Genomic DNA, 55324 nt, shown 5'->3' on the forward strand with positions numbered 1-55324 from the left:
GACCGGCGCCGCCGCACCGCAACTTCGCACGGACCGCGGTCGTTACCCTTGCGTGACGAGACTTGAGACGGCGATACCGCAGACGAGAGAGGCGCTGATGGACGAGGCCTTCGGTGAGACCGGCCGGGAGGCCCGGGGGCGCACCGTCACCGGGCTGGTCCTGCTCCTGGGCGGACTGGTCGGCCTGGCGGCCGCGTTCGACCTCACCTACGAGCGGATCGCCTCGCTCATCGACCCCGACCACGTCATCTCCTGCGACTTCAACCCGGTCCTGTCGTGCGGCACGGTGATGAACACCTGGCAGGCCTCGGTGTTCGGCTTCCCGAACCCGATGATCGGCCTCGTGAGCTTCCCGCTGGTGGTCTTCACGGGCGCCCTGCTGCTGTCCAAAGTGGAACTACCGCGCTGGATCGCGCTGACGTTCAACCTCGGCACCCTCGGCGGGATCGCGTTCGTGTCCTGGCTGATCTACCAGTCGGTCTACGGCATCGGCGTCCTGTGCCCCTGGTGCATGGCCGTGTGGGCCGTGGTCCTGCCGATCTTCTGGTTCACCACGGTCCGCAACCTCCGCACCGGCGCGATCCCGGTGGGCGAGGACTGGCGCGACGCCGTCGACGACCTCCTGCGCTACCACTGGATCGGCCTGACGCTGCTCTACCTGGCGGTCCTGACGATCGTCGGCACCGGCTTCTGGGATTACTGGTCCACCCTGCTCTAGGGACCGAGGACCACGACGACGAAGGCCCGGGCCGCGGCCCGGGCCTTCGCCCATGTCTCGAGCGGTCTCCGCGTCCGAAAGGACCCCTGCGCCTCAGGCGATCCTGAGGCCCACCGGCTCCAGCCAGCCGCCCTCGGACAGGTACTCCAGCACCTGCTCGACCGCCTCGCCGATCGTGATGTCGGTCGTGTCGATCTCCAGCTCCGCGTTCGGCGGCGTCTCGTACGGGTCCGAGATCCCCGTGAACTCCGGGATCTGCCCCGAGCGCGCCTTCGCGTACAGGCCCTTGCGGTCCCGCGACTCGCACACCTCCAGCGGCGTCGAGACGTGCACGAGCACGAAGTCGGCCCCCGCCGCCTCGGCCATGCGCCGCGCCTCCGCCCGGTCCGCCTCGTAGGGCGCGATCGGCGCGGCCACGCCGATGCCGCCGTGGCGAGCCACCTCGGCCGCGACGAACCCGATCCGGCGGATGTTCACCGACCGGTCCGCCCGGGAGAACCCCAGCCCGCTGGAGAGCAGCCGACGTACCACGTCGCCGTCGAACAGCGACACCGTGCGCGTCCCGTCCTCCAGCAGCGCCTCGAAGACCCCGCGGGAGATCGTGGACTTGCCCGAGCCCGACAGGCCCGTGAAGAACAGCACCAGGCCGCGCTGGCGCCGCGGCGGGCGTGCCTTGCGCAGTTCGGCGGCCACGCTCGGCGGCGTGTGCCACTCCGGCAGGCCGAAGCCGCGGTCGAGCATGTCGGCGATCTCGGCGTCGCTCAGGGCGGTGCGCCGGAACGGCGGCTCGATGTCCTCGATGGGCCGCCACTGGCCGTCCCGCGTGTCGTACGCGAGCTCGCGGGGGACCATCGAGCGGACTCCGTCGCCCCCGCCGAGCCCTTCGGGCCCGGTCATGAGGTGCGTGGCGCCGTAGGCCTTCGCGACCTTCGCGGTCAGGAGGCCGTCGCGGAGCCGGTCGCCGCGCTTGGACAGCGGGACCGTCAGCACCGTCGCGGTCGGCAGCCGGTCCTTCGCGGCCAGCACCGAGCGCACCAGCGCCGCGGTCGGCAGCCGCAGCTCGCGGTCGCCGTTCGTCTCGTCCCCGGTCGGGATCATGACGAGCACGTGCGCGGCCAGGTTGTGGGCGGCCCGCGCGAGCTGCGCCAGCTGCGGGCGGTGCAGCGGCTTGTCGGCCACCAGCGCCAGCACGCGCGGCTTCGTGTAGGTCGTCTTCGCCTGCTCCGGCGTGGCCCGCAGGCCCGTGAACACCCCGTGGGCGGCGTCGGCGATGCGCCGCACCGGCCCGCCGACGCGGACCATGTCCGGGCCGAGCGCGTCGAGGCTGTGGCACTCGACGGCCGCGACCGGCGCCCCCTCGGGGTCGGTGATGCGCAGCACACGGCGCTTCGGGTCGGGATTGTCGAGCAGGCGCGCGATCTCGATCGGCACGTCCAGCGTCACCGGCACCGGCCAGGCCGTACCGTCGGCGAGCATGCCGGTCCGCGTCACCGCCCGCGCCTGCGCCTCGCCCATGAACCCCCGCAGGGGCGCGTACGCCCCGAACAGGAGCAGTTCCAGGTCGGCGAGTTCGTGCGGGAGCGGGGTGTGGCTCGGTGCTTCGGCGAGGATCTCGTCGGGCAGTACCCAGTCAGACATGTGCGGTCGGGATCCCTTCGCAGTGGATCGGCGGTGCGGCATAGGTATCGGTCGCACCAGCGTATGCCACGGGTCGACTGCGCGAAGTTACGGCTACGCCGAGGGGCGCCCCGCCCGCCGCCGTCCGATACGCGAGGAGCCGTCCCGCATGCCGGACTCGGAAAGTGGCGCGCCCATTACCGGTAAGTTACGCTGACTGAGCATTCCGCGGCGCCGCACGCAGGCGTCATGGAGTGCGAATCTACGGCTCTGCAAGCGTTAGCCGTCGATGCTCTAGAGCAGCCACAACTGACCGCGGACAAGGACGTCGGCGCGAGCGGCCCCCGGGTCCGCCCAGACCAACAGTGGAGACCTCCATGGACTACTTCGACTCCTCCAGCGGAACCGACGACAAGCAGCTCCGCCGCGACATCCGGCGCCTCGGGAACCTCCTCGGCCAGGCGCTCGTCCGCCAAGAGGGCCCCCAGCTGCTCGAGCTCGTCGAGGAGGTCCGGGGCCTGGTCCGCCACCAGCCCGAGGCCGTCGCCTCCCGCCTCGCCAAGCTCGACGTGAACGAGGAGGTCGACCTCGCCCGCGCGTTCGCCACCTACTTCCACCTGGCGAACATCACCGAGCAGGTCCACCGCGCCCGCGACATGCGCCGCTCCCGCGCCGAGAACGGCGGCTGGCTCTCCCAGGCCCGCGCCGAGATCACCCTCGAGGACATCCCGGCCGGCCAGATCGCGGCCGCCGCCGAACGCCTCGAAGTGCGCCCGGTCTTCACCGCCCACCCCACCGAGGCCGCCCGCCGCTCGATCCTCGTCAAGCTGCGCAACATCGCCGACCTCCTCGACGCCGAGACCGCCGAGCGGGCCGTCCTCGGCTCCGCCGACGTCGACGCCGTCAACTCCCGCCTCGCCGAGATCATCGACCTCCTGTGGCAGACCGACGAACTGCGCGTGGAGAAGCCCGAGCCCACCGACGAGGCCCGCAACGCGATCTACTACCTCACCGACCTCTACCGCGACGCCGCCGCGCGGGTCCTCACCGACCTCAACGCGACCCTCACCGACCTCGGCGGCTCGCCCCGCCCCGGCTCCGCGCCGCTCCGGTTCGGCACCTGGATCGGCGGCGACCGCGACGGCAACCCGTTCGTGACCCCCGAGGTCACCCGGCAGGTCCTGCTCATGCAGCACGAGCACGGCATCGCCGCCGCCGAGGGCGCCGTCGCCGAGCTCATCAACGAGCTCTCCGTCTCCCAGGCGGTCCGCCCGGCCTCCCAGGAGCTCCACGACTCGGTCAACGCCGACTTCAAGGTCCTCGACATCCCCGAGCGCTACAAGCGCATCTACGGCGAGGAGCCCTACCGCCTCAAGGCCCGCGCCATCGAGGCCAAGCTCGCCAACACGCGCGCCCGCCACGCCGAGAGCCTGCCCCACCGCCCCGGCATCGACTACGCCGACGGCCGCGAACTCCTCGCCGACCTCCAGGTCATGCGCGACTCCCTCGCCCGCCAGCGGGGCCAGCTCGCCGCCAAGGGCGTCCTGGACCGCATCATGCGCACCGTCGCCGCGTTCGGCCTCCAACTGGCCACCATGGACGTCCGCGAGCACTCCGAGGCCCACCACGCGGTCCTCGCCGAGCTGTTCGACGCCACCGGCGAGATCGACAGGCCCTACACCGAACTCACCGCCGCCGAGCGCGACGTCCTCCTCTCCAAGGAGCTGTCGGGCCAGCGCCCCCTCGCGCCCGCGAACGTCGAGCTGACCGAGGCCAACCGCAAGACCTTCAACGTCTTCAACGCGATCCGCGACGCCCAGGAGCAGTTCGGCGCCGCCATCGTCGAGTCCTACATCATCTCGATGACGCACGAGCCCGCCGACGTCCTCGCGCCGGTGATCCTGGCCCGCGACGCCGGCCTCATCGACGTCGCGCGCGGCAGGGCCGACATCGGCTTCGTCCCCCTCATGGAGGAGGTCGAGGACCTCGCCGGCGCCGACACGCTCCTCGACAAGCTCCTGAGCCTGCCCGCCTACCGCGCGATCGTCGCGGCCCGCGGGAACGTCCAGGAGGTCATGCTCGGCTACTCGGACTCCAACAAGGACGCGGGCATCACCGCGAGCCAGTGGAACATCCAGAGCGCCCAGCGCCAGCTGCGCGACACCGCGCACAAGCACGGCGTGCGCCTGCGGCTCTTCCACGGCCGCGGGGGCACCATCGGCCGCGGCGGCGGCCCCACCCACGAGGCGATCCTGGCCCAGCCCTCGGGCACGCTCGACGGGGCCATCAAGATCACCGAGCAGGGCGAGGTCCTCTCCGACAAGTACACGCTGCCGGCGCTCGCGCGCGAGAACCTGGAGCTGACGGTGGCCGCCTCGCTGAAGGCGACGCTGCTGCACACCGAGCCGCGCCACCAGCCCGAGGTGCTCCAGCGCTGGTACGAGGTCATGGACCACACCTCGGAGGCGTCCAAGGCGACCTACCGCGACCTGACGGGCCGTCCCGGCCTGGCCGAGTACTTCTGGGCGGTGAGCCCCACGGAGCTGCTGGGCGCGTTGAACATCGGTTCGCGCCCCTCGAAGCGCCCGAACACGGACGCGGGGCTCGAGGGTCTGCGCGCGATCCCGTGGGTCTTCGGCTGGACGCAGTCGCGCCAGATCGTCCCGGGCTGGTACGGCGTGGGCTCGGGGCTCGCCTCGGCCCGAGAGGCGGGTCTGTGGGACCAGGTCGCGGAGATGTACGAGAAGTGGCACTTCTTCCGCAACTTCATCTCCAATGTGGAGATGACGCTGGCGAAGACGGACCTGTCGATCGCCGAGCAGTACGTGTCGACGCTGGTCCCCTCGGGCCTCCAGCCGATCTTCGACGTGATCCGCGCCGAGCACGAGTCCACGGTGGCCCAGGTGCTGGCGCTCACGGGCGGCGAGAAGCTGCTGGATGCGAACCCGCAGCTGTCGCGCACCCTTGAGGTCCGCGACCGCTACCTGGCGCCGCTGCACCACCTCCAGATCTCGCTGCTGAAGCGCTACCGCTCCGAGGGCGGCGCGGACGGCGACGTGGACCCGCAGTTGAAGCGGGCCCTGCTGATCACCGTCAACGGCATCGCCGCGGGCCTGCGCAACACCGGCTGACGCACCACGCGAGAGGAGGGCCGCAGCGGCTTCGCCGCCGCGGCCCTCCGACCACCCCACACGGGACACTTTCGCGAAGGCGCCGCCACCAGCCCGCATGGTAGGTTCGGCCGGTTCTTTCGACGGGAGTGCCCAGACCATGTCCAGAACCCTGCAAGTCAGCGTCCGCAACGCCAGGTTCCAGCAGTGGGAGACCCTGCTGCGCAACCGCAACAAGCGCCACCGGGCCGGCTCGTTCCTCGTCCAGGGGGTCCGGCCGATCTCGCTCGCCGTCGAGCACGGCTGGACGATCGAGGCGCTCCTGTACGACGCCGACCGCGCGCGCCTGTCCGACTGGGCCCGCGGGCTCCTCGAGCGGCCCCACATCGAGCAGGCCGCCGTCTCCGGGGCCCTTCTCGCCGAACTCGGCGAGAAGGAGGAGGACAACCCGCCCGAACTGCTCGCCCAGGTCGCCATGCGGCAGCCGCGCCTGGCCGACCTGGAGACCGGGCCCTCCTGGCTGGGCCTGGTGGTCGACCGCCCGACCAGCCCCGGGAACCTCGGGACCCTGATCCGCTCGGCCGACGCGTTCGGCGCCGACGCGGTGGTCGTCACCGGGCGCAACGCCGCCGACCCCTACGACCCCAAGGCGGTCCGGGCCTCGACGGGGAGCCTCTTCGCGGTCCCGGTCGTCAACGCCGCCTCCGCGCAGGAGGTCGCCGAATGGGCCCGGAGCCGGCCGGAGCAGCCGATCATCGTGGGCACCGACGAGCGCGGTGAACTCCCGCTGTCCGACCACGACCTCGGGGGCCCGGCGCTCATCGTGGTCGGCAACGAGACCACCGGCATGTCCAACGCCTGGTTCGAGCTGGTCGACGCGACCGCGCGGATTCCCATGTCGCCCAAGGCCGCCTCGTCCCTGAACGCGGCCAACGCCGGTTCCGTGGCGCTATACGAGGCGACCTGCCAGCGCACCGGGGGCGATGCGGCTCAGTAGCCGTAAGGGGGCCGGGGCTTTCGGAAGAAGGCGTTCGCCGACGGCGCGGCCAAGAGCAGGATGATCGCCAGGGACCCGATCGTGCTCGCGGCGGTCGCCCAGCCGACGGCGATGCTCCACGGGGGCGCGGCGGCGAACGCGGCGGCGGCCAGGGCCCTGGCGTCGAGTTCCGCGACCCGCCCGCCGAGGTCGTATCCCTGCATCAGGCGCGTGAAGATGAAGGCGCCGAAGACGAACACCAGGGGTTGCAGGATCCAGGTGAGGACGCGGCCGGCCCGGTTGCCCGCGCCGTTGAGCGCCGTCAGCACGACCAGGAAGCCGACGAGGACGAACACCATCATGAGGTCCCCGACGCCGTCGAAATCCCAGAAGTCGAACCCGGTGCTGCCCGGGGCGACCTCGGCGCCGCCCGTCTGCTCGGCCAGCTCGCGCTCGTAGGCGGTCTCGACCTCCGCGCCGTAGACGTACCCGACGACCGCCCCGATCACGATCGAGACCGCCGCCAGGATCTGGGCGATGACGGCGAGGGTCACCGCGGTCGGTCGCGGCGGTCGCGGGGGAGGGCCCTGGAACGCCGCGTACGGGTCGAGGTGTCCGGGTCCGCTGTTCGGTACGGGCTGCACGGTGCCTCCGAGTCGGTCGTCGCCCGGGGGAGTGCGGTTGCGGGCGGGTGGCCCGAGTTTAAGCGGTGGCCGCACGCAGGCGCCCGCGCCCGGTGCGGTCGCTCAGTGCGCGTTGGCCTTGGCGTCCTCGGCGAGTTTGCGTTCGTGCTGCTCGACCGCCTTGGCCCACAGGGCGTCCAGTTCGTCGCCGGTGAGTGTGAGGCGGAAGTGGCCCCGTAGCAGTTCGGCGAAGGCGTCGGCGTCGTCGAGGATGCGGACCGTCTTCCCGTCGGGCACTCGCGGGTCGAAGACCGACAACGTCCGCGCGCGCAGCACCCACATGTCGTTCTCGCGGGGGCTCTGCACCGTCAGGGTCTTCACGAACGGCGAGTCCGGGGAGGTCGACAGCTCGTCGCACCGCTCCTGGAACTCCTCGGGCCGCCGCGCGGTCAGGGTGAAGTCGAAGGTCAGATTGGACACGCGCGGGTCGATCGAGCAGCGCCACTTCTCGCCCGCGAGGTTCCAGATCCCGAAGTTGAACGCGCCCACCCGGTACGAGCCGTTGCGGATCGGGAGCGGGTCGCGAAAGCCCGTGCCGATCCCGGCGTCGGCGAGGTACTCGTCCCCGTTGGGGAAGCGCACCACCAGCGGCATGTGGTTCCACCAGTTGCCCTCGCCCTCGGTCTCGACGGCGACGCCGCCGAGGACGCGGCGCACGTCGAAGCCCAGGCCCTCCAGCGCGTGCGCGAGGGTCCCGTTGTGCTCGTAGCAGTAGCCGCCCCGGCCGCCTTCGACGAGCTTGGCGTACAGGGCGTCCGCGCTCAGCCCGATGGGCCGTCCGAGTTGGATGTCGAGGTTCTCGTAGGGCATCGCGTCGACGTGCGCGCGGTGGATCCGCCGCAGGGCGTGCAGCGTGGGCCGCCTCGGGGCGGTGATCCCGACGCGCTTGAGGTAGGCGCCCACCTGGGCGGAGTCGAACACCCTTCGACGATAGCGCGAGTGGTGCGGAGGCACTGGGGTCGTGATCGGACCGATACGCGAATGATGTTGCGAGGCTGGAGTTTTGTCTCTCCTGGGACCGCAGTGGTGGTGTCGGTGTGGGATAGTCTCACCATTCTCCGTGCCCGCCCAGAATCGCTCTAGAAGGAGTCCCCCCTATGGTCATGGGCCCGACCCACGCCATGTCCGGTGCCGCCCTGTGGCTCGCAGGCTCTGCCATCGCCTCTGCCGTCTTCGGCATCGACCAGTCCGCGAGCGAGCTCGCCGTCGGCACCATCGCCGCCTCCGGAGCCGCCCTCTATCCCGACATCGACTGCGCCGGGCGCGTCACCGAGAACAAGGGCGGGTCCACTGTGGCCCGCTCCTTCGGCGTCGTGTCCCTGTTCGTCGCCGAGTGCGTCGAGCGCCTCTGCTTCTGGTTCTACCTGCTCACCAAGGGGAAGAAGGATCCGAAGCGCCAGAACGGCCACCGGCTGTTCACCCACACCATCCTCCACGCCGCGATCGTCGGCGTGGGCACCGGATTCCTGGCGGCCTGGGGCGGCAAGTTCGCCGTCATCGCGATCCTGTTCGTCCTCACGGGACTCGCGGTGCGGGGCCTGATGAACTCGATCGTGGAGAAGTACGGGTGGGTCGTCACCACAGGCATCTCCCTCGCCGTCGCCTACGGCATGTACCACCTGCTCGACGAGAACCGCTCCTACTGGCTCCTCGGCCTGGCCATGGGCATCGGCTGCTTCATCCACATCCTCGGCGACATCATCACGAAGATGGGCTGCCCGATGTTCTTCCCCTTCCCGTTCCTCAAGCGGCGCTGGGTCGAGATCGGCCTGCCCGACAGGATCGCCCTGCGCGCCGGAGGCAAGGCGGAGTACAAGGTCCTGCTGCCGGCCCTCACCGTCCTGGTGGTCATCGGCATGTTCTACAACCTCCCCGAAGTGCAGGACCTGCTCTTCGGCGGCAGCGGACAGGGCGCCTCGGAGTAGGCCCCCGCGCGGCGCCGCCGCGGCTCGGGGAGCACTCCGAGCCGTCAAGCGGTCCGGTCGGCGCGAGGTAGACTCGACCGGTTGCCGGAACGGGCCCAAGGGCTCGTTTCCGGCCAATCGTCGTGTTCGCGCACCGCCGATCGGGCGGCGCCCCGTCACGTGACCGAATCACCGCGCAGGGAGCCCGCGAATGTCCGAAGGCAGCCACCGCAACGCCACCGCACCGAAGCTCGAGAGCCTGCTCACGGCCGCCGCCAAGGCGCCCAAGCTGGCCCGCCTGGCGGAGCTGGCGGCCTCTTCCGACCGCGCCGTCGACGTCGTCGCCGTGCCCGGGGCCAGGCCGCTGGCCCTCGCCCAGGCCGCGCGCCACGCGGCCGGCCCCGTCCTGGCGATCACCGCGACCTCCCGGGAGGCCGAGGAACTCGCCGAGTCCCTCGCGTCCTACATCGCCGAGGACGAGATCGCGCTCTACCCGGCCTGGGAGACCCTGCCGCACGAGCGCCTCTCTCCCCGCTCCGACACCGTCGGCGCGCGCCTCGACCTGCTGCACCGCATCCACGCCGGCGACGTCCCGCGCGTCATCGTCACACCCGTCCGCGGCGCGCTCCAACCCCAGCTCAAGGGCCTCGGCTCGCTCGAGCCGGTGCACCTGCGCCGCGGCGACGAGACCGACCTCACCGACCTCGCGACCCACCTCGTCGACCTCGCGTACGAACGCGTCGACCTCGTCGAGAAGCGCGGCGAGTTCGCCGTCCGCGGCGGCATCCTCGACGTCTTCCCGCCCACCGCCCAGTACCCGCTGCGCCTGGAGTTCTTCGGCGACGAGGTCGACTCGATCCGCGAGTTCTCCGTCGCCGACCAGCGCTCGCTCGAAGCCGCCGAGGAACTGCGCGCCGTCGCCTGCCGCGAACTCCTCCTCACCGACGAGGTCCGGGAGCGGGCCGCCGAACTCGGCGAGGCCTACCCGGGCCTGGCCGACATGTGCGCCAAGCTCTCCCAGGGCATCCCCGTCGACGGCATGGAGTCCCTGCTCCCGGCCCTCGCCGGACACGACCGGTTGGAGCTGTTCCAGGAGGTCCTGCCCCGGGACGCCCTCGTCGTCGCGATCGAGCCCGAGCGCATCCGCACCCGCGCCATCGACCTCGTCGCCACCTCGAACGAGTTCCTCGAAGCGTCCTGGGCCGCCGCCGCGGCAGGCGGCGCGGCACCCGTCGACCTCGGCGCGGGCACCTTCCACGACCTCGCCGAGGCCCGCACGACCGCGCTGGCGGCCGGACAGCGCTGGTGGACGATCTCGCCGTTCGCCGTCGCGCCCGACGAGGACGCTCTGGCGGCCGAGCTCGCCGCGATCACCGGCGAGCCCCTGACGTTCGGCGGCGTGGACGACGACGCGGTCACCGTCGACCTCGGCATCGTCGATTCGCCTCGCTACCACGGCAACACCGAGCAGCTCGTGGCCGACATGCAGGCCTGGACGCGCGAGGGCCGCGCCGTCGCCGTCGTCTACCCGGCCCTCGGCGGCGCCGAGCGCGCCGCCGAGCAACTGCGGGCCGAGGGGATCGGCGCGCACCTGGAGGACGCGCCCGAGGCGTTCCGCCCCGGCGAGGTCGTGGCCTGCACCGGCACCCTCGCCCTCGGCTTCGCCGACGCGGCTTCGGGCATCGTCACGGTCACCGCCGCCGACATCGCCGGCGGCAAGGCCCTCGCGGCCCAGAAGCACCGCACCGGCAAGGCCACCAAGCGAAGAGGCGTGGTCAACCCGCTCGAGCTCTCCGCGGGCGACTACGTCGTGCACGACGCGCACGGCGTCGGCAAGTACGTCGAGCTGGTGCGCCGCACCATCGGCGGGGCCGACCGCGAATACCTCGTGATCGAGTACGCCGCTTCCAAGCGCGGCCAGCCCGGCGACCGCCTCTTCGTCCCGACGGACGCGCTCGACCAGCTCACCCGCTACGTCGGCGGCGAGCAGCCCACGGTCCACAAGCTCGGCGGCACCGACTGGCAGAAGACCAAGCGCCGCGCCCGCAAGGCCGTGCGCGAGATCGCGGCCGAGCTGATCCAGCTCTACGCGGCCCGCCAAGCGGCCGAAGGGCACGCGTTCGCCCCCGACACGCCGTGGCAGCGCGAACTCGAGGACGCGTTCCCCTACATCGAGACGCCCGACCAGATGTCGGCGATCATCGACACGAAGGCCGACATGGAGGCCCGCGTCCCGATGGACCGCCTCGTCATGGGCGACGTCGGCTACGGCAAGACCGAGGTCGCCGTCCGCGCGGCCTTCAAGGCCGTCCAGGACGGCAAGCAGGTCGCCGTCCTCGTCCCGACCACGCTGCTCGCGAGCCAGCACTACGGCACGTTCGTCGAGCGCATGGGCCAGTTCCCGGTGACGGTGAAGCAGCTCTCGCGCTTCCAGTCCTCGCGCGAGGCCGCCGACATCCAGCGCGGCATCGCCGCCGGCGAGGTCGACATCCTCGTGGGCACGCACCGGCTCCTCCAGGCCGAGACCAGGTTCAAGGACCTCGGGCTCATCATCGTGGACGAGGAGCAGCGGTTCGGCGTGGAGCACAAGGAGAAACTGAAGGCGCTGCGCACCGCCGTCGACGTGCTCACCATGTCCGCGACGCCGATCCCCAGGACCTTGGAGATGGCCGTGACGGGCATCCGCGAGATGTCCACGATCGCCACGCCTCCCGAAGAGCGCCACCCGGTCCTGACGTACGTCGGCGCCTGGGAGGCCAAGCAGGTCGCCGCGGCGATCCGCCGCGAACTGCTGCGCGACGGCCAGGTCTTCTACCTGCACAACCGGGTCGAGTCGATCGACCGGGCGGCGACGCGCATCCGCGAACTCGTGCCCGAGGCGCGTGTGGCGGTCGCCCACGGCAAGATGGGCGAGGGCCAGCTCGAGCAGATCATGCAGGGCTTCTGGGAGGGCGAGTACGACGTGCTCGTCTCGACCACGATCATCGAGTCCGGCATCGACATCCCCAACGCCAACACGCTCATCGTCGAGCGCGCCGACCTCCTCGGCCTCTCGCAGCTGCACCAGATCCGCGGCCGCGTCGGCCGCAGCCGCGACCGGGCGTACGCGTACTTCCTGTACCCGCCCGAGCAGCCGCTGTCGGAGACCGCGCACGAGCGCCTGGCGACGATCGCGCAGCACTCCGAGCTGGGCGCGGGCATGTACGTGGCGATGAAGGACCTGGAGATCCGCGGCGCGGGCAACCTGCTGGGCGCCGAGCAGTCGGGGCACATCGCGGACGTGGGCTTCGACCTGTACCTGCGCATGGTCGGCGAGGCCGTGGCCTCGTTCAAGGGCGGGGAAGAGGAACCGCCGGCGCCGGTGAAGGTCGAGCTGCCGCTGGACGCGAACATCCCGTTCGACTACGTGGAGGTGGAGCGGCTGCGGTTGGAGATGTACCGCAAGATCTCCGAGGTCCACAGCGAGGAGCAGCTGGAGGAGGTCCGCGAGGAGATGGAGGACCGGTACGGCCCCGCGCCGGACCAGGTCCAGACGCTCTTCCACCTGGCGCGCTTCCGGCTCATGGCCCGGCGCCACGGGCTGACGGACGTTGCCTTGCAGGGCAAGAACCTCCGGTTCTCCACAGTGGAACTGCCGGATTCGCGGCAGCTGCGCCTGGGCCGCCACTACCCGGACGCCCACTACAAGGAGGCCGCGGGCCTCATCAGCGTCCCGCGCCCGACGACCTCCAAGATCGGCGGCAAGCCGATTGAGGGCCTCGCGCTGCTCCAGTGGTGCGCCGACCTCGTCAACGACGTGGTGCCCGAGGTGGAGTAGGGCCCGGCGTCGTGGACGCGAAGCCGCCCGACCTCACCGAGGCGGGCGACCAGCGGGCCCGTCGGGTGGCCGCGACCTAACATGGTCGGCACCGATCACCTTCAAGGAGCCCCCGTGCGCGACCCATTCGAGATCACCTTCCAGAGCCTCGCCCGGATCGAACGCAAACTCGACCTGATCATGCAGCACTTGGAGATCAACGACGACGTGCCTCCCGAGCACGACCGCATGGTGGAGATCCGCAGCCTCATCCGGCACGGCAGGAAGATTGAAGCGATCAAGCTCTACCGCCAGATCACGCGCGCCACCCTCCTCGACGCCAAGGAAGCCGTCGAACTCATCGAAGCCGGGCTCTGACCGACTGCACCGCTTGGACGAACGGCTAAGCCTGCTCGAAATAGAAGGACTTGATGAAGCAGTCGCGCGGCTGGGCTATCGCGAAGCGGACGCAGTCGACCACCGACCGCGCCGACAGCGCGTCGGCGGCTTCGCGCGGCCTCTCCCATTCGGCCGTCAGCGGATCGACGTCGTCGAAGTCCGGCGGGTACAGCGAGATGACCCGGACTCCTTGGGGCCGAAGGCGCTTCGAGAGCACCTCGGTGAACCCGGCCTGCGCGGACTTGGCCGCGTAGAACGCCTCGTGGGCGGTCGACCGGTGGTTCCCGTACTCGCCGCAACCCGAGATCAGGGTCACGATGTCCGGTCGAGCGCTTCGCGTCAGCAGGGGCAGCAGGGCCTTGGTGACGAGCACGGTCCCGGTCGCCCCCGCGGCGACGGTCGCGGCGATGTCCTCGTCCGAGGCCTCGAGGAAACCGCCGGAGTCCAGGTAGGGGGCGCCGTTGTTGACGAGCACATCCACGCTGTCGCTCACCTCGCCGACCGCTTCGGCGAACTCCCGCACCGACTCGGTGTCGGCAAGGTCGCATTCGAAGGCGTGCGCTCGGCCGCCCGCGTGGCGGACCTCCTGGGCGACCGTCTCGGCCGCCCCGAAGCTGCGGGCGGACAGAAACACTTCGGCGCCCTCGCGCCCGAGCGAGATCGCCAGCGCCCGCCCCAGCCCGCGTCCGGCTCCGGTGACGGCGACCCGGTAACCCGTGAAACCCATGGCGACCTCCTCGAAGTTCCAGTCTCCCGGAACGCGGGGAGGAGTCAAGTCCTAGGGCCAATGGCGTTCAGTTTGGGCGCCATTGGAGTAAGGGCGTCGAGGGTGTCCGGGGTTGTGTGGGTGACGTTGGGCAGCGCTTCGGGCGAGGTTCGAGCGGGCGGCGACGAAGGGATGCGCGGCGGGTCTGGCGTGCGTTGGCGACCCCGAGCACCGCTTCGGGTGAGGTTCGGGCGGCAGCGATGAAGAGGCGAGGCTGGGGCGGGGTCGGTGGCGGCCTTGGGCGCCGTGTCGGTCGGGGTTCGGGCCGACGGCGATTACAAGACGGGAGGCGGGTCGGGCATGCGGTGCGGGGGTCTGGTCGGTGGAGGCGCAGCGGTGCGTCTGCGTGCGCTGCATGGTCGTTCCCGCGGGGTGCACCGTGGTGGTGTTGGTGGGCGTGCTCGTGGTGGTCATGTCGGGGTCTCCTCCTTTCTGCTCCTGTCGTGATCGTGCTGCGTTGAGCACCGCCCCGGCCCCAGGCTCGGTTCCGGTCCCCGCCCTGCTCCTGCTCCTGTTCTGGGTTGCCGTTCCTGCTCTGGTGCTGCCAGCCTTGGCGGGTACCAGTGCACGAGGCGCGGGGTGTCGGTCCAGGTGGGTTCGCGCCGATAGCGTGGGTGGCGGCGCAAGGTGCCCGCCCCTTGAGACGTGCGGGTGCTGCACCGGAGTGCTGGTAGTGCTTGCTGGGTGTTGGTCGGGACTGTCGGGGTGCGCGTGGATCGGGCGCAGATGCCGACTGGTCGTGATCGTCGCAGGTGGCGCTTCGGCTGACCTTTGCCTGCGGTGTGTGCCTCGTTGCAAGCACTAGTCTGAAGGCGTTCGAGGTGATCCCGGCCCCCAGAGCCCCCCACCCGATCCGGCGCTCTGCACCGTACTGCTGCGAGGTCTCGATAGCACTCCCAGAGCGACCACACACCAACCCCGAAATACTCGGAGCAGTGGCGTCGGGGCTCCCTACAGAGGAACGACTCTCGGCCAGAGGCTTGGCGTAGTCTGCATACACCGGCCGCCGCCTGTACGAATCCCATACCCTTGTGCGTACCCCAATTCTCTCCCACACAGGCACCCCCCGCAACACCCACACGGGCACAGAACACTCACATTCGGCGTCCAGAACCCAAGCGCCGCAACACCACCCGACACCAACACCGCCGGTTCGTCGCCGCCCGCCCGAGCCCGCACCGCCTCGGCGCTCAATGCCGCCACCGACCCCGTGCCATCCCTCGCCTCTTCGTCGCCGCCGCCCTTGACTGTTGCGCCGGCCCCCGAGACCGCAGGCCGCCGACAACACCGCTCACCTCACCGCCCCGAGTCAAGGCGACAACCCCGCACCCGCCCCAACTGAACGTCATTGGTCCTAGGACTCCGTTGCAGGGCCGCGCCCGAGCACGGATAATCGCGGCATGAGTGCGCCCATCGTGAGACGGCCGCCGGCCGTGCGTGCGCTCATGCTGCTGCTGATCCTGAGCTGGATCGACTACATGGCCGTGCTGATCCCCGAGTACTACGCCTGCGGGCCGCACGACGTGGACTGCGAGCGGATGGGGTACCACAGCCCCGCGTTCCTGACGTTCGCCGTCGTCGTCACCACGCTGCTTCTCTTGTACGCCTTCGCGATCTGGCACCGCCAGGCCTGGGCCTGGTTCCTCGCGCTGGTCACCACCGTGGTCCCGGTGATGGTCCTCCTCGCCGAGTTCGACTCGTGGCTCTCGGCCCCGCCCCTGGAGAAGCTCGCGGGCGTCCTGGACCTCGCCTGCATCGGCCTCCTGGTGTCGCCGCCGGTCTGGCGCTGGGCCCGCGTGCGCCCCGACCCTAATGAGACCAGCGCAAACAGCGGATAAGCCGTAAACTGAGGGCACCTCGTTCCTTGGAGTGCCCCATGAACAGGCCCCCCCTTTACGAACCTGAACCGTTGTACGACAAGCCGCATTCGGTCGACCTCGCCCAGGTCATGCTGGTGTTCCAGTACTTCATGCTCATCAGCGTCAGCCTCGGCCTCGGTCCGCGCCTGCTCGGCTGGGTCGAATCCCATTCGGCCGATATACCGGGCGTCTCGCAACTGGAGAAGGCCCTTCCGGTCGGCACGACCTTCCCGATCGCGATCGTCCTACCGCTCATCGCCGTCTTGACGGCCCCCTACGCCGCCATGGTCTTCCAGCTCGGGCGCGGCCGCACTTGGGCCCGGGGGTTCGCGGTGCTCTTCGCGATCGGGAACGCTGCGATCGGCATCCTCGGCGTCTCGCGGACCTACGGCGACATCACGGCGTTCGTGGTCGCGCCGGTCTGGGTCGTCATGGCGCTGTGCGTCATCGGCGGCCTCGCCTCGCGCTCGGGCCGCCAGTGGTTCGATCAGGGCGGCTGGGCGCCCTGGTACGCCCGCTACGAGATGGACCAGGAGGACCGGCGCCGCTACGTGAACCGGGGCGGCCGACGCCAGGTCCCGGCCGGCGACGAGGACAGCGCCGACTGAACGGCGGCGCGCGCGCCGCTACAGCACGTCGATCGCGCGGCGCGGCGCACCGGCGAGCAGGCCGGGCAGGTCCGACTCGGTCCCGCCCATGAAGCCCGCGTTGACGTTCGCGAACACCGACACCGTGTGCGCCACCTGGAACGGCGGCAGCCCCGCGGCGGTCAGCGCCGCGCGGAAATCGCCGAGCGACAAGGGCGCGTAGGCGATCTCCTTGCCGTGCTCGGCGCTCAACGCGGACGCCAGGTCCTCGCCGCCGAGCGCTTCGCTGCCGACCAGTTCGTAGACGCGGCCCCGGTGTGCGTTGTCGACCTGCGCGTCGGCTTCGACCGCGACGCGGGCCGCGGCCTCGGCCAGGTCCTCGCGGGCCGCCGCCGCGACCTTCCCGCCTCCGAGCGGCAGCGTCAGCACCCCGGTCGCGACGGCCTGCTCGGCGGCCTGGGACAGCAGTTCGGCGTAGAGGCCGTTGCGCAGCACCGTGACCGCGAACGGCGCTGCGGCCAGCAGCCGCTCGGTCGCCCGGTGCGCCGGTGCGATGCTCATGTGCTCGCCCGCGCCGGTCAGGCTCGTGTAGACGACCTGCCGCACACCGGCGTTCGCGGCCGCCTCGACCACGGCCCGGTGGCGGGCGATGACGACGTCGTCCTCCGCGAACCCGGCCGAGACGGCGACCAGCACGTCCACCCCGCCGAACGCCTCGGCGAGGCTGTCGGGCGCGTCGAAGTCGACGCGGCGGGCCGAGCCGGTCGGCCGCCGCGTCCCCGCCACGACCTCGCGGCCCGAGGCCGCGAGCTTCGCGGCGATGAGCGAACCGAGTGCGCCCGAGGCGCCGGTGACCATGATCATTGGATGCTCCTGATGTTCGAAGGCGCCGTTTGGCGCCGCCTCCGATGATGGGTAGCGTTCGGGCCGAACGTAAGGAGGCACTCGCATGTCCCCAGGGCACACCGCCGTAACCCTCCAGGCCCTGCCGCCCGAGCCGCCCGGGCCGTGTGGGGAAGACCATTGCGGCATCCGCGAGGTCCTCGACCGCATCGGCGACAAGTGGTCGGTGCTGGTGGTCGTGGAGCTGGCGAAGGGACCGCGCCGGTTCCGGCAGTTGCAGCGCGCGATCCCCGGTATCTCGCAGCGGATGCTGACGCTCACGACCCGCCGCCTCGGCCGCGACGGCATGTTGGAGCGGACCGTGTTCCCCACGAACCCGCCGCAGGTCGAGTACCGGCTGAGCCCGATGGGCGCGAGCCTGGCGGGCCTGGTCGCCGACATCGCGGACTGGTCGCGCGACCACCAGGAGGCGATCGAGGCATCGCGCCGGGCCTGGGACGAGGAGCCCGCGGCGGACGACTGAGCCGGTCGGCGGTCCGATCAGGAGTTCCTGCCGCTGTTCCGCCGGTGTTCCGCCTTGTTCGGGCCTGCTCCCGCCACCAGACTGATCGCAGTGGCGGCCCGTCCTGGCCGACCCGCACCAGGCGGTCGGCCGAGCTTCGAGCACAGCCCCCTCCTGCATCAGCAGTTGGCTCAAGGATTGCAGCGGAAGGAACGCGATGTCCATGAACAGTGTCCTCAAGAGGAACGTGCGAAGGGCTTCGGTGACGCTCGCCGGGCTCGCGATGGCGGCGAGCCTTACCGGGCTCACCGTCGCCGGCACCGCATCGGCGGCCCCGGCCGTCGCCCAGACCGAGACGACTGCGACCGCCTCCGGCGACTACACGGTGGCCCGGGGCAAGCTCTACGGCACCTGGAGGTCCTCCACCAGGTGCGTGGAGGTGGCCCAGTGGCTTCGAGGCTTCCCCAGCATCACCGACGCCTGGTGCGTGCAGGGCAACGCCATGGGCACCGTCTGGCACGTGTACTACGAGGGTCGCCTCGTCTAGGCCGTCCTGCGAATCGGACCGGGCCCCGAGGCGGCAGCCTCGGGGCCTTTCGCCGTTCTGCGTGCTTTCGGCGTCTGCGATGATGAGAGTCGACTTGTCATCCATGTACGGAAAGGCCCGCCCGGTATGAGTCCCGACGCCCTGCCCGAGGGGTACCCCGACTCCACTTCCGGCGGCCTGGTCCGAGTCTCGGACATCGAGTTCCTCGAGTTCGAACTCAGGATGACGCTCACCCTCGGCGAGCGGTTCGTGCAGATCTGGGAGCTCGAGGAGGGCGTTCCCGCCCGCTGGTTCGGCAACGCCTTCCGCGTCCACACCGATGCTCCCGGCCTGTACCTCAGCTACGAGTACGACCAGGCGCTCGACCGGTACCAGCGCGACCGGCTCGCCGGCATCGCCGCGAAGTTCTGGGCGCCCTGACCGCTGCGCTTCACCGTGGCAGGAGTCGACGAAGGTGGCTCCGGCGCTTCGTGTTTCATTCGGGAACGCATGTGTTCTCTGTGCACAGGCGGGTTGATCCCGCAGTGTGGCAGTGTGATCGCGGTCGTACGATGTGCGGATCGTTCCTTCGAAGAAGAGGCAGGGGTCGATGGCTGAGATCCACGACAACGCGGAATCCGTACCGAACTTCGACATCTCCAGGCCCACCATCGCCCGCGTCTACGACGCGATCCTCGGTGGGAAGGACAACTTCGCCCCCGACCGCGAAGGCCGGGACGCGTACATGAAGCACGTGCCCAACGCCAAGGACGTCGCCCTCGACAACCGCCTCGGGCTCAAAAAGGGCGTGGAGTACATGGCGCGCCACGGCATCGACCAGTTCCTCGACATCGGGGCGGGCCTGCCCACGATGGAGAACACGCACCAGATCGCCCAGAGGATCAAGCCCGACGCCACCGTGGTCTACGTGGACAACGACCCGATCGTGCTCGCGCACGGCCGGGCCCTGCTGGCCACCAACAAGACCACGACCATCGTGACCGCCGACCTGCGCGACCCCCAGAGCATCCTGGACCACCACGAGGTCCAGGAGATGCTCGACTTCACCCGCCCCATCGGGCTGATGGTCGTGGGTCTGCACATGCACTTCCACGAGGGAGAAGGCTCTGACGGGTGGGTCCGCGTCCTCATGGACGCCTGCCCGCCCGGCTCGTACCTGCTCGTCACCGACTTCGTCGACACCGGCGAACCGCTCCAGAAGGCCATCGAGCAGGCCGGTCTGGAGAGCCTGGGCAACGGGTGGATCCGCACCCCGGAGCGGATCAAGGACCACTTCCTCGGCCTGCCCCTGGTGGACGACAAGATCGACTTCATCCCGCGCTGGTTCCCCGGCGAGCCCGACCGAGAGGTCCCCGACCCCCAGGACATCGAGCCCTGGCACAAGATCATGATGGGCGGTCTCGCCTACAAGGCCTGACCCTCGACCGACGGAGAGGCGCGCAAGGCATCTTGCGCGCCTTTGCCGTGCTCGGGCCGCGGCCTTCACGAAGTCGGCTCACCCGATCAGGTGAAAATCTCCTGAGACGACGAAATGCATGGGCCCGCGCCGAAAGGCGCGGGCCCCGCATCCCGCTATGCCTTTCTGGCGATCCCGGCCATCTGGGTCCGTTCGTACGGCTGGAGGTCCGCCACCTCCGCCACGGGCCGGTCCGGGTCCTCGGGGAACCACCGCGGGATGTACTCCAGTCCCGGCGGGACCATCTCCATGCCCAGGAAGTGGCTCTCCAGCACCGAGATCGGTCGCATCCAGCCGTTGCCGAGCGTCTCGATGCACGCGGCCGACAGCGCCGCCTGCTCCGGCTCGCCGGTGTCGGGCCACGAGGTCAGCAGCAGGTGGCTGCCCGAAGGCAGGGCGGCCATGAGCGCCGCGATGATGTCGTTCGGGCGCTGCTCGTCGCTGATCTGCATGATCATCCCGACGATCAGCAGCGCGATCGGCCGCTGGAAGTCCAGGAATCCCCGCAGTTCGGTGCGGGACAGGATGTCGTCGGGATCGAGCAGGTCGGCCTCGATCACGATGGCGCTGTGGCTGTCGGCCAGCAGCGTGTTCGCATGGGCGATCACCACCGGGTCGTGGTCGACGTAGACGACCCTCGCCTCCGGGTTGATGCCCGCGGCGACCTGGTGCGTGTTCTGCGCGGTCGGCAGGCCGCACCCGATGTCGATGATCTGGTCGATCCCGGCGCTGCGCACCAGGTATTCGACGCCGCGGATGAGCGCGGAGCGGTTGATCCTCGCGCACTCGCGCGCCTGCGGGATGTGCTGCGCGAACACGTCGGCGGCCTCGCGGTCGACCGCGAGGTTGGTGGAGCCGCCCAGCAGCGCGTCGTACACGCGAGCGGTGGCCGGGACGCTGGTGTCGGTGCCTGGCGGCAGCTCGATGTCGTTGTCGTGCATGTGGCCTGCCTTCCCGCCGCGAACGGCGAACATCGGATCGGAGGCGCGGGTAGGACCCGCAGGGGAGTGGCCGTGACGTTACCGGGATTCACCCCCTCGCGCCGGACACCAAGTGCGGCTTGGGCTCTGACGACCTGGCCCACCGTTCCCGTTCGCTGTCAAAGAGGCGCCGGGCGATGCGGCGGGGTGACCGGCGGCGGCCGGTCACCCCGCGGTTCGGTCATCGCAGGTCAGACCCATTCGGGCACTTGGGTGTAGCGGGCGCCGAACCCGCCGGTCGGCAGGATCTCCTTGACCGCGGCCAGATCGGCCGCGGTGAGCGCGACGTCGGCCGCGGCGATGTTCTCCTCGACGCGGGTCCGGCTGCGCGAGCCGGGGATGGGGACGACGTAGTCCTTCTGGCGCAGGACCCAGACCAGGGCCAGCTGCGGGACGGTGACGCCCTTTGACGCGGCGAGCTCGGTGAGGCGGTCGACGGCGGCGAGGTTCTTCTCGAAGTTGCCCGGCTGCCAGCGGGGGTCGACCCGGCGCAGGTCGGTCTCGTCGTACTGGTCGGCGGGCTTGGCGGTGTCGGTGATGAAGCCGCGGCCGAGAGGGGAGTAGGCGACGAAGCCGATGCCGAGTTCCTCCAGGAGCGGGAAGAGCTGCTCGACGTCGCGTTCGAACAGGGAGTACTCGGTCTGGAGGACCGAGACGGGCTGGACGGCGTGCGCCTTGCGGATGGTCTCCGGGCCGGCCTCGCTGAGCCCGAAGTACTTGACCTTCCCGGCGTCGATGAGCTCCTTCACGGTGCCGGCGACGTCCTCGATCGGGACGTCGGGGTCGACGCGGTGCTGGTAGAACACGTCGAGGTGGTCGACGCCGAGGTAGCGGAGGCTGTTGTCGGCGACCTTGCGGATGTTCTCGGGGCGGCTGTCGAGCCCGAAGCCGTTCTGGACGTCGGTGAGGTCGAAGCCGAACTTGGTCGCGATGGTGATCTCGTCGCGGAAGTCCTTGACCGCCTCGCCGAGCAGGATCTCGTTGGAGCCGGTGCCCCAGCCGTAGAGCTCGGCGGTGTCGAAGAAGTCCACGCCCAGCTCGTGGGCGCGGCGGATGGTGGCGCGGCCTTCGGTCTCGTCGCCGGGGCCGTAGGCCATGGTCAGGCCCATGGTCCCGTAGCCGATCGCGGAGACGTTGAGTCCCTGGGTGCCGAGTGCGCGGTGCTGCATGACAGTTCCCTTCATCAAACCAAACGGTTCGGTTTGAACGGTACTCCGAGGAAACTCGATCGTCAAACCGTTCGGTTCGGGCGGGTAAGCTGGACCGATGCCGCCCGCCTCCAGTCCTGAAGCCACCCGCGACCGCATTCTGGCCGCCGCACGCGCCGAGTTCGCGCGCTACGGGATCGCCGGTGCCCGCATCGACCGCATCGCGAAAGCGGCGAAGACCAGCAAGGAGCGCGTCTACGCCTACTTCGCGAGCAAGGAGGCCCTGTATCGGCTGGTCTCGGCCGAGGAGCTGACCGCGATCGTGGAGGCGACCGGCATGGACCCGGCCGACCTGCCCGAGTACGCGGGTCGCCTCCACGACTACTACGCCGCGCACCCCGAGCGGTTCCGGGTCATGCAGTGGGGCCGTCTCGAACTCGACCCCGAGCGGACCGACGCCGACGACCCGGTCCGCGCGACCATGGCCGGCAAGCTCGAACGCCTCCGCCAGGCGCAGAAGGACGGCCTCCTCGACCGGTCCTGGGATCCGATCGACATCCTGGTCCTGCTCAACCAGATCGCCGCTTCATGGGCGGGCTATCTCGATCTCGCCCCGGCCGATCCCGCCGAGCGCGAGCACTTCCTCCGCGACCGCCGAGCCGCCGTCGTCACCGCCGTCGAACGACTCTTCCCCGCCGCGCACCGGTCCTGACACGAACTTTGAAGGTTAAAACCAGCTCAGTCGGTGCTCCGGCGCAGTTCTGCTGCCGAGAGCCGAAAGAGGCCCGGCCGAACGGCCGGGCCTCGATTGATTCGTGGGGATCGACTACCGGTCGGCTTGCTGAAGCAGAGCGGTGAAGTCGGCGGTCTTCAGATCGAAGATCGGGGAACCATCGCCGAGCTTGCTGTCCCGCACCTGGAAGCCGGTACCTGCGGGGCGGGCTTCGACGCAGGCGCTGTTCTCTGCGCCGTTGCTTCTGCTCGACTTGCGCCACGGGGCGACCCGCAACTCAACGCAGTTGCTGTCCGCAGTGCCCTGGCTCCTGCTCGACTTGCGCCACCCATCCTGGCTCATCGCTTGAACTCCTTCAGAGACTTGGCCTGTCGGAGCCCTCCTTCGAAAATCTGGTGGTACTTGGCCACTGCGTCGCTGTTCTCATAGAACCGGCGCTCGTAGGGGCTTTCCAGATAGACGATGCTGGGATCCTCGTGATCTCTGAAGGATAGTACGTAGAAGGGCACATCGAGCATTGGATAAGGTCCGCCTGAGAACGGCAGGTACTTGATGGTCACGTTGGGGTGTTCATCGATTTCGAGCATTCGGTTGAGCTGCTCGTCATCGCAGCCGCACCGCAGGACCGTTTCGGTCAACAGATATTCCAGCTTGATCGACTCCAACCGGCCCAGGAGTGCCTCCTGCCGGGCAAGCCGATCCTCGATGAGCACCGGGATTCGCTCGGGAGCGACATCTCCACGCTCAAAGAGCCGTCGCATGGTCCTCTCCGTTTGCATCTCACCAGGCACGAACATGGTCTCGAACTTTCTCAGGCCGACTGCCAGCCTCTCGAACTCCAGGTAGGCATCCCACCCGGAGTTTGCGATCGCGAGGCTGGTCTGGGCCCAGATCTTGTCGTTCACGAAGCGCCAGATGCGTTCCAGCTCGAATCGGACCTGTTGCGGGGCACCGTAGTGCTCGGCGAGCCTGCCGATGATCGCGAAGGTCAACCTGGTCGACCTGCCCTCCTCCAGCCGTCTGAGCGTCCGAGTCGAACCGACGATCGCGGCCGCCTCCGGGTCGGTGACATTGAGTCCCGCCAATTCGCGCTGCGCCGCAAGCTCGCGCCCGATCTGCCTGCGAAGTTCAGAAGCCGTCGACATCCACTCAGTATCGCAATAACCGTCCATTGCGCAACCTTCATCGAGGCGCGATTCCGTATGGCAGTTTGGAGAACCATACTGCCACACCGTTATGGCACACGCATTGTCGCTGCACTCAATGCCAACCGTCCTAGCAGGTGTTTTGCCTTGAGCTTCTGCCTTCCCTCTCCCTACTCTCGACTCACACCGCTGACGCGGATGGGAGGAGAGCGAGTAATGCGAAGAGAAGCGAGCGCGCGGCAGGAGGCGGGCGACCCCTTGTACCGGGGGCGGTTCAGCGACGGTCAGCGCCATTTCACCGTCCGCGCTTCGAGCACCGAAGTGCCGGACTCGTTCCAGGTGTATGCGGGAGGCGACCACGCCGACATCGTGGTGATCGTCTCCGGTCTGGCGACCTGGAACCTCAGGGCCACTTGGGGAGACGGCTGGCGCTCGGCGGGCGAGGAGTGGAAGGGCTGGCTCAAGGACCAGGCCTTCATGGTCTTCTACAACGGACGGCCGCCGGAGGCCGGGAAGGTTCGAGTCTGCAATGGCTGAGGCCAAGGACAAGCAGGGCGTCTACCTCGGCGAGTTCCGGCGCGGACCGGCCTTCTTCACCGTCTTCGAGATCTCGGCCGATCCGCGCGCGTACCGCGTCGACTGCCGCGACAGCGGCGGCGGCCCGAACCCGTGCGCCACATTCGAGGAAGGCATCGGCGAATCGCCGTACTGGCACGGCGCCTGGAACCACGACGAGTGGTGCGCGTGGATCGTCGCCGAGGCGCGCAAGGTCGTCGAGAACCCGACCCGATAGGGAACGCGCCCCCGGCCCGTGGTTCCCCGGGCACGGGCCGAGCGGCGCATCACAGGGCCGGCCGATCCGGGTGGGGATCGGTCGGCCCGCCCCCTGTCCTCGACAAGACTCAACTCTGCGGGCTCAACCCCGCCACGGCCAGGCGGAACAGCCGGTCGGACTGGGCGGCCGGATCGGGGTCGTGCTCGGTGGCCAAGGCGATGCCGACGATCAGGCCCATCAGATCGGCGAAGGTGACGCCTTCCGCCACCGCGCCGTCGCGGATCGCGCGATGCAGCAGCGGGGCCGCCACCGCCTCCAGCTTTCGCGAGCAGCCGTCCATGGGATCCGCATCGCCCATGGTGCCTTCGGGCGCCAGCACGGCCGCCAGTCCCCGAGCGGAAGCCGAGTAGGCGACCACCTCGCCCAGCCAGCCCAGCAGGGCGCTGCGGCTGTCGATCGCGCCCGCCTCATCGCCCGTCAGATCGCGGGCCCGGTCGCACAGGGCCTCGATCCGGCTCTGCGACACCGCTTCCAGTAGGGCGCGGCGGGTGGGGAAGTGCCGGCGCACGGTCGCCGAACCGACTCCCGCGACGCGGGCGATCTGCTCCAGGGACGCGTCGGCGCCGTGCGCGGCGACCTCCTCCTCCGCCACGGCGAGGATGCGCGCGTAATTGCGCCGGGCGTCGGCGCGACGGCCGGCGGGCTGGCTCGCGTGGCGGCCGGTCGGCGGGCTCATGGGTTGGACGGGCTGGTCGGCAGGCATGCGACACCTCCGGTTTGCTAAATGGCGGGCCCCGCCGTATTGTAGCGTGAAGCTAAACGGCGGGGTCCGCCGTTTATGATCCGAGCAACCGAGGAGCAGCATGTCCGTCGATTCCGCACCCGTCCTGGTCACCGGAGCCACCGGCAAACAGGGCGGTGCCACCGCCCGGGCCCTGCTCGCGGCGGGCGTCCCCGTCCGCGCCCTGGTCCGCGACCCGACCACCGAGAACGCCAGGGCCGTCGAGGCGCTCGGCGCCGAACTCGCCACCGGCGACCTCCACGACCGCGAATCGGTGACCGAGGCCGCCAAGGGGGCCCGCGCGGTCTTCTCCGTGCAGATGCCCGCGTTCAGCGCCGACGGCATCGACTTCGACGGGGAGATCGCTCAGGGCGTCAACCTCATCGAAGGCGCGAAGGCCGCCGGAGTGGGGCAGTTCGTCCACACCTCCGTCACCGGCGCCGGCCAGCACACCGAGCACCCCCTCTGGGAGGAAGGCCGCTGGGCGGTCGAGGCCTCCTTCAACGCCAAGGCCGCGATCCAGGACCGCGTCCGCGACGCCGGCTTCCCGCACTGGACGCTCATCAAGCCGGGCTTCTTCATGGACAACTTCCTCCCGTCCATGGCGTACCTCTTCCCGCGCGGCATCGAAGGAGGGCTTGTGGGCATCCTGAAACCGTCGACCCATCTGTCCCTCACCGCGGTGCGCGACATCGGCGCCGCGGCCGCCGCCGCCTTCGCCGAGCCCGAGCGGTTCAACGGCGTCGAGCTGGAGATGGCCAGCGAGGACCTGTCCATGACCGAGATCGCCGAGGTCCTCTCCCGCGCGCTCGCCACCCCGATCGCGGCGCCGGACATGACCGTCCAGGAGGCGCTGGACGCCGGTATGCCGCCGATGGGGGCCTCCCTGGAATGGATGAACGCCGCCGGGCAGCCGGCCCGCCCGGAGTTCGCCAGGGCCTTCGGTATCCCGCTCACCGGCTTCGAAGAATGGGCACACGAGCACATGCGCCCCTGACCTGAGCGGCGCGGGGTAGGCGGATTGTGGAGGAATCCGGGCTGAGGCTAAGGTCACAGGGCAGTCGAGCGGAAGGGAAGTGCTGTGCGCACATTCAGAATCGCGGCCGTGGCCTCGGTCGGACTCCTCGCATTGGCGGGTTGCGGGACCGAGCAGGGCGCGGCCCTGTTCGTCGGGGACGAGCGGATCTCGGAGTCCACTGTCGACGGATACGTGGAGCTCGCCGAGGAGGCGAACACGGACCCCGAGATCGAAGCGGTCAACCTCGACCTCGCCCCCAACCGCGAGAGCGCGGTGCTGTGCGTCCTGTTCTCCGAACTCGGCCAGGCCATGGACCTGCCCGAGCCGGACACCGCCGCGGCCGTCGACGACTTCGACGCCGAATGCACCAGGGCCAGCGGCTACCTCGACGCGATCTCCGCCGACGTCGAGCCGCGCGAGCTCACCGAGGACGAACTGGCCCACATGGCCGACCTCGGCGCCCCGTTCGAGCAGCTGGCGCCCGAGGACCAGGCCGCGATGGAGGCCTACGCCGCGCTCAGCGACGCCCTGGCCGGATACTTCGAGGAGTACGACGTCCGGGTCAATCCGCGCTACGGCGTCGACGCCTTCCCCTTGCTCGCCGAAGGCGCCGAAGGCCTGTTCGAAGTGGAGATCCCGCAGCGTTGAGCACCATCACCTGGCTTCTGACCTCGCCCCGCATCCCCGCCGGACTCCTGACCGTCGAGGCCTGGGACGCGCTCCACGAGGCCGAGGCCGTCGCCGCGTTCCACGAGAGCCCCACGGTCGAAGCGATCCGCGACGCCGGGATCGACGTCGACCTGGTCGAGGACGCCGCCGACTTCCTTGAGGAGGGCGGCGTCTGGATCGTCGGCGAGGACGGCGACGAAGAGCTGCGCGAAGCGCTGGCCGAATACGTCGCGGGCGGCGAGATCGAACTCGAGATCATCTACGGCTCTTGGGATCCGCCCGGCGCCCGGCTGCTCGACCTCGTGGAGGCCGTCGCGCGCCTGCACGCCGAGGACGGCTGCCCCTGGCACCGCGAGCAGACCCACGCCAGCCTCGGCACCTACCTGCTGGAGGAGTCCTACGAGGTCCTCGACGCCATCGCGGGCGAGGACCCCGACGAGCTCCGCGAGGAACTGGGGGACCTGCTCTTCCAGCCGCTCCTGCACGCCTCGCTCGCCGAGGACTTCGACATCGACGACGTCGCCGGCGACCTGGTCGAGAAGATCATCCGCCGCCACCCGCACGTGTGGGGCGACGCCGATCCCGAGGACCTCTACGAGAACTGGAACGAGGCCAAGGCCGCCGAGAAGCCCGAGCGGGACCACCCGGCCGACGGCATCTCGCGCCAGCTCCCGTCGCTCGCGCTGGCGGCCAAGGTGATCGAGCGCTTCAACGACGCCGGCGAGCCGCTGGAGGTGCCCGAGCTGCCCGAAGGGCTCAAGCTCGAGCCCGACCAGGTCGGGGAGTTCCTGTTCGCGGCCGTGGCCGCCGCCCGGGCCGCCGGGGTCGATCCCGAGCTGGCATTGCGCCGGACCGTGACCGAGCGCGCCGGCATCGAGCGCATCGACATCCAGGAGCACGACGAGGTCGAGCCGGACTAACCATCCCAAACCCCCACCCTCCCGGGGAAAGGTAGTGCCCATCCTTCCGCGGGGGTACGACAAGAACGGTGGTCCCCACCGTTCTTGTCGCCCGATCGTGTGCGGTGGACATCCGCGTTAAGAACTTAACAATATTGTCCTTCTGGCCTTAACAATGGCCGCGATCCTTGCTACGGTCGAGCGCATGCCAACCGGAGACGCAAGTGCCGTGGGCCCGCGAGGGCCGAGCACCCAGGTCCGAGGAGCGGACGACCCCGCCGAGGGGGCGTTCGACCTGCGCATTCCGACCTCCGCCGACGGTCCGCTCATGTGGGAGCTGGCCCGGGACGCGGGCGGCCTCGACGTCAACAGCAGGTATGCCTACCTGCTGTGGTGCCGCGATTTCGCGGACTCCAGCGTCGTGGCCGGGTCGGAGGGCCGACTGGCAGGCTTCATCACCGGTTACCGGCGCCCGGACTCGCCCGACACGCTGTTCGTGTGGCAGGTCGCGGTGGGCCCGGACTTCCGCCGCCGGGGACTGGCATCGCGCATGCTCGACCACCTGGCCGGGTCCGCGCGTCCAAGCGGGGTCCGCTTCGTCGAAGCGACCGTGACCCCTGACAACAAAGCGTCGCTGCACCTGTTCGAGTCGTTCGCGAGAGCGAACGGCGCGGACTTGACGCGCGACGTGCTGTTCTCCGAGCACGAGCTCGGCTCCGATCACGGACCTGAAGTGCTGCAAAGGATCGGACCGCTCCCAGAGCGATCCGACCCTGGCTCGCGTCCGTTCTCCGGGTCCTTCGAACCGCTCACGTCCGGCCTGGCAGGGCCGGACGGCCGCGGTCCGGCACCGGACTGAGCCCCGCCCTACCCGGGCATCGGCGAACGGACCGCTCCGCGGCCCGCAAGCTTCGCCGAGGCCGGCCCGGGTAAGCGCCCGGAGACCGCCCTGCGCGGCACCGGGAAGCGGAGAACCGCTCATCAGGCCGACCAGAAGAGAACTATGCAGGTTTTCGAACAGGTCGAATCACAAGTCCGCTCATATTGCCGCAACTGGCCCACGGTGTTCACCACCGCGAAGGGCAGCCGCATCGACGACGAGCAGGGAAGGTCGTACCTCGACTTCTTCGCCGGTGCGGGCTCGCTCAACTACGGCCACAACCATCCGGCGATCAAGGAGGCCCTCCTGGCCTACCTCGCCGAGGACAACGTCGTCCACACGCTCGACACCTACTCCAGCGCCAAGCGCCGGTTCCTGGAGACGTTCCGCGACCTCGTGCTCGCACCCAGGAACCTCGACTACAAGGTGCAGTTTCCCGGGCCCGCCGGGAACAACGCCGTCGAGGCCGCGCTCAAGCTCGCCCGCAAGTACACCGGCCGCGAGACCGTCGTGTCGTTCACGAACGGGTTCCACGGCATGACCCTGGGGGCCCTCGCGGTCACCGGGAACTCGATGAAGCGCGGCGGGGCGGGCGTCCCGCTCAACAACGCCGCGACGATGCCCTACGACAACTACCTCGACGGGCGCACGCCCGACTTCCTGTGGCTGCGCAGCATCCTCGAAGACCCAGGCTCCGGGCTCGACCTGCCCGCCGCGGTCATCGTGGAGACCGTGCAGGGCGAGGGCGGCATCAACGTCGCCAGCGACGAGTGGCTGCGCGGGCTCGAGGCGGTGTGCCGCGAGCACGACATGCTGTTCATCGTCGACGACATCCAGATGGGCTGCGGCCGCACCGGGCCGTTCTTCTCCTTCGAGCGCGCCGGGATCACACCCGACATCGTGACGCTCTCGAAGTCCCTGTCCGGCATGGGCCTGCCGTTCGCGCTGACCCTCATGAAGCCGCACCTGGACGTGTGGGAGCCCGGAGAGCACAACGGCACGTTCCGCGGGTTCGCCCCCGCGTTCGTGACCGCGACCGCCGCGCTGGAGACGTTCTGGCGCACCGACTCCTTCACCGCCGACGTGGACGCGAGCGCGACCTGGCTCGACGGGGAGCTGCGCGACATCGCCGACTCCCACCCGGAGCTGGCGATCGCCACGAGGGGCCGCGGACTCGCGCGCGGGCTGGTCTTCGAGCGGCCCGAGCACGCCGGCCAGGTCTGCAAGGAGGCCTTCGCGAACGGCCTGCTCATGGAGACCTCCGGCGCCGAGGACGAGGTCGTCAAGTTCCTGCCGCCGCTCACCACGACCATGGCGGAGTTCGAAGAGGGCGCCGGCATCGTGCGCGAGGCCGTCGCCACGGTCGCCAAGACCGCCGCAGAGGAGGCCTCAGCATGATCGTCCGCAGGCTCGAAGACCTTATCGGGACCGACGCCGACGTCGAAGGCGGCGACCGGGACCAGGCGGAGGGCACCTGGCGTTCGCGGCGCCTGCTGCTGGCGCGCGACGGCGTCGGGTTCTCCCTCCACGACACCGTGCTGTTCGCGGGGACCTCCACGACCATGCACTACGCCAACCACATCGAGGCCGTCTACGTCATCGAGGGGTCCGCGAAACTGCGCGACCTCGAATCCGGCGAGGTGCACGCCCTCGCGCCGGGCACGATGTACGTCCTCAACGGCAACGAGCGGCACACGCTCGACGTCGACCGGGACCTGCGCGTCGTGTGCGTGTTCAACCCGCCGGTCACCGGCCGGGAGATCCACGACGCGGACGGCGTCTACCCGCTCCTGACCGAGGACGGCGCCTGACCGCGTCCCGCCCAGTCCATCCCGCAACCGACCGAGACGAGTTCCACCCGAGACGACGCACATCCGACGAGAGCGCCGCTTCGCCGGCGGCGCAGTGAGGAGCGAATCACCATGTCGTCACCGATCGACCTCTACCCGACCCGCCGCTTCAAGGAGCCGCGCCTGGTCTACCGCACCGACGACCCGGCCGTCTGGGGCGGCCCGGGCGACGGGCCCCTGACCGCCACGCAGCTCGACCGGCACGAACTGGACGGCTTCACCGCCGTGCCGCAGCTGCTGGAGCCGACCGAGCTCGCGGACGCCCAGGCCGAACTCGACCGGGTCATGCAGGACCCGGCCCTCGACGGCGACGAGCGCGTGATCCGCGAGCGGACCACCGACGAAGTCCGCTCGGTCTTCGACGTCCACAAGCTGTCGCCGTTCTTCGCCGCGCTCGTGCGCGACGAGCGGATCGCCGGCGTCGCCCGCCAGATCCTGGGCTCGGACGTGTACATCCACCAGAGCCGGATCAACTACAAGCCCGGCTTCGGAGGCGCGCCCTTCGAGTGGCACTCGGACTTCGAGACGTGGCACGCCGAGGACGGCATGCCGCGGATGCGGGCCGTCAGCCTCTCCTTGGCGCTGACCGAGAACTACCACTTCAACGGCTCGCTGATGATCATGCCCGGCTCGCACCAGACGTTCGTCTCGTGCGTGGGCGAGACGCCCGAGGACAACCACAAGGCCTCACTCGTGAAGCAGGAGATCGGCACCCCCGACCACGGGTCGCTGCGCCTCCTCGCCGACAAGCACGGCATCCACCAGTTCACCGGCAAGGCCGGGTCGGCGATCTGGTTCGACTGCAACTGCATGCACGGCTCGAACGGGAACATCTCGCCGTTCCCGCGCTCGAACCTGTTCATCGTGTTCAACAGCGTCGAGAACGCGCTCACGGACCCGTTCGCCGCGGAGAAGCACAGGCCCGAGTACCTGGGCTCGCGCGACTGGCAGGTCCTGAAGTAGACGGCTCCCAGAGGGTGTCCTGAGAACCCCCTGGGACCCCCGCGGACGGGGGAGAGGCGCGGGCCCGCAGTGCGGACCCGCGCCTCTCGGTGTTCCCGGGGATCAGCCTTGGGACGACCAGGGGCTCCTAGTTCTCCGGGACCGTCGGCTCCTCTTCCTCGTCGTACACCGGCGCGGGCATGGCCCGGAGGACGTCGCCGAGGAAGTCGGTTTCGACCGGGGCGTCCTCCTCCTGGTGGACCGTGATGCTGACCGCCCAGCCGTCGGGATCGAAACGGGTGACCTGGACCTGGCCGTCGGTGGCGTCACGGGCCGCTTCGAAGGTCCAGACGGTGCCGTCGTCGTCGGTCGTCTCCGAGCAGGTGAAGCCCTCCAGGCAGTGCACCGGGTTCGGGCCGCGCTCACCCTCCTCGGCGATGCCGGGCACCCAGCCACCCGGCAGGTAGTAGTTCAGGTCGAACGAGAGGTCGCGCACTTCGTCGGGCGTCTCGTACACCATCAAGCCCGAGCCGTGATAGGTCCGGACGGCGGTCGCGCCGCGGTTGACCATGCCGACCTGGATCGCGCTGGGTTCGTTGACGCCTCCTTGGAACTCCGACTGCTCCAATGCGGCCGACGCGGACGCGATGGAGGACTCGGCGCTGGCCAGCGCCTCGTCGGACTGCTCCCACTCGGGGTCGAAGAGCCAGCCGGTCGGCACCTCGAGGAGCTCGTCCACCGGCGTGAGACCGCCCGTGTCGTAGTCCACTTCGGGCATCGCGGTGACGGCCGCGGTGAAGTCCTCCAGCGACACCTCGTACTCCGGCTCGCCCTTCCAGCAGCCGATGTCCCAGGTCGCGCGCAGGCCGCTGCCGTTCGGGTAGACCACGGCGATCTCGTAGGCGCACTCGTGGTCGACGGTGATGAGCCTGCGGCCGTCGTCGAGTTCGGTGGTCACCAGCTCGTCGGTCCAGTCGGCGTCCGTGTACCACGGGTCGCCGCTGGCGCTGATGAGGTGCTGCGGGAACAGCTGCTGGGTGAACGGGCCCGGTTCGGCGGTCCAGCCGCCGGGGAGCATGGCCTCCAGCCGGAGCACCTGGTCCTCCCCGTCGAAGACGCTGCTCGTGTAGCTGCGCAGCCAGGTCTGGCCGTAGTTGCCGGGGCGCTGCGACGAGGCGAACCCCAGCGGGTCCGTGAGCGTCACGCCCGCGTCCTCCAACAGCGTGCTGAACGACTCGACCGCGGCGTCGCGCAGGATCTCGCGCTCGTCCTCGGAGCCGAGCTGATCGCCTGGGGCATAGGGATATCCGGACATCGCGAACTCCTCGGCCGCGCTCTCCCCGGACTGCTCGGCGGGGTCGACCGGATCGGCGAAGCCGTCCGGGAAACCCGCGACCGACAAGGCGAGGACGGCGGCTACGGCGGCGACGCCGGTGGTCGCGGCCGCGCCGAGGACGGCGCGGTGGCGGCGGCGGGCGAGGTAGCCGTCCTGGACGATCCGGTCGAGGTCGAACGGGGCATCGGGGGGCGTGGCCTCGGGCATGGCCTGGCGGAACACCGCCCGCGGGTCGTCGTGATTCATGTGACTTCGTTTCCTTTCCGCTAGACCCGTACCAGGACGGCCGAATCGGTGAGGAGCTCCTTGAGCTTGCGCAGCCCTTTCGCGGACTGGCTCTTCACGGTTCCGGTCGAGCAGTTCATGGCCATCGCGGTCTCGTCGACTGACAGTTGCTCCCAATACCGGAGAACGAGCGTCGCGCGCTGCCTCGGTGGAAGCCGGTCCAGCAGCGCGATCAGCTCGAGCCGGACGTCGACCTCCTCCTGGGGGCGTTCGAGGCGCTGCACCGGCAGCTCGGAGTGGGCGCGCTCGCGGCGCACCCAGCTCAAGCGCCGGTGCGAGATGTAGACGTTGGTGACGATCTTGCGGACGTACGCCGAAGCGCCGCCCGGCTCGACGCGCTTCCACGCGGCGAACATCTTCGTCAGCGCCTTCTGCACGATGTCGTCGGCTTCATACCAGTCCCCGCACAGCAGATACGCGTATCGGCGCAGGCTTTCGCGCTGGGCTATGGCGAAGGATCGGAACTCGGCCTCTTGCTGCTCCTCGGCGTTCACTGGGCCTCTTTCAGGTGACGGGTAGGGGCCGGGCGCGCCTCGGTGGTGGATGAGGCGGAGCCCTGCATGCTGACTACGCCGCCGCCCGGCCCGGGGTTGCCCGGTCGGCCGGGAATTCCCCTCACGCCGCGACCGGGCTCGCCGAACTCCGAGGCCGCCTTGACGAGCGCCGCGTCCCGGCGCAGCCCCGCGTCTCGCGTTCGGCGACCGCCCGTCGCCGAACTCGGCGAGCAGGCGCCTGGGGCCGCGCAGGGGCGCGGCCACCGAGGCCGGGTAGTCCTCGCTCACGCGTCCAGGACGGCGGTCATCACCTCGCGCAGCGCGAGCCAGTCCGCGCGGCCCTTCGCGAGCGCGGCGAGGCCGTCGTCGGTGATCGCGTAGACGCGGCGGCGACGGCCGCCGGACTGGGTCCACTTTCCGACGGCGTAGCCGTTGCGCTCCAGCCGGCGCAGCGCCGGGTAGACCGTGCCGCTGGGCAGGTCGAGCTGCTCGCCGCTCGATTCCTTGAGCGCGGCGATGATCGCGTAGCCATGGGCCTCTTCGCGTTTGAGCGTCGCGAGGATGAGGGTGTCGAGCTGGCCGTGAATGCCGTCAGCGTCCATGGGCCCAGCCTACGCCCTCGATAAGTAGACGGACTTTATATGTATATCACCTACATATAGTCTGCCTACATGATCGGACACCTGCATCTCATCTCACTCCTCGTGCTCGTCCTCGCGGGCGTGCTCTTCCCGCCCGGTCGCATCACCCGCACGGTCCCAATCGCGCGGCGCGGACCTCGTGATCCCGGCCGCATTCACGGCTCTGGCCCTGATCCACCTCCGGACCGGCCTGAAACGGCGCGCCTGAAGAAGCCCTGGCGACGGCCTGGACCCGAAGATCTCGCGCCTCTGTGCGCGTTGTCCGGGTCACAGGAACCCGTTTGTAGGGGCGTGGGCGCGTCCGGTACAGTTACATCCCGTTGGAGCCGCGAGGTTCAAAGCGGCAGCACGCCATTGGGGTATGGTGTAATTGGCAACACGGCTGATTCTGGTTCAGTTGTTCTTGGTTCGAGTCCAGGTACCCCAGCCAAAAGAGTCTTATCAAAACAAGCAGGCCCGCTGAGCGGGCCTTTTGTTTTGCCCCGGGTGACTTCCGCGCGACTCCGAGTCGCCGCGACCAAAGGTTCCAGCAGCTCCGCGACCTGGTTATCAATAACCTTGGGCACGCGCTCCCCGTCCTCGACAGTGACGAAGAGGCGCCCGAAGAACCCGATGTGAACCCCTCGGTGGTGCGCCTCTGGAAGCACGTCCAGGAACCGCTGCGGATCTTCCAACAACTCCAGCAGGAGGCCGACCGCTCGCCGGGCTGTATCAAGTCCCGAGCTTCCGACCCGCTCAAGGCGCTCGGCGACCCGAGCAAGCTGATCCCGAAGCTCCCGAACCCGCTCGTTCAGCCGAGCGTGCGGCCAATCAAGCGGGTGCACTCCACGGCCAGCTGAGATCGAACGTCCGCAGCCTGCTGTAGTGCGCTTGCACTTCAGCCTCCATCATCGCGACCGGTACGCGTTCGCTTCGGCAGGTCTTGTCGGCCCGGCCACTGCAAACGAAGTACGTGTACTTGATCCCGCGACCGTTCGTCACCGTGTCGAGGTAGAACCGCGTCTGGCAACGCCCGCACCAGAGCACGCCCTTCAACGGGTGGTCGTATACCCGCTTGCGAATCCCACCGTTGCTCTGCCGCAACACATCCTGCACCCGATCGAACAGCTCCTGACTCACCAGCGGCTCATGCCGTCCCCGGTGCTCCACGTCCTTGAACGTGACCCGCCCCAGGTAGTAGCGATTCCGCAGGATCGTGCCGATCGTGTACATCGGGATCCTCCGGCCACCAGATCACCGACATAGCTGTCCTCGGTGTAGTCCATGATCGAGACGGGCTGGACTCCGAGCTTCTTGATGTCCCGCCGAGTGCGACAACGTCGAGCGACGCGAAATATCCGACTCCGGAGCACGGAACCGCTTCCTCACCGACCGCCTCGCCGCCGACCGTCCCTATTACCAGGGCAAGCACCGCTGCCACGGCACGAACCTCCAAGCGGTCTCTGAGGTGTAGCAAGGATGTTGGACGTGGATCTCGTAACGGTTGGGTTTCAGGCGGCGCGAGTGAAGTACTCGGCCAGGGTTTCGGCGGGTGTCTTGTAGCCGAGGGTCGAATGTAGGCGTTGGCGGTTGTAGAACACTTCGATGTAGTCGGCGACTGCCAACCTGGCTTCGGCTCGAGTGGCGAAGGACCGCTGGTGGTAGCACTCGTTCTTCAAACTCGCGAAGAACGACTCGGCGGCGGCGTTGTCCCAGCACACGCCGGTGCGGCCCATGGAGCGGTCGACGCCGTTGCTCGAGCACCAGGCCGCGAACGCCGCCGAGGTGTACTGGGTGCCCCTGTCGGAGTGGAACACCGCGCCTTCCTCGAGATAGCCGGCCGCTGTCGCGGCGGACAGGGCCTCGATGATCAGGCTGGTGCGCATGTGATCGGCCGTCTGCCAGCCGATGACCATGCGCGTGTGCAGGTCGATGACGGTCGCCAGATACAGCCAGCCTTTCCCGGTCTTGAGATAGGTGATGTCCCCGACCGCTGCGCGTCCAGGGGCTTCGGCGGCGAAGTCCCGCTCGAGACGGTCGGGCACCTCCTCGGCGACTTCGCCGGGCACGGTGGTCTTCTTCCAGGCCCTGGGTTGGACCGCTTCGAGGCCAAGCTCGCGCATAACGTCGGCGACCAGCCCCACCGAGCAGGGGATGCCTTCACGGTTGAGCTGCGCGCAGACCCTGCGACACCCATAGGTTTTCCTCGAATCGGCGAAGACCCGCTCGATCTGACCGGCCAATTCGCGGCGTCGGGCCTCGGTCGGGGTCTCGGCCTTGTTCTTCCAGTGGTAGAAGGTCGACCGGGCCACCCCGAGCAGCCGGCACATCCAGGTGATCTCGTAGTTGGCCTTCTCCGCTTCGACGAGGGCGCAGCGCTCGGCTACTCCTGCATCCTCGCGAAGAAGGCCGCGGCTTTTTTCAGGAACTCGTTCTCCATGCGCAGCTGCGCGACCTCGGCCTCCAGCTCGGAGATACGGGCTCGATCCACCGGTGATTCCTCAGGTGATGTCTCGGGGTGTTCGTCTTTCCAGGCATTCACCCAGTTGCCCAGCGTGGTCGGGTTGATCCCGAGATCGCGAGCGACCTCGGCAACGGTTCGACTGGTCTGGACGACCATCTGCACAGCCTCGGCCTTGTACTGCGGGCTGAACTTCCGGCGTTTCGCGGGCATGGACACGATCCTCTCAGATCAGAATCCGTGTCCAACATCCTTGATACACCTCACTCCGACCCGGACGGGCACCTGTTGTAGGTCTCGGGAGCGATCCGCGGCTCGATCCACGATGCGAAGGGGCCCGCATCGGGCCACCTCGATCGCCCGAGCCGTCGCCACCTTCAACCACCAAGAGTCCCAACCAGGTTGACAAAGGCTCAGTCATACTCACTACAACGCCCATCGCGAATCTCGGATAGGGCACTTTGGAGTCCGGCGACCGGTACCGCAGAAGCGCCTCCACCTGAGTGGAACCGCTGTAGACGTTGAGGGTCCAGCACTTTGGTCGATCTTCCAGCGCGTCGGCGGGCGGTGCCGAACGGCTCTCACTACATCACCGAACTGAGGACTGATGGAGATTAGTCGAATATCGGCGTCCTCATGCGAACCGTGTAAGAGATGCACCAGAATGAGAACGTGTTTGGTCGCATCTTCCGACATGGAACGCCGCCGAATTCAGCACCCGCATTAACCGAACACTCTGCTTTGCGGCCGAAGGAGTTGTCAATGACGGCAAGACTACGGGACCTGCGGTTGCGAATGCTCGCGCTGATGATCGCCATACCGACAGCCGTAGGCAGTGTTGCCGTCTTGATGATGTGGTATCCGACCAGTGCCTATGCGCAAAGTGCCCCGGTCGGACTGGGGACGGCCGCCAACTTCGCGGTACTTGCCGGCTCGACCGTCACCAACACTGGGGACACCGTCGTAGGGCAGGATCTCGGAGTCCACCCCGGCACCGCGGTCACGGGCTTTCCACCTGGCGAGGTCTTGGGCGAGATTCATGAGGCGGACGCGGTAGCCCAACAGGCGAAGACGGACCTCACCACCGCGTACAACGACGCTGCCGGACGCACTCCCTTCACCGCACTCGACGTTGAACTGGGTGGTGAAACCCTGGGACCCGGCGTCTACCGGATCACTGCGGCGCAACTGACGGGTCAGCTGACACTCGACCTTCAGGAGGACCCGGATGCCGTCTTCATCTTCCAGATCGATTCGACGCTCATCACCGCTTCGAACAGCAGTGTCATCTTCATCAACGGCGCTTCACCATGCAACGTCTACTGGAAAGTGGGCAGCTCGGCGACGCTCGGGACCGGCACGGATTTCCTCGGCAACATCATGGCCTCCGAATCGGTCACGATGAACACAGGTGCCACTTTGGAGGGGCGCGCCCTCGCGCAGACCGGTGCGGTAACTCTTGACACCAACACCATTACAGAACCGGAATGCGCGCCGGACGCGCCGCCAACCTCTGATGGCCCGACATCGGACGGTCCGACGACGGACGGTCCGACGACGGACGGTCCGACGACGGACGGTCCGACGACGGACGGTCCGACGACGGACGGTCCGACGACGGACGGTCCGACGACGGACGGTCCGACGACGGACGGTCCGACAACGGATGGTCCCACGACGGATGGTCCGACAACGGACGGCCCATCGACTGACGGTCCGACGACCGACAGGCCGACCGGTGACGACTCGACCTCGAATGGTCCAACCTTGAAGGCGAAAACGTCTTCTGACGATTTCATGTCGTGGGTAGGGCTGCCCATCACCGGCAGCGGAGCATGGGTGACCATACTCACCGCCGGCCTCGCGCTCATCGCGGCAGGTGGACTGCTCGCCTTCCTCGCTTGGCGCCGGGCTCGACAGAGTTGATTCACGCAGTCGGTCCGCCCCCCCGGGGGCGGACCGACTGCGTCGGTGAGCACGGATTGCCCGCGTGGACCGGTCGCCGTAATCGCTACTGCCGTGAAGCCCGCACCCGCGCTGAGTCTGCTGGACGGCGGCGAACCCGTAGGACTCCACGACATCCGTCGATAACGGAGGGTCGGGAATCCTTGAGTCGCAGGCGGCTTCCGAGCAGCCTTCCGGCGGTGAGCCAGCGGCTGGATCAGGTTCATGGTGGGGCGCTCTGATTCGCGTTCACCGCGATCCCCAATCGATGGCAGACGTTCTGTCAGCGAGCGTTCATCGAATCGACGGCCCCATTTGCGTTCTGAACGGTCCCAGTCGGCCATGACACCATCGGCTCAACCTTCGGCCGCTTCCTGGTGCCGCGCAAGGCGTTTCGGTAGATTCTGGACACACACGGGCTCGCCCCGGCGGGGCCGACCGATGACAGGAGCTGGGTACATGGGTTTCATTCTTCCCTCCGATGAGAAGCTTCGCGCCGAACTCGAAGCGAGCGCGGCCGAGAGCCGCGACGCCAAGGCCACCCACATGGAGGGCAGCGGCAACGTCTACTTCAAGTTCACCCAGACCGTGGGCGTCGACCCCGCCGACGTGCACGGCGAGTGACCGAGGTCTTGCAGCGCCGGGCCGCCGCCGATCAGGTCGGCGGCGGCCCGGCGCCGGACGGGGCCTCCTCCAAGGCGTGCTGGGCGGGCACCCACCGGGCGCTGACCCCCGAGCAGACCCTGCGCCGGATCGAGCCGCTGTTCCCGGCCCTCGGCATCACCCGCCTGGCCGACGTGACCTGGCTCGACGAGATCGGCATCCCGGTCTACCAGGCCGTGCGGCCGGACTCGTGGTCGCTGTCGGTGAGCCAGGGCAAGGGGCTGACGGACGACCTCGCGAAGATCTCCGCGGCCATGGAGTCGATCGAGACCTGGCACGCCGAGCATGCGGCACCGGGCGAGACGGTCGCCACCGTGGCCGACATGGAGCGCACGTGCGGCTACCGCGTCCGCGACCTGTCGCTGGAGCCGCGCCACTACCTGCGGCCGGGCCTGAACCTGCGATGGACCCGGGCGAAACGGCTCGACGGCGGCGAAGACGCCTTCCTGCCCAGCAGCCTTCTATCGCTCGACGGTCGCGTCCGTCCGACATGGACGCCGCCGCTGTTCGTGGCCGACACCAACGGCCTCGCCAGCGGCAACACCTTCGACGAAGCGGCCCTGCACGGACTGTACGAGGTCATCGAACGGGACGCCCTGACCCGAGCCGAGACCGCCGCGCCAAGCTTCCTCGATCTGGACACTGTGGACGGATCGGCGGCCGGAGTCCGCGACCAGCTGCGGGCGGCCGACGTCGACGTGCGCGTCGAGGCCCTGCCGTCCCCGACCGGCCTCGCCTGCTTCCGAGCCACGATCTGGAGCGAGATGTTCCCGGTGCTCTTCGTCGGCGCCGGAGCGCACCTCGACCGGGACGTCGCGCTGTGCCGGGCCCTGACCGAGGCGGCCCAGTCCCGCGTCACCGAGATCGCGGCCACCCGCGACGACCTCACCGCGGGCGCCTACCGGCGCGCCCTCGCCGGACGCTCCCCGAAACCGGCGCCGCCGCAGGCGACCGGCATGGTCGGGTACGACGCGGTCCCCTCCGTCAGCAACGCGAGCCTCGCCGAGGACCTCCGCGCCGTCGTGGCCGGGGTGCTGGCCGTGACCGGCCGGTCCCCGCTCGCCGCCGACCACACCGTGGACGAGGTCGGCATCCCGGTCGTGCGGGTGGTCTGCCCCGGCCTGCTGTTCGATTCGACGATCCTGTGAGAAGCCGATGACCCGCTACCTCTTCGCCGGCCCGAGCCTGCCCGACGCCGCCGCGCTCGCCGGAGACGACATCGTCGTGCGCCCGCCGGTGGCGGCCGGCGACCTGCTCCGGCTCGGGGCGCGCCCCGGCGACGTAGTAGCCATCGCCGACGGGTACTTCCACCAGATCCGCGCGGTGCGGCACAAGGAGATCCTCGACCTGCTCGACGCGGGCGTGACGGTCCTGGGCGCCGCCAGCATGGGCGCGCTGCGCGCCGCCGAACTCGACGTCTACGGCATGCGCGGCGTGGGCCGGATCTACCGCGCGTACCAGCGGGGCGAGCTGACCGCCGACGACGAGGTGGCGCTGCTGCACGGGCCAGCGGACGAGGGTTACCCGGCCGGCTCGGAACCCCTGGTCAACATCCGGGCGACCCTGGACCTGTGCGTGCGCGAAGGCCTCCTCGACGCGGCCGCCGCGAGCGGATTCGTCACCGCGCTCGCCCGGCGCCCGTACCGGCTGCGCACCTACCCGGACGTGCTCCACCTGGCCCGCGCGGCGAACATGCCCGACGCCGACCGCGAACGGCTGCGGGAGCTGTTCGCGACCCGGGCCGTCAACCGCAAACGCGAGGACGCGCTGCGACTCCTCGGCGTGCTGCGAAGGCTCGGCGACGCCCGGCCGGACGCCGCCCGGACGATCACGAAGCGGGAGCCCACGGGCTTCCTGCACCGCTGGCGGCTGGGCGCGCGCTCCATCGACACCGCCGACGGACCGGTCGCCGAGATGAGCGTCCTGCGCGCCTGCCAGCTCTTCGCGGCCGACTACCCGTCCTTCCAGCGGGAGCTGGTCTTCGGCGCGCTGGCCCGCGAATGCGCCGAGGCCTGCGGCCCGGTCGCGACCAGCCCTATCGATGCGGCCCTGGCGCACTCGCAGCACCGCGGCGTCGTCCCCGACCTCGGCGCACTCGAGCCGGGGGACCTGGACTTCCTCGACCCGTGGCTCACTCCGGCAGAGCGGACCGCGAGTCCGGTGCGCGACCGCGTCGCCGCGTTCCTGGTCCGCAGCTTCAACATCGCGCCCGGCATCCCCGCGGACGGCCTGGCGCTCGACGGGCTCCGATCCCGGCCGGCGGTCTCGGACGCGGCGCGGATCGTCAACGCCGCCGCGCAGATGAACGAGCAGGTGCGGCGGCGCCAGGACGACTTCGACATCCACTCGCTGTCGGCGGACCGCATCCTGGCGTACCTGGCCGAGCGGTGGGACGCCGAACCGCGGGACCTCGAGGCGCACGCGCAGGACCGGGGCATGGCGACCCTGGACGTCGTGGTCGCGGCCGCACGGCCGTACTACCTCCTCGCCAAGTACAACCCCGGCCTGGTCGACCTGCGCATGGAAGCGCCGCGCGCCGTCCCGGCCTGAAGGCCCCGCGCCGATTCCGCGATGACAGCGGACCGTCCCGATCGCTACGCTCGGTTCCTTCAACGGCACCATCGCCAGCCGGCTCCCCGCCTGGATCAAGTCCGGCAAGAACCGCGACGACCTCCTTCGGGCCCTGGCGAAGCTCCGGGTGCGGCTGGACTGACGCATTTATTCAACCCATCGGTTGACAACGATCGTGCCCCGATCTACCTTTGTATTCAACCAATCAGTTGAGGACGAATCGTGGGCGACAGTACGCAGCAGCTCGACCGGGCGTTCGCGGCGCTCGCGGACCCGACCAGGCGCGGCCTCGTGGCCCGGCTGGCCGTCTCGGACGCGACCGTGAGCGAACTGGCCGAACCGTACGACGTGAGCTTCCAGGCGATCTCCAAGCACGTGAAGGTGCTCCAGGACGCCGGACTGGTGACCCGCAGCAGGGACGCCCAGCGCCGTCCGGTCCACCTGAACGCGGAGGCGCTCGACTCGATGACGGCGTGGATCGAGCGGTACCGCCGGGAGGCCGAAGACCGTTACCGCCGCCTCGACGCCCTCCTGGACCGCATGACCGACGACGACCAGCCGCCGACCCAGACGAAGGACGAATCATGAGCAGGCACGAGACCGCGATCACCGCCGACGCGAAGGTCCCGACGATCGAGATCGTCCGCGAGTTCGACGCGCCGCCCGAACGGGTGTTCCGCGCCCACGTCGACCCCGACCTCTACGCCCAGTGGGTCGGACCGCGCTCGGCGACCACGAGGATCACCCGGTGGGAGGCCCGCACGGGCGGCGAATGGGCCTTCGCCAGCGACCGCGACGGCGAGCAGATCGCCGCGTTCTTCGGCAGCTTCCACGAAGTGCGCCCGAACGAGCGGATCGTGTGGACCTTCACCTACGAGGGCGATCCCGACAACGTCGCCTTGGAGACGCTGTCCCTCGAAGCGCTCGAGGGCGGGCGCACGCGGCTGCGGGCGCTGAGCGTGGTGCGGGACTTCGCGACCCGCGACGGCATCCTGGCCAGCGGCATGGACGTCGGGGTCGGCGAGGGCTTCGAGAAACTCGACGAGCTGCTCGAAGCGCAGTCCGAAGTCACGGACGACGCGTCCGGCCGCCACGCCCGCGACGCGGCCCGCTTCACCGCGCTGGTCGAGTCCGCCGCGCCCGGCGACTGGGCGCGCCCCAGCCCGGTCGCGGAGTGGACGGCCCTGGACGTCGTCAAGCACCTGATCGAATGGTCCCGCGGTTTCCTCCAGGGGGCGGGGGTCGACTTGGTGGCCTTGGACGTCGAGGCCGACCCGGCCTCGGCCTGGAGGCGGCACGTCGCCGACATCCAGGCCGTCGTCGACCACCCCGACGGGCGGGTGCTCAGCAATCCCCACACCGGCGACAAGCCCGTCGACGAGGCGATCGACCAGGTGTACACGCCCGACGTCTGGATGCACTCCTGGGACCTCGCCAAGGCGCTCGGCCGCGAGCCGGACCTGGGGCAGGAGCGCTGCCGGGCCGCTCTGGCGGCCATCGAGCCGATGGAGCGGATCCTGCGCGACAGCGGGCAGTTCGGCGCCGCGGTGCCCGTCGCGGACGACGCCGACCCGCAGGACAAGCTGGCCGCGTTCATCGGCCGCGACCCCGCCTGGAAGCCCGAGCGCTGACGGGCGGGTCGCTTCCCGCCTGCGGAGAAACCGCTTAAATATTCGTATCGATGGATGTATTGATCCGGGGTGCGAGTGCTGTTACCGTGAACATTGCCTGGTGGCCACCATGCTCATCGGCGCTGTTCGCAGCGCTCCACCCTCACAAGGAGCAGCCATGCAGTCGATCGTTTCCGTACGGCGAATACTGGGGCTCGCAGTCGCCCTGGTGCTCGTGCTGTCCATGCAGGCCTTCATCGGAGCCGGGCGCGCCGAGGCCGCGCCCGGGCCCTCGTTCACCAACCCGGTGGTGGACGTCCCCAACAGCGCCGACCCGACCCTGGTCTACCACGCCGGGTTCTACTACTACGTCGCCACGACCTGGTCCTCCCAGGTCGTCATGCGCAAGTCGCCGACCATCGCCGGGCTGCGGGCCGCGCCCGAGCAGGTCGTGGTCAGCACCGGCGGCAGCACGATGTGGGCGCCCCACCTGGAGATGATCGACGGCCGCTGGTACCTGTACTACTCGGTCGAGCAGGGCAGTGCCGCGCGCCGCACCCACGTCGCCCAGAGCGCCGGCTCGGATCCGATGGGCCCCTACACGGTCCGGGGCATCCTCGACCTGATGCCCAACCAGGGTTGGGCGATCGACGCCGCACCGCTGCGCCTCAACGGGAACCTGTACATGACGTTCTCGGCGTTCGCCGGGGACGGACTCCAGTCGCTCTACATCGCACCGATGACGAACCCGTGGACCGCCGGCGCGCACGGCACCCGCATCTCGGCGCCGACGTTGTCGTGGGAGACCCAGAACGGGGCCGTCAACGAGGGCTCGTTCGCGCTCCAGCGCAACGGCCGCACGTTCCTCACCTACTCCGCCAGCCACTGCAACGGCCCGAACTACAAGATCGGGATGCTCGAGTACACCGGCGCCAACCCGCTCCAGATGAGCTCCTGGACCAAGGCCGCCAACCCGCTGTTCCAACGCAGCGACGCCAACGGCGTGTACGGGCCGGGCCACCACTCGTTCTTCACCTCCCCGGACGGCACCGAGACCTGGATCGCATACCACGCCAACGACTCCGCCTCCGACGGCTGCGGCACCACCCGCACCACGCGGGTGCAGCGGATCTCCTGGAACGCGAACGGCACCCCGAACCTCGGCGTCCCGGTCGCGACCACCACCGTCCTCGCCGGACCCTCCGGCGAACCGAACCTCGCCCCCGTCGCCATCCGCAACCGCCACAGCGGCCTCTGCCTCGACGACTACGAGTTCGGCACCCAGCCGGGCGCGGAAGTGCGGCAGTGGACGTGCAACAGCGAGACCGTCCAGGACTGGTACCTCACCGACCTCGGCAACGGCTACTTCGCGATCAGCAACCTCTACAGCGGCCTGTGCCTCGACGACTACGAGTTCGGCACCCAGCCGGGGGCCGAAGTGCGGCAGTGGACCTGCAACAACCAGAACGTCCAGCAGTGGCGGATCACGGACGCCGGAGGCGGCTACTCGACCATCGTCAACCGCCACAGCGGCCTGTGCCTCGACAACTACAACTTCGGCACGCAACCCGGCGCGGAGATCAGGCAGTGGACCTGCCTGAACAACGCCGCGCAGCAGTGGACCCTCGCCTGACCCGCCGGGGCCCGGCGCGTGCCGGGCCCCGGCCCGAACCCGCGGCGGACGCAGGGAACGAACCCGAAGGCGTCCACCGGAAGGCCGCCGCGGCCTGAACCCGCCGCATCCGGCGGCGGCGAGCGGGAACCGGGCACCGGCGGGCGGCGTCTCACCGGTGACCGTCCCCCGCTCACTGGAGTCTTCGATGCGCCGTCTCCTCGCCGCCGGTGCGGCCTCCCTGTTCTCGCTCCTCATCGTCCTCGGCAGCCCCGGATCGGCCTGCGCGTGCAGCTGCGTCGAACTGTCCGACGATGAGGCCTTCGACGCGGCCGACGCCGTGTTCACCGGGACGCTGACCGCCGCCGACAGCGCGTTCGGCGGCGAAGTGATCCTCGAATTCGAGGTGGACGAGGTCTACAAGGGAGGTATCGCCGAGTTCCAGGGCGTCCTGACCTCCGATGCCGAGGCGTCGTGCGGCTGGTCGCCGCCGGTCGGCGAGGCGTACCTCGTGTACGCGCACCTCGACGGCGGCGAACTGTACGCGGGCCTGTGCGGCGGCTCCCGCGAACTCGAGGACACGCCCCCGGCGCTCGGCGTGGAAGGCGCCGCGCCCGTGCTCGGCGAGGCGGGCCCGTCCGACAATGCCCACTGGCTGTACGGCCTCGGCGCCGCCGCCCTGCTCGCGTCCACCGGCGCCGCCTGGTGGCTGCTGCGCCGCCGCCAGCTCAGGCGGGTCTGACTTCAGACCTCGTCGCCCACCGTGATCAGCTGGGCCTCCTGCTCGACGGTCCCGCGCGGGCGCCCCAGGTGGGCGAGCGTTCCCTTTCCCAAGGCCAGCACCAGGATCGACACGAGCAGGGCGCCGAAGCCGAACCAGTACGGCGCGCCCTCGCCCATCGCCTCGGCGATGCCGCCGGAGACCGCCGGGGCCACCGCGCCGCCGAGGAACCGCACCCCCGAGTAGGTGGACGAGGCCACGCCCCGCGGCAGGTCGGTCGCCTCCATCACGGTCTCGGTGAGGGCCGTGTTCAGCACGCCCAGGAACAGGCCCGCGGCGATCACCATGACGATGAGCACCGGCGCCGAGGCCACCCCGACGGCCATCGTCGCGAGACTCAAGGCCAGGAGCGCGAACATCGAATGGAGGACCGGGAGCAGGCCGAACCTGCGGGTCAGGACCGGTGCGACGAACACCGAGGTGACGGCGAGGGCGGTGCCCCACCCGAAGAAGATCAGGCCCAGCTCGTGCGCGCCGAAGTCCATCCCGGAGGCGGCCGCGGCGGCCTCGATCGGATAGGGAGAGTAGGCGAGCAGCGTGAAGAACCCGTAGTTGTAGAACAGCGCCGTCAGCGCGAGCGTCAGCAGCGCCGGGTCGCGCAAAGCCGTGAGCCCGGCCGTGAACCTGACCGGCGCCGGCTTCGGGACGGGCCCGCGCAGCAGGACCGCGACCGCGGCCAGGCCCACGGCCATCAGTGCGGCGGTGCCGAAGAACGGCCCGCGCCACGACACCTCGCCGAGCGCGCCGCCCAGCAGCGGGCCGACGGCCATGCCGATGCCCAGCGCCGCCTCGTACAGGACGACCGCCTGGCGGCTGCCGCCGCTGGCCGCGCCGACGATCGCGGCGAGCGCGGTCGAGATGAACAGGGCGTTCCCCAGGCCCCAGCCAGCGCGGAACCCGATGATCTGGCCGACGGTGTCCGAGGCGCCCGCGAGCGCCGCGAAGACGACGATGAGCGTCAGGCCCGCGAGCAGGGTGCGCTTGACGCCGAGGCGGCTGGAGATGAAGCCGCTGAAGAACATCGCGACGGCGGTGATGAGCAGGTAGCTGGTGAACAGCAGCATCGTCTGCGAGGGCGACGCCCTCAAGTCCTCGCTGATGGCCGGGAGGATCGGGTCGACGAGGCCGATCCCCATGAAGGAGACGGCGCACGCGAACGCGATCGCCCACACGGCGGTGGGCTGGCGCAGGATTGACGGTCGGGTGGGCTCGCCTTCGGTCATGGCGTGTTCGTCCTCGGTTCGTGTCTGCGGTGCGGGTCCCCGGCTATCGGTCGTTCAGCCGGTCGGCGAGCTGCTGGAGCAGGGCGGCGGCGCGGCCCAGGACGGCGAGGTCGTCCTCGCCGAGCGCTTCGAGCGCGGGCCGCACCCCGGCGGCCGCGCGCATCCGGAAGGCCTCGAGTTCGGCCCCTCCGGCGTCGGTGATCCGCACGATCGCGGCGCGCGCGTCCGCGGGGTCGGCGGCGCGGGCGACGAGGCCGTCCTCTTCGAGGCGGTTGACGGTGGCGGTCATCGCGGGCTGCGAGATGGTCTCGCGCCGGGCGAGCTCGCCGACCCTGAGGTCGCCCTCCTGCTGGAGGTTCGCGAGCACGCGGAGCGCGATGAGCGAACGCTGCTCGCCCGCCCTGCGCGAGGCGGTGCGCGCGAACCGGCTGCCCTGGGAGATGAGCCGGACGGCCAACTGGTCGACGCCCTCGGGGCTCTGCGAAATCATAGGGAAAGTATATACACGGTCTATGTAAATCGGCGAGTTCGTGTGGCGCCGCCTCGGTAGCTTCGACCCATGCCCCGCTTCGATCCCGCGGCCCCGCGCGCCCCTCGCCTCCCGGACGTCCGATGACGCGGCTGCCGGGCGCGGACTGGTGGATCGAGCTGGGCCTGCTCCCGCTCGCGTTCGCGTCCGTGGGCGCGGCGCTGTGGCACAGTGCCTTCGCGGCCGAACCCGGCGGCGACTACGGGACGCTCGCGATCGTCCTCGGCGCGGTGTGGGGCGTCGTCTTCCTCGCGCTCGACCGGCGCCGCTTCCGGCACCGAGCCGCGCCGCTCCTGCTCGCGGCCCCCGCGCTGGCGGTCGTCATCGCGTGGTTCGCGGTCGCCGACGTCGCGATGGACTCCCGCGGCGTCGTCGAGGAGTGCCCCGCCACCCCGGTGTCCACCTACGAGGTCGACCGCGCGCGCGGCGGGTCCCATTGGGAGACCGAATACTCCCTCGACTGCGACCGGGGAGAGGCCAGGGTGGCGCTCGTCGTCTCCGGGCCCGCACCGGCGGAGGAGTCCGGAGACGACGAGTCGCGCGTCCACCTGGTCGAGGTCGAATACGACCCGCGCGGCCTCATCGACCCGAACACCGACGACTACGTGACCGGGAGCCGCCAGAACCCCGCGGTGTCGCTCTGGTTCGCGGGGATCGCCGCCGCCGCCGGGATCGGCCTGCGCCTGGCGGCCGCGCGTTCCCGAGCCGACAGGCACTGACGGCCGCTCGAGCGCCCGCTAGGCCGGGTCGCGGTTCCACGTCCAGGCGTAGTTCGTGTCCTCCACGTCCAGCGCCGGTTCGCACAGCTCCAGGGGCCGGAACGTGTCGACCATGACGGCCAGTTCGTCGAAGAACTCGGCGCCGATCGAGCGTTCGGGCGCGCCCGGCTGCGGGCCGTGCGTGAAGCCCGACGGGTGCAGCGAGATCGAGCCCTGCTCGATCCCCGAGCCCCGGCGCGCCTCGTAGTTCCCGCCGCAGTAGAACATCACCTCGTCGGAGTCGACGTTGTGGTGGTTGTACGGCACCGGGATCGCGTCCGGGTGGTAGTCCACCTTGCGCGGCACGAAGTTGCAGATGACGAAGTTCGGGCCCTGGAAGACTTGGTGCGCGGGCGGCGGCTGGTGGATGCGGCCGGTGATCGGCTCGAAGTCGTGGATCGAGAACACCCACGGGTACAGGCACCCGTCCCAACCGACCACGTCGAACGGGTGGTTCGCGTACGTGAACTTCGTCCACAGCGTCGCCGACCCGCGGCCGCGGTGCTGTACGTACACGTCCACGTTCTCGCCCTCGACCTGGAGCGGCGCCTCCGGGCTGCGCAGGTCGCGCTCGCAGTACGGCGAGTGCTCCAGGAACTGGCCGCGCACCGACAGGTAGCGCTTCGCCGGCGTGATGTGCCCGGTCGACTCGACCACGAGGGTCCGCAGCGGCTCGTCGCCGGTGGGGACGATGCGGTAGATGGTCGACATCGGCATGATGAGGTAGTCGCCCGAACCGATGCCGATCGCGCCGAAGGAGGTCTCGACCTCGGCGGTGCCGGACTCGACGTAGATGCACTCGTCGCCGATCGCGTTGCGGTACAGCGGCGAAGGACGGTCGGCCACCGCGTACGAAATACGGCAGTCCCCGTTGGACAACAAGTGGTTCCGGCCGAGGATCGCGTCGCCCGCCCCGTCGAGCTTGTGGGTGCGGAAGTGGCGCGGCTTGAGCGGGTGGTTCGGCGCCGGCTCGGCCCGCTCGGGCCGGTGCTCGGCGGCGGAGCTGATCGCCGTGGGCCGGTAGCGGTGGTAGAGCAGCGAGGAGTCCGAGGAGAAGCCCTCCTGGCCCATCAGCTCCTCGTGGTAGAGGCTCCCGTCGTCCTGGCGGAACTGCGTGTGTCGCTTGTCGGGGATCTGCCCGACCGAACGGTAGAACGGCACGTCGACTCCTTCGTCGGTTCGCGCGGCGGCCGAGGGTGTGGCCGCCGGCGCGGTGGTTATGCCACGCGGTGGTTATGCCAATTTGCGGCTCGCAGACGTCGCCGAGCCTGCCCTGAGGATAACCTTCCCGCCGTTCGATTTCGACCGGTCCGCGCACGGGCGAACACGCCCCGCGCATCCGCTGCGCGGACCGCTGGACCCGGGCCGCCCGATCCCTCTAGGCTCTGGACATGCCTGCACCCGTTCCCGCGATGCTGCGGGGCCTGATCGACGACGCGGCGCTCTTCCCACCAGGAAACGCGCCCTTCGAAGAGGCCGTCCCCGCCCACCGCGGATACCGCCAGTCCTGGTACGAGGCCATGATCGGCCCGCTCCTCATCCCGCAGACCCGCCTCGGCGGCCTCGCCCCCGTCCAGGGACGCGGCGAACTGCGCATCGGCGTCATCGTCGACGGCGACCTCGACCGGCTGCCCAACGACGTCGCCGCCCTCGGGCCCGACGTCCACGTCACGCACTACGAGTCGCGCCACGCCCTCGACCGCCTCACCGCGACCGCGCCCGCCTGGGGCAAGCCCGTCTACGCCGAGATCCCCTTCGGCGACGACGCCCTCGACGCGATCCGGCCCACCGGCTTCACCCCGAAGTTCCGCACCGGCGGCCTCGCCGCCGAACTCTTCCCCGCGCCCGGCACCCTCGCGGCCGCGATCGCGGGATGCCGCAGGCGCGGACTCCAGTTCAAGCTCACCGCCGGACTCCACGAGGCCGTCCGCCACCGCGACCCCGCGACCGGTTTCGACCACCACGGCTTCCTGAACGTGCTGGTCGCCGCCGCCGACGCCTCCGAAGGCGCCGACACGGGCGACCTCACCGCGACCCTCGCGTCCACCGACGCCGACGACCTCGCCGCCCGCGCCGCCCGCGTGCTCGACCGCCCGCGCGCCCTGTGGACCGGCTTCGGCTCGTGCAGCATCGACGAACCGCTGGGCGACCTTCTGACACTCGGACTGCTCAAGCGAGGGGACGTCTCATGACCACCACCAGCTGGGTCGACGGCGCCGACGCCGGACCCTTCGGACTCGCGCACCTGCCGTACGGGGTCTTCTCCACCACCAAGGACCCGGCCCCGCGCATCGGCGTGCGCATCGGCGAACAGGTGCTCGACCTCCGCGCGCTCGCCACCGGCACGTTCTTCCTCCCGTGGATCAGGCCCGCATTCCACGAGCAGGGCCTCAACGGCTTCATGGCCATGGGCCCGCCCGCATGGCGCCTGGTCCGCCACCAGCTCACCGAGCTCCTCGCCGACCGCCGCCACGCCGACCAGTCCGCGACCCTGCTCACCCCGGCGTCCAAGGCCCGCATGCACCTGCCGTTCAACGTCGCGGACTATGTGGACTTCTACGCCTCCGAAGAGCACGCGACCAACCTCGGCCGCCTCTTCCGGCCCGACTCGGACCCGCTGCTGCCCAACTGGAAGCACCTGCCGGTCGGCTACCACGGCCGGGCCGGAACGGTCGTGCCCTCGGGGACCCCCGTCGTCCGCCCCCGCGGCCAGCGCAAGTCCAAGGACGGTCCGATCGAGTTCGGCGCGAGCGCCCGGCTCGACATCGAGACCGAGGTCGGCTTCGTGGTCGGCGTCGGCACCGAACTGGGGACGCCGGTGAGCCCCGACGCGTTCGCCGAGCACGTGTTCGGCGTCGTGCTCGTCAACGACTGGTCGGCGCGCGACATCCAGGCCTGGGAGTACGTGCCGCTCGGGCCGTTCCTCGGGAAGTCGTTCGCGACCTCGATCGGACACTGGGTGACCCCGCTGGACGCGCTGGCCGAGGCCCGCGTGGCCGCGCCGGTGCAGGACCCGGCCCCGCTCGGCTACCTGCAGGAGACGGAGCGGTTCGCCTACGACCTGTCGATGTCGGTGCACTGGAACGGGACCGAGGTCTCGCGGCCGCCGTACAGGGGGATGTACTGGACGCCGGCGCAGATGCTGGCGCACATGACGGTGAACGGCGCTTCCCTGCGCACGGGGGACCTGTACGCCTCCGGCACGGTCTCGGGGCCGCAGCCCGACCAGCGCGGCTCGTTCCTGGAGCTGACCTGGGGCGGCCGCGACCCGGTCGACCTCGGCGAGGGCGGGACGCGGACCTTCCTCGAAGACGGCGACACGGTCACGATCACCGCGACCGCGCCGAGCGCCGAGGGCGGCACCATCGGCCTCGGCGAGGTCACCGGCACGATCCTGCCCGCGCTCGACTGAACCGCCGTTCTCACCTACCCCGCGGCCTCCCGCACCAGCGGCAGCGTCCGGTACGGGATCTGCTCGGCCAGGGCGATCACGGTCGTGGCCCGCACGACGCCCTCGCTCGCCAGGACCCGGTCGATGACCCCCTGCAACTCAGCGTTCGTGCGCGCCACGATCCGGCACACCATGTCGCCCACACCCGTGACCGTATGCGCCTCAAGGACTTCGGGAATCCGCGCGAGCCGCTGCGCCATGTGCACGTGCCCCACCGCCTGCCGCAGCTCCAAGGTCACGAACGCCGTCACCGGGTACCCGAGCGCCGCCGGATCCACCCGCGGCCCGAAGTCGCGCACCACCCCGCGCGACGCGAGCTTGTCGAGCCGCGCCTGCACCGTCCCCCGCGCCACCCCGAGCCGCCGCGAGCACTCGAGCACCCCGATGCGCGGCTCGGCCTCCAGCAGCCCGATGAGCCTCGCGTCGAGTTCGTCGATCCCGACACGGCCGTCACTCTCACTGGTCATACTGACCAGTCTACGACCCCGACCACTGGTACTTCTGCGCAAGTTGCGCACCCTCGACCGCGCTGCTTGCCCAGTCCCGCGATCTGCACCATGATCAAGGCCACAGCCCGGCGAGACCCGCCGGATCTGCACTGGTCAGCGACTCGAGGAGGCCGCCATGGTCGACACCGTCAACCGCAAGGACACCCCTGCCGACGCCCGGCTGGTCGGCGCCGTCGACCACGACATCCGCGAGGACGCCTTCCCGATCAAGGGCTGGGACCACGTCCGCTACTACGTGGGCAACGCCCGCCAGGCCGCCCACTACTACTCGACCGCGTTCGGCATGACCCTCTTCGCCTACCGCGGCCCCGAGCAGGGCTTCCGCGAGCACGCCGAGTACGCGCTCAAGTCCGGCGGCGTCACGTTCGTCATCGCCGGCGGCGTCACCGCGGACGCCGAGGCCACCCGCCACTACGCCGTCCACGGCGACGGCGTCATCGAGGTCGCCCTCGAAGTACCCGATGTGGACGCCAACTACAAGCACGCGGTAGCCCAGGGCGCCATCGCGATCGAGGAGCCGCACGACCTCACCGACGAGCACGGCACGATCCGCCGCGCCGTCATCGGCACCTACGGCGAGACCCGCAACGTCCTCATCGACCGCTCCGGCTACACCGGCCCGTTCATGCCCGGCTTCGTCAAGGCCGAGCCGATGGTGGCCCCGCCGGAGAAGCGCTTCTTCCAGGCGATCGACCACGTCGTGGGCAACGTCGAGCTCGGCAAGATGCGCGAGTGGGTCGGCTACTACGAGCGGGTCATGGGCTTCACCAACATCGTCGAGTTCGTCGAGGACGCGATCGCCACCGAGTACTCCGCGCTCATGAGCAAGGTCGTCGCCAACGGCAACCGCAAGATCAAGTTCCCGATCAACGAGCCCGCCGAAGGCAAGAAGAAGTCCCAGATCGACGAGTACCTGGAGTTCTACGGCGGGCCCGGTGTCCAGCACATCGCCTTGGCCACCAGCGACATCCTCGCCGCCGTGGACGCGATGCGCGAGCGGGGCGTCGAGTTCCTGGAGGCCCCCGACGCCTACTACGAGGACGCCGAGATGCGCGAGCGCATCGGCGAGGTCCGCGTCCCCATCGAGGAGCTCCAGAAGCGGCGAGTCCTGGTCGACCGCGACGAGGACGGCTATATGCTCCAGATCTTCACCAAGCCGCAGCAGGACCGGCCGACGATGTTCTACGAGATCATCGAACGCCACGGCTCGCTGAGCTTCGGCAAGGGCAATTTCAAGGCCCTGTTCGAGGCCTTGGAGAAGGAGCAGGCCAAGCGCGGCAACCTGTGACCGGGAGCGGACCCATGCACGCACCACACGGCACCGACCTGCACTGCCGCACCTGGCAGGCGGAGGCGGCCTACCGGATGCTCCAGAACAACCTCGACCCCGAGGTGGCCGAGCGCCCCGAGGACCTGGTCGTCTACGGCGGCACCGGCAAGGCCGCGAGGAGCCCCGCCGACCTGGCCGCGATCCTGCGGACCCTGGAGACGCTCGCGCCCGACGAGACGATGCTCGTCCAGTCGGGCCGGGCGGTGGGCGTCATGCGCACCCACGAGTGGGCCCCGCGGGTGCTCATCGCGAACTCGAACCTGGTGCCCGACTGGGCCACCTGGCCCGAGTTCCGCCGGCTCGAATCGCTCGGCCTGACCATGTACGGCCAGATGACGGCCGGCTCGTGGATCTACATCGGCACGCAGGGCATCCTCCAGGGCACCTACGAGACCTTCGCCGCCGTCGCGGCCAAGCGCTTCAACGGGACTCTCAAAGGGACGCTGACGCTCACGGCCGGGTGCGGCGGCATGGGCGGGGCCCAGCCGCTCGCGGTGACCATGAACGACGGCGTGTGCCTCATCGTCGAGGTCGACCCCGAGCGGTTGGAGCGGCGACTGCGGGGCCGCTACCTCGACACGGTCGCCGCCGATCTGGACGACGCGATCGCGCAGGCCCTGGCCGCCAAGCGGTCCGGCACGCCCAAGTCGATCGGCATGGTCGGCAACGCCGCCGAGGTCTTCCCCGAGATCCTCTCCCGCGGCGTCGAGGTCGACATCGTCACCGACCAGACCTCCGCGCACGACCCGCTGTCCTATGTGCCCGCCGGGGTCTATTACCGGGACGCCGCCGAGACGGCCAAGGCCGACCCCGAGGCGTACACCGACCGGGCCCGCGAGTCCATGGCCCGCCACGTCGAGGCCATGGTCGGCTTCCTCGACGGGGGCGCCGAGGTCTTCGACTACGGCAACTCGATCCGCGGCGAAGCCCTCGAAGGCGGCTTCAAGCGCGCCTTCGCGTTCCCCGGATTCGTGCCCGCCTACATCCGGCCCCTGTTCTGCGAAGGCAAGGGCCCCTTCAGGTGGGCCGCGCTCTCAGGCGACCCTGCCGACATCGCGGCCACCGACCAGGCCGTGCTCGACCTCTTCCCCGAGAACCGGTCCCTCAACCGCTGGATCGAACTCGCCCGCGAACGCGTCGCCTTCCAGGGCCTCCCGGCCCGGATCTGCTGGCTCGGCCACGGCGAGCGCGACGTCGCGGGCGTCCGCTTCAACGAGATGGTCGCCGACGGGACCTTGAAGGCCCCCATCGTTATCGGGCGCGACCACCTCGACTGCGGGTCGGTCGCGAGCCCCTACCGCGAGACCGAGTCCATGAAGGACGGTTCGGACGCGATCGCCGACTGGCCCCTGCTCAACGCCCTCGTCAACACCGCCTCCGGCGCCAGCTGGGTCTCGATCCACCACGGCGGCGGCGTCGGCATCGGCCGCTCCATCCACGCCGGGCAGGTCACCGTCGCCGACGGGACGCCGCTCGCCGCCCAGAAACTCGAACGGGTCCTCGCCAACGACCCCGCCATGGGCGTCATCCGCCACGTCGACGCCGGGTACACCGAAGCCGAGGA

General features: G+C 69.8%; 55 protein-coding genes, 1 tRNA gene and 1 pseudogene (1 of these 57 running past the window's edge). 38 read left to right on the forward strand and 19 right to left on the reverse strand.

The annotated features are described in order from the left end of the window. Window positions 1-52: 52 nt before the first annotated feature. Window positions 53-718 (forward strand): vitamin K epoxide reductase family protein, encoded by a 666-nt coding sequence (locus tag BLQ63_RS06345; protein WP_245680870.1) that lies wholly within the window; start codon window positions 53-55, stop codon window positions 716-718. A gap of 93 nt (window positions 719-811) precedes the next feature. On the opposite strand, the gene cysC is transcribed toward BLQ63_RS06345, so the two are convergent. After that, window positions 812-2356, reverse strand: coding sequence for an adenylyl-sulfate kinase (gene cysC / locus BLQ63_RS06350; RefSeq protein ID WP_091030450.1), 1545 nt, complete (start codon window positions 2354-2356; stop codon window positions 812-814). A gap of 356 nt (window positions 2357-2712) precedes the next feature. Here cysC and ppc point away from each other — a divergent pair, with 356 nt between their 5' ends. Together ppc and BLQ63_RS06360 are read left to right on the forward strand one after the other, a co-directional pair. Further along, window positions 2713-5466, forward strand: coding sequence for a phosphoenolpyruvate carboxylase (gene ppc / locus BLQ63_RS06355; protein WP_091030453.1), 2754 nt, complete (start codon window positions 2713-2715; stop codon window positions 5464-5466). 139 nt (window positions 5467-5605) lie between these two features. Further along, window positions 5606-6442, forward strand: coding sequence for a TrmH family RNA methyltransferase (locus BLQ63_RS06360; protein WP_091030457.1), 837 nt, complete (start codon window positions 5606-5608; stop codon window positions 6440-6442). Here the strand turns inward: BLQ63_RS06360 and BLQ63_RS06365 are convergent. Both BLQ63_RS06365 and BLQ63_RS06370 read right to left on the reverse strand, forming a co-directional pair. Beyond that, window positions 6436-7065 (reverse strand): hypothetical protein, encoded by a 630-nt coding sequence (locus tag BLQ63_RS06365; RefSeq protein WP_143014786.1) that lies wholly within the window; start codon window positions 7063-7065, stop codon window positions 6436-6438. The two genes, BLQ63_RS06360 and BLQ63_RS06365, sit on opposite strands and share 7 nt — an antisense overlap. A 102-nt stretch (window positions 7066-7167) precedes the next feature. Then, complete coding sequence (locus BLQ63_RS06370; RefSeq protein WP_091030466.1) at window positions 7168-8025, reverse strand: arylamine N-acetyltransferase family protein; 858 nt, start codon at window positions 8023-8025, stop codon at window positions 7168-7170. Between the two features lie 176 nt (window positions 8026-8201). On the opposite strand from BLQ63_RS06370, the gene BLQ63_RS06375 reads away from it, so the two are divergent. The 3 genes from BLQ63_RS06375 (at window position 8202) to BLQ63_RS06385 (ending at window position 13182) form a co-directional block, all read left to right on the forward strand. Continuing rightward, entirely contained in the window at window positions 8202-9029 is an 828-nt protein-coding gene (locus tag BLQ63_RS06375; protein WP_218125099.1) for a metal-dependent hydrolase, read from the forward strand. Between the two features lie 190 nt (window positions 9030-9219). Further along, on the forward strand, window positions 9220-12825 hold the full coding sequence (gene mfd / locus BLQ63_RS06380) for a transcription-repair coupling factor (protein ID WP_091030469.1): 3606 nt from the start codon (window positions 9220-9222) through the stop codon (window positions 12823-12825). A gap of 114 nt (window positions 12826-12939) precedes the next feature. After that, the gene (locus tag BLQ63_RS06385) at window positions 12940-13182 is read left to right on the forward strand and encodes a hypothetical protein (RefSeq protein WP_091030472.1); all 243 of its coding nucleotides are present in this window, start codon (window positions 12940-12942) and stop codon (window positions 13180-13182) included. A 25-nt stretch (window positions 13183-13207) separates the two neighbouring features. Here BLQ63_RS06385 and BLQ63_RS06390 read toward each other — a convergent pair whose 3' ends face one another. Continuing rightward, window positions 13208-13930: an SDR family oxidoreductase gene (locus BLQ63_RS06390; RefSeq protein ID WP_091030476.1), complete on the reverse strand. Its 723-nt coding sequence runs from the start codon at window positions 13928-13930 to the stop codon at window positions 13208-13210. A 1439-nt stretch (window positions 13931-15369) separates the two neighbouring features. Between BLQ63_RS06390 and BLQ63_RS06395 the strand changes: the two genes are divergently transcribed. Both BLQ63_RS06395 and BLQ63_RS06400 read left to right on the forward strand, forming a co-directional pair. Continuing rightward, window positions 15370-15807, forward strand: a complete 438-nt coding sequence (locus BLQ63_RS06395; protein ID WP_143014787.1) for a hypothetical protein — start codon at window positions 15370-15372, stop codon at window positions 15805-15807. Window positions 15808-15878: 71 nt separating this feature from the next. After that, the gene (locus tag BLQ63_RS06400; protein WP_091030482.1) at window positions 15879-16436 is read left to right on the forward strand and encodes a hypothetical protein; all 558 of its coding nucleotides are present in this window, start codon (window positions 15879-15881) and stop codon (window positions 16434-16436) included. An 18-nt stretch (window positions 16437-16454) separates the two neighbouring features. Here BLQ63_RS06400 and BLQ63_RS06405 read toward each other — a convergent pair whose 3' ends face one another. Next, window positions 16455-17279, reverse strand: coding sequence for an NmrA family NAD(P)-binding protein (locus BLQ63_RS06405; protein WP_091030485.1), 825 nt, complete (start codon window positions 17277-17279; stop codon window positions 16455-16457). 85 nt (window positions 17280-17364) lie between these two features. On the opposite strand from BLQ63_RS06405, the gene BLQ63_RS06410 reads away from it, so the two are divergent. The 4 genes from BLQ63_RS06410 (at window position 17365) to BLQ63_RS06425 (ending at window position 19724) form a co-directional block, all read left to right on the forward strand. Next, entirely contained in the window at window positions 17365-17781 is a 417-nt protein-coding gene (locus BLQ63_RS06410; protein WP_091030488.1) for a winged helix-turn-helix transcriptional regulator, read from the forward strand. 196 nt (window positions 17782-17977) lie between these two features. After that, entirely contained in the window at window positions 17978-18307 is a 330-nt protein-coding gene (locus tag BLQ63_RS06415; protein ID WP_091030493.1) for a hypothetical protein, read from the forward strand. A gap of 126 nt (window positions 18308-18433) precedes the next feature. Further along, window positions 18434-18727: a hypothetical protein gene (locus tag BLQ63_RS06420; protein WP_091030496.1), complete on the forward strand. Its 294-nt coding sequence runs from the start codon at window positions 18434-18436 to the stop codon at window positions 18725-18727. A 169-nt stretch (window positions 18728-18896) separates the two neighbouring features. Continuing rightward, the gene (locus BLQ63_RS06425) at window positions 18897-19724 is read left to right on the forward strand and encodes an SAM-dependent methyltransferase (RefSeq protein ID WP_091030499.1); all 828 of its coding nucleotides are present in this window, start codon (window positions 18897-18899) and stop codon (window positions 19722-19724) included. Between the two features lie 155 nt (window positions 19725-19879). Here the strand turns inward: BLQ63_RS06425 and BLQ63_RS06430 are convergent, their stop codons facing one another. Further along, the gene (locus tag BLQ63_RS06430; RefSeq protein WP_091031501.1) at window positions 19880-20704 is read right to left on the reverse strand and encodes an SAM-dependent methyltransferase; all 825 of its coding nucleotides are present in this window, start codon (window positions 20702-20704) and stop codon (window positions 19880-19882) included. A gap of 230 nt (window positions 20705-20934) precedes the next feature. Next, entirely contained in the window at window positions 20935-21912 is a 978-nt protein-coding gene (locus BLQ63_RS06435; protein WP_091030503.1) for an aldo/keto reductase, read from the reverse strand. A gap of 97 nt (window positions 21913-22009) precedes the next feature. On the opposite strand from BLQ63_RS06435, the gene BLQ63_RS06440 reads away from it, so the two are divergent. Next, the gene (locus BLQ63_RS06440; RefSeq protein ID WP_091030506.1) at window positions 22010-22603 is read left to right on the forward strand and encodes a TetR family transcriptional regulator; all 594 of its coding nucleotides are present in this window, start codon (window positions 22010-22012) and stop codon (window positions 22601-22603) included. Window positions 22604-22717: 114 nt separating this feature from the next. On the opposite strand, the gene BLQ63_RS06445 is transcribed toward BLQ63_RS06440, so the two are convergent. After that, a complete protein-coding gene (locus tag BLQ63_RS06445; protein WP_091030509.1) occupies window positions 22718-22966 on the reverse strand; it encodes a DUF397 domain-containing protein in 249 nt (82 codons plus the stop codon). Beyond that, window positions 22963-23769: a helix-turn-helix domain-containing protein gene (locus BLQ63_RS06450; RefSeq protein ID WP_143014788.1), complete on the reverse strand. Its 807-nt coding sequence runs from the start codon at window positions 23767-23769 to the stop codon at window positions 22963-22965. Before BLQ63_RS06450 ends, BLQ63_RS06445 begins: the two co-directional genes overlap by 4 nt. 216 nt (window positions 23770-23985) lie before the next feature. Here BLQ63_RS06450 and BLQ63_RS06455 point away from each other — a divergent pair, with 216 nt between their 5' ends. Continuing rightward, window positions 23986-24306, forward strand: coding sequence for a hypothetical protein (locus BLQ63_RS06455; RefSeq protein WP_143014789.1), 321 nt, complete (start codon window positions 23986-23988; stop codon window positions 24304-24306). Beyond that, entirely contained in the window at window positions 24299-24562 is a 264-nt protein-coding gene (locus BLQ63_RS06460) for a hypothetical protein (RefSeq protein ID WP_091030517.1), read from the forward strand. The genes BLQ63_RS06455 and BLQ63_RS06460 overlap by 8 nt, the downstream gene beginning before the upstream one ends. Window positions 24563-24671: 109 nt before the next feature. Here BLQ63_RS06460 and BLQ63_RS06465 read toward each other — a convergent pair whose 3' ends face one another. Continuing rightward, complete coding sequence (locus BLQ63_RS06465) at window positions 24672-25280, reverse strand: SbtR family transcriptional regulator (protein WP_091031504.1); 609 nt, start codon at window positions 25278-25280, stop codon at window positions 24672-24674. Window positions 25281-25407: 127 nt separating this feature from the next. Between BLQ63_RS06465 and BLQ63_RS06470 the strand changes: the two genes are divergently transcribed. The 7 genes from BLQ63_RS06470 to thpD all read left to right on the forward strand — a co-directional run bounded on the left by BLQ63_RS06470 (window position 25408) and on the right by thpD (window position 31604). Beyond that, window positions 25408-26322 carry an NmrA family NAD(P)-binding protein gene (locus tag BLQ63_RS06470; RefSeq protein ID WP_091030521.1) on the forward strand — a complete coding sequence of 305 codons (915 nt, stop codon included), beginning with the start codon at window positions 25408-25410 and terminating at the stop codon, window positions 26320-26322. An 84-nt stretch (window positions 26323-26406) separates the two neighbouring features. Then, on the forward strand, window positions 26407-26991 hold the full coding sequence (locus BLQ63_RS29120) for a hypothetical protein (RefSeq protein WP_245680871.1): 585 nt from the start codon (window positions 26407-26409) through the stop codon (window positions 26989-26991). Further along, window positions 26988-27932: a nucleoside triphosphate pyrophosphohydrolase gene (locus BLQ63_RS06480; protein WP_091030528.1), complete on the forward strand. Its 945-nt coding sequence runs from the start codon at window positions 26988-26990 to the stop codon at window positions 27930-27932. The genes BLQ63_RS29120 and BLQ63_RS06480 overlap by 4 nt, the downstream gene beginning before the upstream one ends. Window positions 27933-28116: 184 nt before the next feature. Next, the gene (gene ectA / locus BLQ63_RS06485; RefSeq protein WP_091030531.1) at window positions 28117-28770 is read left to right on the forward strand and encodes a diaminobutyrate acetyltransferase; all 654 of its coding nucleotides are present in this window, start codon (window positions 28117-28119) and stop codon (window positions 28768-28770) included. A gap of 144 nt (window positions 28771-28914) precedes the next feature. Beyond that, window positions 28915-30189: a diaminobutyrate--2-oxoglutarate transaminase gene (gene ectB, locus BLQ63_RS06490; RefSeq protein WP_091030534.1), complete on the forward strand. Its 1275-nt coding sequence runs from the start codon at window positions 28915-28917 to the stop codon at window positions 30187-30189. Then, window positions 30186-30602, forward strand: a complete 417-nt coding sequence (locus BLQ63_RS06495) for an ectoine synthase (protein WP_091030536.1) — start codon at window positions 30186-30188, stop codon at window positions 30600-30602. The genes ectB and BLQ63_RS06495 overlap by 4 nt, the downstream gene beginning before the upstream one ends. A gap of 111 nt (window positions 30603-30713) precedes the next feature. Further along, complete coding sequence (gene thpD, locus BLQ63_RS06500) at window positions 30714-31604, forward strand: ectoine hydroxylase (protein WP_091030539.1); 891 nt, start codon at window positions 30714-30716, stop codon at window positions 31602-31604. 127 nt (window positions 31605-31731) lie between these two features. Here thpD and BLQ63_RS06505 read toward each other — a convergent pair whose 3' ends face one another. The 3 genes from BLQ63_RS06505 to BLQ63_RS06515 form a co-directional block, all read right to left on the reverse strand. Next, window positions 31732-33165 (reverse strand): hypothetical protein, encoded by a 1434-nt coding sequence (locus tag BLQ63_RS06505; protein WP_091030543.1) that lies wholly within the window; start codon window positions 33163-33165, stop codon window positions 31732-31734. Between the two features lie 20 nt (window positions 33166-33185). Further along, entirely contained in the window at window positions 33186-33698 is a 513-nt protein-coding gene (locus tag BLQ63_RS06510) for a SigE family RNA polymerase sigma factor (RefSeq protein ID WP_091030545.1), read from the reverse strand. Between the two features lie 284 nt (window positions 33699-33982). Then, complete coding sequence (locus tag BLQ63_RS06515) at window positions 33983-34300, reverse strand: PadR family transcriptional regulator (RefSeq protein ID WP_091030549.1); 318 nt, start codon at window positions 34298-34300, stop codon at window positions 33983-33985. Window positions 34301-34694: 394 nt separating this feature from the next. Between BLQ63_RS06515 and BLQ63_RS06520 the strand changes: the two genes are divergently transcribed. Both BLQ63_RS06520 and BLQ63_RS06525 read left to right on the forward strand, forming a co-directional pair. Further along, window positions 34695-34769: transfer RNA gene (locus BLQ63_RS06520), tRNA-Gln, on the forward strand. A 184-nt stretch (window positions 34770-34953) separates the two neighbouring features. Continuing rightward, window positions 34954-35178, forward strand: a complete 225-nt coding sequence (locus tag BLQ63_RS06525) for a hypothetical protein (RefSeq protein ID WP_091030551.1) — start codon at window positions 34954-34956, stop codon at window positions 35176-35178. Here BLQ63_RS06525 and BLQ63_RS06530 read toward each other — a convergent pair. After that, window positions 35150-35551, reverse strand: a complete 402-nt coding sequence (locus tag BLQ63_RS06530; protein ID WP_091030554.1) for a recombinase zinc beta ribbon domain-containing protein — start codon at window positions 35549-35551, stop codon at window positions 35150-35152. The two genes, BLQ63_RS06525 and BLQ63_RS06530, sit on opposite strands and share 29 nt — an antisense overlap. Window positions 35552-35829: 278 nt before the next feature. Beyond that, window positions 35830-36992 (reverse strand): IS3 family transposase gene (locus BLQ63_RS06535; RefSeq protein ID WP_091030557.1). Its coding sequence is split into 2 segments (ribosomal slippage): window positions 35830-36734 and window positions 36734-36992, totalling 1164 coding nucleotides; the frame shifts between segments, so codons are not numbered across the junction. Window positions 36993-37541: 549 nt separating this feature from the next. Between BLQ63_RS06535 and BLQ63_RS06540 the strand changes: the two genes are divergently transcribed. The 9 genes and pseudogenes from BLQ63_RS06540 (at window position 37542) to BLQ63_RS06570 (ending at window position 45921) form a co-directional block, all read left to right on the forward strand. Further along, a complete protein-coding gene (locus BLQ63_RS06540; protein WP_091030561.1) occupies window positions 37542-38705 on the forward strand; it encodes an ice-binding family protein in 1164 nt (387 codons plus the stop codon). 477 nt (window positions 38706-39182) lie between these two features. Beyond that, window positions 39183-39347 (forward strand): hypothetical protein, encoded by a 165-nt coding sequence (locus BLQ63_RS28300; protein ID WP_177154811.1) that lies wholly within the window; start codon window positions 39183-39185, stop codon window positions 39345-39347. Beyond that, complete coding sequence (locus BLQ63_RS06545; RefSeq protein ID WP_091030566.1) at window positions 39344-40534, forward strand: YcaO-like family protein; 1191 nt, start codon at window positions 39344-39346, stop codon at window positions 40532-40534. Before BLQ63_RS28300 ends, BLQ63_RS06545 begins: the two co-directional genes overlap by 4 nt. Window positions 40535-40541: 7 nt before the next feature. Further along, on the forward strand, window positions 40542-41936 hold the full coding sequence (locus BLQ63_RS06550) for a TfuA-like protein (RefSeq protein ID WP_091030569.1): 1395 nt from the start codon (window positions 40542-40544) through the stop codon (window positions 41934-41936). A 243-nt stretch (window positions 41937-42179) separates the two neighbouring features. After that, complete coding sequence (locus BLQ63_RS06555; protein ID WP_091030573.1) at window positions 42180-42545, forward strand: ArsR/SmtB family transcription factor; 366 nt, start codon at window positions 42180-42182, stop codon at window positions 42543-42545. After that, window positions 42542-43009, forward strand: a pseudogene (locus BLQ63_RS29770) (SRPBCC family protein); the annotation flags it as partial. The gene BLQ63_RS06555 and the pseudogene BLQ63_RS29770, both read left to right, overlap by 4 nt. Beyond that, on the forward strand, window positions 43004-43588 hold the full coding sequence (locus tag BLQ63_RS29775; protein WP_342673919.1) for a maleylpyruvate isomerase family mycothiol-dependent enzyme: 585 nt from the start codon (window positions 43004-43006) through the stop codon (window positions 43586-43588). The pseudogene BLQ63_RS29770 and the gene BLQ63_RS29775, both read left to right, overlap by 6 nt. A gap of 157 nt (window positions 43589-43745) precedes the next feature. Then, entirely contained in the window at window positions 43746-45200 is a 1455-nt protein-coding gene (locus BLQ63_RS06565) for a family 43 glycosylhydrolase (RefSeq protein ID WP_091030582.1), read from the forward strand. 187 nt (window positions 45201-45387) lie between these two features. Then, a complete protein-coding gene (locus tag BLQ63_RS06570; RefSeq protein ID WP_091030585.1) occupies window positions 45388-45921 on the forward strand; it encodes a hypothetical protein in 534 nt (177 codons plus the stop codon). 2 nt (window positions 45922-45923) lie between these two features. Here BLQ63_RS06570 and BLQ63_RS06575 read toward each other — a convergent pair whose 3' ends face one another. Next, entirely contained in the window at window positions 45924-47183 is a 1260-nt protein-coding gene (locus BLQ63_RS06575; RefSeq protein ID WP_091030589.1) for an MFS transporter, read from the reverse strand. A gap of 43 nt (window positions 47184-47226) precedes the next feature. Continuing rightward, on the reverse strand, window positions 47227-47673 hold the full coding sequence (locus tag BLQ63_RS06580) for a MarR family winged helix-turn-helix transcriptional regulator (protein ID WP_091030592.1): 447 nt from the start codon (window positions 47671-47673) through the stop codon (window positions 47227-47229). A 122-nt stretch (window positions 47674-47795) separates the two neighbouring features. On the opposite strand from BLQ63_RS06580, the gene BLQ63_RS06585 reads away from it, so the two are divergent. Then, window positions 47796-48431, forward strand: coding sequence for a hypothetical protein (locus BLQ63_RS06585; RefSeq protein WP_091030595.1), 636 nt, complete (start codon window positions 47796-47798; stop codon window positions 48429-48431). Window positions 48432-48449: 18 nt separating this feature from the next. Here the strand turns inward: BLQ63_RS06585 and BLQ63_RS06590 are convergent, their stop codons facing one another. Beyond that, window positions 48450-49631 carry a homogentisate 1,2-dioxygenase gene (locus BLQ63_RS06590; RefSeq protein ID WP_091030599.1) on the reverse strand — a complete coding sequence of 394 codons (1182 nt, stop codon included), beginning with the start codon at window positions 49629-49631 and terminating at the stop codon, window positions 48450-48452. A gap of 230 nt (window positions 49632-49861) precedes the next feature. On the opposite strand from BLQ63_RS06590, the gene BLQ63_RS06595 reads away from it, so the two are divergent. Continuing rightward, complete coding sequence (locus tag BLQ63_RS06595; RefSeq protein WP_091030603.1) at window positions 49862-50662, forward strand: hypothetical protein; 801 nt, start codon at window positions 49862-49864, stop codon at window positions 50660-50662. Next, complete coding sequence (gene fahA / locus BLQ63_RS06600) at window positions 50659-51882, forward strand: fumarylacetoacetase (protein WP_091030606.1); 1224 nt, start codon at window positions 50659-50661, stop codon at window positions 51880-51882. Before BLQ63_RS06595 ends, fahA begins: the two co-directional genes overlap by 4 nt. A gap of 14 nt (window positions 51883-51896) precedes the next feature. Here fahA and BLQ63_RS06605 read toward each other — a convergent pair whose 3' ends face one another. Then, the gene (locus BLQ63_RS06605) at window positions 51897-52388 is read right to left on the reverse strand and encodes an Lrp/AsnC family transcriptional regulator (protein WP_091030610.1); all 492 of its coding nucleotides are present in this window, start codon (window positions 52386-52388) and stop codon (window positions 51897-51899) included. Window positions 52389-52545: 157 nt separating this feature from the next. On the opposite strand from BLQ63_RS06605, the gene hppD reads away from it, so the two are divergent. Together hppD and hutU are read left to right on the forward strand one after the other, a co-directional pair. Continuing rightward, complete coding sequence (gene hppD, locus BLQ63_RS06610; RefSeq protein WP_091030613.1) at window positions 52546-53718, forward strand: 4-hydroxyphenylpyruvate dioxygenase; 1173 nt, start codon at window positions 52546-52548, stop codon at window positions 53716-53718. 14 nt (window positions 53719-53732) lie between these two features. Next, window positions 53733-55324 carry the 5' portion of a urocanate hydratase gene (hutU, locus tag BLQ63_RS06615; protein ID WP_091031511.1) on the forward strand. The gene runs 46 nt beyond the window's last position, so the window shows 1592 of its 1638 coding nt (coding positions 1-1592); it begins with the start codon at window positions 53733-53735; its stop codon lies beyond the right edge, outside the window.

The sequence above is a fragment of the Glycomyces harbinensis genome, assembly GCF_900101745.1.
GTDB lineage: Bacteria > Actinomycetota > Actinomycetes > Mycobacteriales > Micromonosporaceae > Glycomyces > Glycomyces harbinensis.

Bases quoted from the DNA above. Each gene is read 5' to 3' on its own strand.
- cysC (WP_091030450.1), bottom strand. From the start codon at position 2,356: ATGTCTGACTGGGTACTGCCCGACGAGATCCTCGCCGAAGCACCGAGC.
- ppc (WP_091030453.1), top strand. From the start codon at position 2,713: ATGGACTACTTCGACTCCTCCAGCGGAACCGACGACAAGCAGCTCCGC.
- BLQ63_RS06360 (WP_091030457.1), top strand. From the start codon at position 5,606: ATGTCCAGAACCCTGCAAGTCAGCGTCCGCAACGCCAGGTTCCAGCAG.
- BLQ63_RS06375 (WP_218125099.1), top strand. From the start codon at position 8,202: ATGGTCATGGGCCCGACCCACGCCATGTCCGGTGCCGCCCTGTGGCTC.
- mfd (WP_091030469.1), top strand. From the start codon at position 9,220: ATGTCCGAAGGCAGCCACCGCAACGCCACCGCACCGAAGCTCGAGAGC.
- BLQ63_RS06390 (WP_091030476.1), bottom strand. From the start codon at position 13,930: ATGGGTTTCACGGGTTACCGGGTCGCCGTCACCGGAGCCGGACGCGGG.
- BLQ63_RS06395 (WP_143014787.1), top strand. From the start codon at position 15,370: ATGAGTGCGCCCATCGTGAGACGGCCGCCGGCCGTGCGTGCGCTCATG.
- BLQ63_RS06405 (WP_091030485.1), bottom strand. From the start codon at position 17,279: ATGATCATGGTCACCGGCGCCTCGGGCGCACTCGGTTCGCTCATCGCC.
- BLQ63_RS06410 (WP_091030488.1), top strand. From the start codon at position 17,365: ATGTCCCCAGGGCACACCGCCGTAACCCTCCAGGCCCTGCCGCCCGAG.
- BLQ63_RS06415 (WP_091030493.1), top strand. From the start codon at position 17,978: ATGTCCATGAACAGTGTCCTCAAGAGGAACGTGCGAAGGGCTTCGGTG.
- BLQ63_RS06420 (WP_091030496.1), top strand. From the start codon at position 18,434: ATGAGTCCCGACGCCCTGCCCGAGGGGTACCCCGACTCCACTTCCGGC.
- BLQ63_RS06425 (WP_091030499.1), top strand. From the start codon at position 18,897: ATGGCTGAGATCCACGACAACGCGGAATCCGTACCGAACTTCGACATC.
- BLQ63_RS06430 (WP_091031501.1), bottom strand. From the start codon at position 20,704: ATGCACGACAACGACATCGAGCTGCCGCCAGGCACCGACACCAGCGTC.
- BLQ63_RS06435 (WP_091030503.1), bottom strand. From the start codon at position 21,912: ATGCAGCACCGCGCACTCGGCACCCAGGGACTCAACGTCTCCGCGATC.
- BLQ63_RS06440 (WP_091030506.1), top strand. From the start codon at position 22,010: ATGCCGCCCGCCTCCAGTCCTGAAGCCACCCGCGACCGCATTCTGGCC.
- BLQ63_RS06445 (WP_091030509.1), bottom strand. From the start codon at position 22,966: ATGAGCCAGGATGGGTGGCGCAAGTCGAGCAGGAGCCAGGGCACTGCG.
- BLQ63_RS06450 (WP_143014788.1), bottom strand. From the start codon at position 23,769: ATGTCGACGGCTTCTGAACTTCGCAGGCAGATCGGGCGCGAGCTTGCG.
- BLQ63_RS06455 (WP_143014789.1), top strand. From the start codon at position 23,986: ATGCGAAGAGAAGCGAGCGCGCGGCAGGAGGCGGGCGACCCCTTGTAC.
- BLQ63_RS06460 (WP_091030517.1), top strand. From the start codon at position 24,299: ATGGCTGAGGCCAAGGACAAGCAGGGCGTCTACCTCGGCGAGTTCCGG.
- BLQ63_RS06465 (WP_091031504.1), bottom strand. From the start codon at position 25,280: ATGAGCCCGCCGACCGGCCGCCACGCGAGCCAGCCCGCCGGCCGTCGC.
- BLQ63_RS06470 (WP_091030521.1), top strand. From the start codon at position 25,408: ATGTCCGTCGATTCCGCACCCGTCCTGGTCACCGGAGCCACCGGCAAA.
- ectA (WP_091030531.1), top strand. From the start codon at position 28,117: ATGCCAACCGGAGACGCAAGTGCCGTGGGCCCGCGAGGGCCGAGCACC.
- ectB (WP_091030534.1), top strand. From the start codon at position 28,915: ATGCAGGTTTTCGAACAGGTCGAATCACAAGTCCGCTCATATTGCCGC.
- BLQ63_RS06495 (WP_091030536.1), top strand. From the start codon at position 30,186: ATGATCGTCCGCAGGCTCGAAGACCTTATCGGGACCGACGCCGACGTC.
- thpD (WP_091030539.1), top strand. From the start codon at position 30,714: ATGTCGTCACCGATCGACCTCTACCCGACCCGCCGCTTCAAGGAGCCG.
- BLQ63_RS06505 (WP_091030543.1), bottom strand. From the start codon at position 33,165: ATGAATCACGACGACCCGCGGGCGGTGTTCCGCCAGGCCATGCCCGAG.
- BLQ63_RS06515 (WP_091030549.1), bottom strand. From the start codon at position 34,300: ATGGACGCTGACGGCATTCACGGCCAGCTCGACACCCTCATCCTCGCG.
- BLQ63_RS06530 (WP_091030554.1), bottom strand. From the start codon at position 35,551: ATGTACACGATCGGCACGATCCTGCGGAATCGCTACTACCTGGGGCGG.
- BLQ63_RS06540 (WP_091030561.1), top strand. From the start codon at position 37,542: ATGACGGCAAGACTACGGGACCTGCGGTTGCGAATGCTCGCGCTGATG.
- BLQ63_RS28300 (WP_177154811.1), top strand. From the start codon at position 39,183: ATGGGTTTCATTCTTCCCTCCGATGAGAAGCTTCGCGCCGAACTCGAA.
- BLQ63_RS06550 (WP_091030569.1), top strand. From the start codon at position 40,542: ATGACCCGCTACCTCTTCGCCGGCCCGAGCCTGCCCGACGCCGCCGCG.
- BLQ63_RS06565 (WP_091030582.1), top strand. From the start codon at position 43,746: ATGCAGTCGATCGTTTCCGTACGGCGAATACTGGGGCTCGCAGTCGCC.
- BLQ63_RS06570 (WP_091030585.1), top strand. From the start codon at position 45,388: ATGCGCCGTCTCCTCGCCGCCGGTGCGGCCTCCCTGTTCTCGCTCCTC.
- BLQ63_RS06575 (WP_091030589.1), bottom strand. From the start codon at position 47,183: ATGACCGAAGGCGAGCCCACCCGACCGTCAATCCTGCGCCAGCCCACC.
- BLQ63_RS06580 (WP_091030592.1), bottom strand. From the start codon at position 47,673: ATGATTTCGCAGAGCCCCGAGGGCGTCGACCAGTTGGCCGTCCGGCTC.
- BLQ63_RS06585 (WP_091030595.1), top strand. From the start codon at position 47,796: ATGACGCGGCTGCCGGGCGCGGACTGGTGGATCGAGCTGGGCCTGCTC.
- BLQ63_RS06595 (WP_091030603.1), top strand. From the start codon at position 49,862: ATGCCTGCACCCGTTCCCGCGATGCTGCGGGGCCTGATCGACGACGCG.
- fahA (WP_091030606.1), top strand. From the start codon at position 50,659: ATGACCACCACCAGCTGGGTCGACGGCGCCGACGCCGGACCCTTCGGA.
- BLQ63_RS06605 (WP_091030610.1), bottom strand. From the start codon at position 52,388: ATGACCAGTGAGAGTGACGGCCGTGTCGGGATCGACGAACTCGACGCG.
- hppD (WP_091030613.1), top strand. From the start codon at position 52,546: ATGGTCGACACCGTCAACCGCAAGGACACCCCTGCCGACGCCCGGCTG.